Genomic DNA, 55,767 nt, shown 5'->3' on the forward strand with positions numbered 1-55,767 from the left:
CCTCGCCTTCACACCTCACGAGATCACCGCCCTGGCCGTGCTCAACCAACGCCTGCAAGGCAAGATCGCCCGCCAGAAGAACCCCCATCCCGAGGCCTCCCTCTCCTGGGCCGCATGGGTCATCGCAAAGCTCGGCGGCTGGCACGAATACGAAGCCAAACCGCCCGGACCCATCACCTTCCACAACGGCTTGGCCTTCTTCCGCGCCTTCGCTGCTGGCTTGGCCGCCAATCTGTAAATGCCCTAGCTCCCGCAGGGGGAGGGGGCTCTCTACGACGGAGCGGCTGCCGATTACTCCGCCGGCCGCATCCGGCCGGTCGGCTTGTGGCGGCGCAGCGCGGCCTGGACCACGAAGGTCATCAGCGCGCCCAGCACCATGCAGGCGGCCAGGAACCACATCGGCGCCAGCTGGCTGCCGGTGACGTCGCCGATCCAGGGCACCGCGTTCTGGGCGATGAAGCCGCCGAGATTGCCGACCGAGTTGATCGCGGCGATGCCGGCCGCCGCCGTGGCCCCGCTCAGGAAGCTCGGCGGCAGCGACCAGAACACCGGCTGCGGCGCGAAGATGCCGGCCGCGGCAACGCAGAGCAGAGCGAACTTCAGGCCGTTGCCCGGCACCACCACGCTCAGCGCCAGGCACGCGGCCGCGATCAGCGCCGGAATGACGATGTGCCAGGTCTGGTCGCCGGTGCGGGCGGCGTTGCGCGGCACCCACCACAGCGCCAGGGCGACGCAGGCCCAGGGGATGACGTTGAGCAGGCCGTTGGTCGTGTTCGAGACGCCGAAGCCCTTCACCACCGTCGGCAGCCAGTAGCTCAGCCCGTAGGCGCCGAGCGGGAAGGCGACGTAGAACAGCGCCAGCAGCTGCACCCGGCGGTCGAGCAGCGCCGCGAACGGGCTGCCGTGCGGCTGCTGGCCCTGGGCGGCGTTCTCGCGCTCCAGCACGTCGTGCAGCCACTTCTTCTCGCCGGCGTCGAGGAAGGTCGCCGTCTCCGGTCGGTCGGGCAGGAAGAAATAGGTGACGACGCCCATGATCACGGCCGGGATGCCGGTGGCGATGAACACCCATTCCCAGCCCTTCAGGCCCATCATGCCGTCGAGATCCAGCAGCGCCCCGCCGACGGTGGAGCCGACGGCGTTGGCCAGCGCGCTCCAGGCCATGAACAGCCCGACCATGCGGCCGCGATACATCTGCGGGAACCACAGCGTCAGCGCGAACAGCACGCCGGGGAAGAAGCCTGCCTCGGCCGCGCCCAGCAGGAAGCGCAGGATGTAGAACATCGTCGCGTTCTGGGTGAAGGCCAGCGCCAGGGTGACCAGGCCCCAGGAAAAGATGATCCGGGCCAGCCAGCGCCGGGCGCCGACCCGGGCCAGGATCACGTTCGACGGCACCTCGAACAGGAAGTAGCCGATGAAGAACAGCGAGGCGCCAAGGCCGTAGGCGGCCTCGCTGAGGCCGAGGTCGCCGACCATCTGCAGCTTGGCGTAGCTGACATTCTGGCGGTCGATATAGGCGATCAGGTACAGCAGGCCGAGGAACGGCATCAGCCGCCAGGTGATCTTGGCGATCGTCTGCGGACGGGACTCGGGCACGCGTTCAACTCCCTCAAATCGTATGATGATTTGCTGCCTTGGCGCGCAAAGAAGCCGCTTTGAACGAGAACGTCAACCCGGGCGATGCGGTGCCCCAGCCTCGGGGGTTCATCGAAACGACATCCCGGGATCACGCGACTGTAACCGGGCTCTGTTAGGCCGTTCACGCCGAAGGGCCGCGGCCTCCCGCCGCGCGCCGCCCCACCGGAGCGTGCCCCATGGCCGAACTCGTGATCGAAGGACTGACCAAGAGCTTCCGCGCCGTCAACGCGGTCGATGACGTCAGCCTGTCGATCGCCCCCGGCCAGATGGTCGGCGTGATCGGCCGCTCCGGCGCCGGCAAATCGACCATGCTGCGCCTGGTCAACCGGCTGGCCGACCCGACCGGCGGCCGCATCCTGTTCGACGGCGTCGACGTCACCCGCCTCAAGGGCAAGGCCCTGCGCGACTGGCGCGCCCGCTGCGCCATGATCTTCCAGCAGTTCAACCTGGTCACCCGGCTCGACGTGCTGACCAATGTGCTGCTCGGCCGCATCTCCCAGCACTGGACGCTGCCGTCGCTGTTCAAGCAGTTCGGTGAGCGCGAGCGCGCCTTCGCCATCCAGGCGCTGGACCGGCTCGACATGGCTCATGCCGCCCTGCAGCGCGCCGACACCCTGTCGGGCGGCCAGCAGCAGCGCGTCGCCATCGCCCGCGCCCTGCTGCAGGAGCCCGAGGTGCTGCTGGCGGACGAGCCGATCGCCTCGCTGGACCCGCGCAACGCCAAGATCGTGATGGACGCGCTGCGCAGCATCAACCGCGAGGACGGCATCACCGTCCTGGTCAACCTGCACACGCTCGACACCGCCCGGCACTACTGCGACCGGGTGGTCGGCATGGCCAAGGGCCGGATCGTCTTCGACGGCGCGCCCGAGGCGCTGACCATGGACGTGGTCGAGCGGATCTACGGCGTCGACGGCATGCGCGAGGCGCTCGACGAGCGCATCACCTCGACCGCGATCGAGCCCCGGACCGGCGACCGCGAGCTGGTCCCGGCCTGAGCTCCAACCGACGGTCGTCCGGCATGGCGCCGGACGACCGAACAAGTGACAGCAAAAGGGGTAGACCCATGTTCATGCGGCGCACCATCCTCGCGGCGGCCACGGCTGCCGTTGCCCTTGCCGGCCTGGCCGGCACCGCCGTCGCGGCGGATCCGAGCTGGAAGAAGGACGTCCCGGTCATCCGCATCGGCATCCTCGGCGGCGAGAACGACGCCGACCGGCTGGCCCGCTACGACGGCTTCCAGAAGCTGCTCGAGACCACCTACAACGTGAAGGTCGAGCTGTATCCGGCCACCGACTATGCCGGCGTGATGCAGGGCATGGCCGCGGGCCAGCTCGATCTCGCCGAATTCGGCGCCTCCGGCTATGCCGGCCTGTGGCTGGACTGCAAATGCGTCGAGCCGCTGGTGGTGCCGAAGGAAGAGGACGGGTCGACCGGCTACTACTCGGTGCTGTTCGTCAAGTCCGACAGCCCGTACCAGAAGCTCGAGGACCTCAAGGGCAAGTCCCTGGCCTTCGCCGACCCGAACTCGACCTCGGGCTATCTGATCCCGAACTTCCAGCTCAAGGACCAGGGCTACGACCCGGCCAGCTTCTTCGGTTCGACCGCCTTCTCGGGCGGGCATGAGCAGGGCGTGGTCGCGGTGATGAAGGGCCAGTACGACGCCGGCGTGACCTGGATCTCCGGCCAGGGCGACCCGGCCCAGGGCTACAGCCGCGGCGCCCTGCGCAGCATGGTCGACAAGAAGATGCTCGACATGAAGGACCTGCGCATCGTCTGGCAGTCGACCATGATCCCGAACGGCCCCTGGGCGACGCGCACGGCGCTGCCGGAAGCCTTCCGCAAGGACATGCTCGACTTCCTGTCGAAGCTGCCGACCGAGCATCCGGACATCTACGAGGCCGTCGAGAAGGGCGCCGGCTCCGGCTTCGCCCCGGTCACCCACGACTTCTTCGACGGCATCATCAAGATGCGCGAGACCGAAGCCACGCAGCGGCGGAGCTGATCGGCCGCGTAGGTTGGGTTCGCCTCTTGGCGAACCCAACCTGGTTGCCAGCCCCCCTTACTGTCATTGCCGGGCTTGACCCGGCAATCCAGAGAATGTCGACAGTCTCTGGATGCCCGGATCAAGTCCGGGCATGACAGTCTGGGTAAAGCGCGCTGTACACATGGCTGCGATTGATCCCTTGATGACCTCCTTGTCCGAACATCGTCCCGCCGACCCGGTCGCGGCCTTCGAGGCCGGGCGGCGGGCGCTCGTCCACCAGCGGCGCCAGGCGACGCTGATCGGCCTGGTGCTGTTCGTCGCCGCCGTCTTCGCCGGCGGTTATATCGGCGAGTTCTTCCCGTCCAAGCTGGCCGCCGGCCTGCCGCGGATCGGCGAGTATTTCCAGCGCACCCTGCCGACGCTGCATTGGGGCGAGCTGCTGTCCGACAGCAAGACCCAGGGCTCGGTCGCCTATTGGTACTACCGCGCCGGCAGCTACCTGGTGCTGCTGTGGCAGACGGCGCAGATGGCGATCCTGGGCACCGTGCTGGGCGCCGCCGCGGCGCTGCTGCTCAGCTTCCCGGCCTCGCGCAACCTGGTGCGCAGCCACTGGATCTATCATCTCAGCCGCCGCTTTCTCGAGATCTGCCGCAGCGTGCCGGACATCGTCTACGCGCTGTGCTTCGTCTGGGCCTATGGCGTCGGGCCGCTGGCCGGCATCCTGGCGATGGCGGTGCACACCACCGGCGCGCTCGGCAAGCTGTTCTCGGAGGTCAACGAGGCGGTCGACGACAAGCCGCTCGAGGGCATCCGCGCCGCCGGCGGCACCTGGGTCCAGATCATGCGCTTCGGCGTGCTGCCGCAGGTGCTGCCGAACTTCCTGTCCTACGGGCTGCTGCGGCTCGAGATCAACATCCGCTCGGCCTCGGTGCTGGGCTTCGTCGGCGCCGGCGGCATCGGCCAGGAGCTCTACTACATCGTCAGCTTCAACTATTACGAGGAGCTGAGCGCGCTGGTGCTGATGATCGTCGCGGCGGTGACGCTGATCGATCTCGGCTCGGAGCGGCTGCGCTCGGCCTTCCTGCCGCGGGAGGCGCATTGATGGGCACGCGTTTCGCCCAGATCCGGCCGATCGATGTCGACCGCGCCCGCGCCGCCCTGCCGCGTGCCTTCGGCCGGTCCTGGGGCGAGCGGCTGCTGAGCAACGGGCTGCTGGCCCTGGCCGCCGCCTATCTCGGCTACCTGCTCTGGACCTTCGATTTCTCGCCGGCCCGGCTCTATGAGGGGCTGGTCAGCCCGAATGGCCTATTCGTCATCGCCGGGCAGATGGTCGCCTGGCACGGCATGGCCGACTGGCAATACGGCGAGATCTTCACCGCGCTGGGCCAGACCGTCGCCATGGCCTTCATCGGCACGCTGCTGGCCTCGGTGATCGCGATCCCGCTCGGTTTCCTCGGCGCCCGCAACATCATGCCGCTCGGTTTCCTGCGCTTCGGCTTCCGCCGGCTGTTCGACGGGCTGCGCGGCGTCGACCAGTTGATCTGGGCGCTGGTCTTCGTGCGCGCGGTCGGGCTCGGGCCGCTGGCCGGCATCCTCGCCATCTGCGTCTCCGACATCGGCTCGCTGTCGAAGCTCTATGCCGAGGCGATCGAGACGGCGGAGAAGAAGCAGATCGAGGGCGTGCGTTCGACCGGCGCCTCGACCCTGGCAGTGCTGCGCTTCGGCGTGCTGCCGCAGGCGATCCCGCTGTTCCTGTCGCAGGCGCTGTACTTCTTCGAATCCAACACCCGCTCGGCCACCATCCTCGGCATCGTCGGCGCCGGCGGCATCGGGCTGCAGATCTCCGAGCGCATCAAGATCCTGGCCTGGGACCAGGTCGCCTTCATCCTGATCCTGGTGCTGGTCGTGGTCGCCCTGATCGACACCCTGTCGAAAGGACTGCGCCTCAAGCTGATCGGGCGCGAGGCGGCGCGAGGCTGAGCCGTCGGGAGGGGACGCGGGATCAGGACCGGATGTCCGGCAGCCGGGGATCCGCCGGCGCCTCATCGCTTCGCCATGGCACGGGCTGAAGCATCTGCTTCAGGATGTCCAGGAAGCGGGTGGTGCGTGCCACCCGCCCGCCACGGGCTCCCAACAGCGCCACGACATCGGCATCCGGCAGCCACCAACCCGGCAGCAGCGGCACGAGGCGGCCGTGGCGCAGATCCTCGGCGACATCCCATTCCGAGCGGATGATGATGCCGAGCCCGGCCAGCCCCCATTGCTTGACGACCGTCCCGTCATTGCTGCTCATGGCCGGCTGGATGCGCAGGGTGAGCGGCGGCTGCTCCTGGTGGCTGAAGCGCCACAAGCTGACATCGGCCTGGTCCTCCCGCACGACGGCGCAGGCATGGCGGCGCAGATGCTCCGGCCGTTCCGGCGCGCCGTGCCGCTCCAGATAGGTCGGTGCCGCGCAGAGGATGCGGCGGTTGGGGGCCAGCCGATGAAGTGTCAGGCCGGAGTCGGTCAGCGGACCGACATGGACCAGCAGGTCCCAGGCATCGCTCCGCAGGCTCACCGGGTCCTCGAACAGGGACAAGGTCAGCTTCAGCTCCGGGTACCGCTCGCGCAGCGTCGCCATCGCGGGCGCGACATGCCGCCGACCGAAGCCGAACGGCGCGGCCACTCTCAGATGCCCGGTCACCATCCCGCGGCGCTCGGCCAGTTCCTCGGTGATCGTCTCCATCTCGGCCAGGATCTCGGCGCCGCGCCGGGCCAGCAGTTGGCCTTCCGCGGTCAGATGCAGCCGGCGGCTGGTGCGCTCCAGCAGCCGCACGCCCAGCCGCTGCTCCAGCTGGCGCAACCGCTGGCTCACTGCCGGCGGCGTCACGTCCAGCGTCCGCGCCGCTGCCGCCAGTGACGTGGCTGCGCTGACGACGCCGAAAAACGCAAGGTCGTGGGACGTGATCATTAAGCTTCACCTTAATGTAGCTTGCACGCCTCTTAAATAGATCCTGACTGCCGGACTGGCTAGAATCCGGATCGAGATCACTGACAGGCCTGCGATGACCGCCGCTCGAAGCCTCGGTTCCCTGCCCACCCCCAGCCTGATCCTCGAAGAAGGGCGCATGCTGCGGAACGTCTCCCGGCTGCGCCGCCACCTCGACGGGCTCGGCGTCTCTCTGCGGCCACATCTGAAGACGGTGAAGTCGGTGGAGGCTGCCCGGCGCGTGCTGTCCGGCGAGCATGGCCCGGCGACGGTCTCGACCCTGAAGGAGGCGGAGGTCTTCGCCTCCGCGGGCGTCCGGGACATCCTCTATGCCGTCGGCATCGCGCCGCAGAAGCTGTCCCGCGTGCTCGCCCTGCGGGCCGCGGGTTGCGACCTGTCGGTCGTGCTCGACTCGCAGGAACAGGCCAGGGCCGTGGCGGAGGCCTCGCGCCAGGCCGGAGACGCCATCCCGGTGCTGATCGAGATCGATTCGGACGGCCACCGCTCCGGCCTGCGGCCCGATGATCCCGCCGTGATCGCGATCGGCCGGATCCTCCAGGGTCAGGGCGCCGCCCTACGCGGTGTCGTCACCCATGCCGGCGAAAGCTATGGCGCGACGGGGGCCGAGGCCCTGGCCGCCTTCGCCGAACGCGAGCGGTTCGCGGCCGTTGCCGCGGCGGAGGCGCTGCGGGCCTCCGGCCTGCCCTGCCAGGTGGTCAGCGTCGGCTCGACCCCCACCGCCCATTTTGCCCGCGATCTGTCCGGCGTCACCGAGGTGCGCGCCGGCGTCTTTGTCTTCTTCGATCTGGTGATGGCCGGCATCGGCGTGTGCACGCTCGACGATCTCGCGCTCTCGGTGCTGGCCACGGTGATCGGACACCGGAAGGAGCGCGGCTGGATCATGGTGGATGCCGGCTGGATGGCGCTGTCGCGCGACCGCGGCACGGCGGGCCAGGCGGTGGACCAGGGCTATGGCCTGGTCTGCGACATCGAAGGCCGCGTCCTGGACGACCTCGTCGTCGTATCAGCGAACCAGGAGCACGGCATCGTCGCGCTGCGACCCGGCAGCGGGGCCGCGCTGCCGGACCTGCCGCTGGGCACCCGGCTCCGCATCCTGCCCAATCACGCCTGCGCCACGGCCGCGCAGTTCGCCGGCTACGAGGTGCTGCCGGCCGACCCTGCCGCGCCGCCGGCGCATTGGCCCCGCTTCAACGGCTGGTGAGAACGATGCTGTTCATCTCCGAAACCGAATCCGCGGCACTGGTGACGCATGAGCTGGCGTTCGTCGCCGCGCGTGAAGCGCTGATCGCCGCCTGCGAACCGGCCACCGAATCCTTCCCGGTCGTGCTCGGCCACGGCTCCTCGACCGCCAACCGCTTCACGGTCAAGGCCGCCGCCACGGCCGAGCTGGCCGGGCTCAAGGTCGGCTCCTACTGGCCCGGCAACCGCGATCGCGGCCTGGAGCGGCACAATTCGCTGATCCTGCTGTTCGACCAGGAGACCGGGCGGATCGGCACGGCGATCGAGGCCGGCATCGTCAACGCCTACCGCACCGCCGCCGCCGATGCCGTCGCGGCCGACGCGCTGGCCCGCCCGGATGCCGCCACTCTCGCGATCTTCGGGGCCGGCCATCAGGCCCGGTACGAGTGCATCGCGCTGGCCCGGGTGCGCCCGCTTCGCCGCGTGCTGATCGTCGCCCGCAACGCAGAACGCGCCGCGGTCCTGGCGGCCGAATTGCGGGCACAAGGATTGGACGCCGAGGCGGCGGGGGCCGAGGAGGCCTGCGCCGCGGCCGACATCATCGTGACCGCGACGCCGGCGCGGGCGCCGTTGTTCGAAGCCGATTGGGTTCGGCCGGGAACGCATGTCGCCAGCATGGGGGCCGATGCGCGCGGCAAGCAGGAGCTGCCGCCGGCCCTGTTCCGCCGCGCGGCGCTGTTCTGCGATCTTCCCGAACAGTCCCGCAGCATCGGCGAGTTCCAGCACGCGGACCCCGACGCCGTCCTGACGCCGCTGGGCGAGGTGCTGTCGGGCCGGCATCCCGGCCGGGGCCCGGACGAGGCGATCACGATCTTCGACAGCTCCGGCCTGTCTTTGCAGGATCTCACCATCGGCCGCCATCTGCTGGCGAAGCGGGCAGCATCGGCCTGAAGACCGCAAGGATGCAGCGATATCCAAATCTCCCAGGACAAGTCGGATCATGAGCCCTGCCGTTCACCGGATCGCCAGTGATGAAACAATTCCCGAGAGTGTCGACGTCGTCGTGATCGGAGGCGGAATCGTCGGTGCCGCCGCCGCCTATTTCCTGGCCAGGCGGAGGCAGAAGGTCGCCCTGGTCGAGAAGGGCTGGATCGCCGGCGAGCAATCGGGCCGCAACTGGGGATGGTGCCGTCGGCAGAATCGCGACGAGCGTGAATTGCCGCTGGCCTCCCTCGCCTTGAGGCTCTGGGACGGGCTGGCCGCGGAGATCGGCCGCGACCTCGGCTTCCGCCGCTGCGGCCTGCTCTACGTCACCGACAATCCCGCACAGCTTGCGGAATGGGAGAAATGGCGCGAGCTCGGCCGCCGGTTCGATGTCGATACGCGGATGCTGAGCGCGGCGGAGGCTACCGCCGCGACCGCCGGCACGGGGCGCAACTGGCTCGGCGCAGCGCATTCCGTCGATGATGGCAAGGCGGATCCGGCCCTCGCCGCCCCCGTGCTCGCCGAGGGCGCGCGCCGCCTGGGCGCGACCATCCACCAGGCCTGCGCCGCACGCGGTCTCGAGATCACCAACGGCGCCGTCTCGGGCGTGGTCACGGAGAAGGGGACCATCCGGGCGGGCGCCGTGCTCTGCGCCGGCGGCGCCTGGGCATCGGCGTTTTGCCGGCGGCACGGCATTTCCTTCCCGCAGGCGAGCGTGCGCCAGAGCATCCTGCGCACCAGACCGGCACCGCATGTGACGGAAGCGCTCTACACGCCGGACTGCGCGCTGACCCGCCGGCTGGACGGCAGCTACACGCTCGCCATCAGCGGCAAGGCGACGCTCGAGGTCACGCCGCAAGCGCTGCGCCATGCCCGCGCCTTTCTGCCCATGTTCGTCAAGCGCCTGAAGGCGGTCGAAGTCGGCATCGGTCGGTCATTCTTCGCCGGGCCGGAAGCGTTCGGACGCTGGCGCGAGGACGAGGTCTCGCCCTTTGAGCGCATCCGCGTCCTCGATCCCGCGCCCAATTCCCGCACCATCGCCAAGACCCTGGCCCGCGCCCGGGGCCTCTATCCGGCCCTCGCGGATGTCGAGGTGGCCGAAGCCTGGGGCGGCTATGTCGATTTCACGCCCGACGCGGTTCCGGTGATCTCACCGGTCGCCTCGATCAAGGGCTTTTTCCTGGCAGCGGGTTTCAGCGGCCACGGCTTCGGCATCGGGCCGGCAGCGGGACAGTTGGCAGCCGATCTCGTCGCGAACGACACGCCCTGCGTCGACCCCGGCCCCTTCCGCCTCTCGCGGCTGCGGGACGGGTCCAGGGTCGAGGTCGGGGCAATCTGATGGCTGCAGGATCGCCTCCGCGGTGAGTGGACCTTGCCCGGCCATCCGCACCGGATCGCCGTCATCGACCCCTCGACCGAGGCCGCCGTTGCCGGCGTCGCGCTCCGGCGCGCGGCGGACGTCGCTAGCCGGCTCGCGGGCGGCCTCGGCGCTCGTGCCCGAACATCCCCGGGCCGCAGGCTGCGCCCGGGCCGCCGCGGCAGCCGTCGAAGCTTCCCTCCATCGGATCCAGCCGCCGGCCGGTCCAGTCCGGACCGCCACGCGGCGCGTCGCCATTCGCCGGTGACGAGTTGACACCAGCCGGGCTGCGCGAGTCCTGAAGGCCGTGCGGCCCGGCGGAGCCGCTGCCGGACCCGCCGCCTCCCGGCCCGGACCCGCTCCCCGGGCCGCCCGGCCGGTCGAGGCCGATCCCGCGCGGCACCTCCGGCACCAGCCCGGTCCGGCCGGTGGTGCTGCGCAGGCCGACCGCCTCCAGCCCGCCATCCGGCTGGCGCTGGAACTCGACGATGGTGCGCTGCGGCTGGGCGCCGAGGGCGCCGAAGCTCCCCGCCACCGGCGCGCTCAGGCCACGGCCCCAGCGCAGGCCGCCCGGGGCCGCGCTGGCATAGGATTCGATCACCAGCCGGCCGACCGACCGGCCGAACCAGCCGGACGGGTCCGCCGCCAGCGCGTCCCGCGACACCGAGTCGGGCACCAGCGCCCCTTCGGCATAGCGGCCGGAGACCATCACCTCCTGGCCGATGCCGGCGCCCAGCCGCGATCCCGGCCGCAGCGCCAGCGTGCCGATGCGTGGCGCCGCGGCGGTGCCGGACAGCGTCCCGTGCACGATGACGCGGCCGGGCTCGCGCCGGTCGATGCGGCTGGCGACGATGCCGCCATCCGGGCCGGCCAGGCCGCTCACCGCCACCCAGTCGCCGACCCTCGGCGTGGGCGCGTCGCCCCAGACCTGGCCGGCAAAGGTGACCCGCTGCCCGGCGACGCGCAGTGCGCTGCCATTCGCCTCCACCGCCTCGACCGGGCCGGAGACCTCGTGCCGGATGGCGATGCTGCGGGCATTGAGGCGCGAGCCGCTGCCCGAAGCGGTGACCACCGCCACCTGACCGACCTTCAGGGCGGTGCCGCCGGGGGCGCTTTGCCCGTCGATCCGCACCGGTGTCGCCGCGTCGAACTCGACCTCGATGCCGTTCACCCAGATGCTGCCGAAGCCGGTGATGACGCCGACGATGCCGGTGCCGCCCATGCCGCGGTCCTCGACGGTGCCGGCGGTGATGCCGGTGCCGCCGACGCCGCGGTCGGCGACCGCTTCTTTCGTTGCCGGCGCCGGCACGGCCGGACGGTCACCCGGGCCGGCGGAGGAGCAGGCGGCCAGCAGGGCGAGAGCCAGGAATCGCATACGGCTCATCACGTCGCCGTCTCCTCGTCGATCGGATCATCCTCGGCATACACGTAGACACCCAGGTTGATCCGCCGCAGCGGCCCCGCCTTATCATCGGCTGCGACTTTATCGTCGGCCTCGGCCATCGCCAGGGCGATGCGGTTGATGTCGGTCAGCAGCTGCTGCGCGGCGTCGCGGGCCGTGGCCTCCAGCTGCGCCACCGTCTCCGGGCGCAGCCGGTCGTAATGCATGCTGCGGTCGAAGAATGGCGCCGGCCCGGCGGTCGCCACATTCGCGGCCGCGGCGGCGATGTGGTCGTGCAGGTTGCGGGCGAAGTAGAACAGCTGCTCCTCCCCGCCCGGCCGCGGGATGAAGGCGGCGGTGTTCAGGCGCACGCGGCCGTCCGGGTCCAGCGACACGATCTCCTGGCCGATCCAGTCGTCCAGCACCGACCGGGCCCGGACGTCCTTGGTGACCGATTCGACCAGTCCTTCGAACGAGGCCTCGCCGGCGCTGCGGGCCGTGCGCGGCAAGGGCAGGGGGCGGCTCTCCGCATCGGCATAGGGCGGCGCGCCCAGCCAGCGGGCGATGATCTGGCTGCCCAGCGTCACCACCGCCGGGATCCCGCCGGCTTCGGGGGCTTCCGTCCGCAGCCGGCGGATCTCCTTCCGGTGCACGCCGGTCAGCAGGCTGATGCGGCTGTCGGTCTGCGCCTTCGGATCCGCCAGCAGGTCGCGCGCGGCGACGTCGACATACAGGCCGCGCAGCAGGTCGGCCAGGACCGGAAAGGTCACCCCGCTGCGGATCAGCAGCCGCACCAGCGGCCGCAGCAGGCGCGCCAGCGGCTTCAGCAGGGCCTGGGGAGGAGGGGGAAGGGCGGGAGGCATGGCGAATCCGTCGGTTCGGCCGGACCTTACCATGCTGCCGCGTGGGAAAAATACCCACAAATTGGCGATTTCATTTGACGTGGGCAAAAATCCCACAGATTCATCGTGGGAGAAAATCCCACAAACCAGGAGTCGTCATGCCGACGCTGGAGCCGACCATGACTCGAAACGCCCCGCTTCCGATCGCGCCGGAGCCGCAGCCGGGTGAAATCCCGGGCGGCCGCGACGTGATCCGCCAGATCGTCGTGACCGTCCTGGCAGTCGGCGCGATGGCCGGGGCCGGGCTGATGCTGATGGATCTCGCCATCGACCGGCTGTCGAGCCTGTCCGTTCTCCGTCTGTCAGGCCTGTTCTGAGGAGCGATCGATGCTGCAGCCGATCCTGCTGATGCTGCCGTGGCTGGGAATATACCTGCGATCGCGCATCCCGGCCGTCCGCCGCGGGCCCCGGTCGCCAGCCGCCACTCCGGCGGAGCGCCGGCCATGATGGACAGCCTGATCGTCTGGGCCGCCCTCGGCCCGATCCTGGCCTTCATCGCCGGGGCAGTCGTCGTCGCCTGCCTGGATGACGACGACGACGCAGATCCCCCACTGACGCGTTATCTCCGCCGGGCCGATGGAATCGCGTCCGTCCCGTCCTTCGATCTCTACGGCAGCAGCCCGCCGCCCGGCCCGTGCAAGGCATGGTCCTCGGATCGTCCGGCGCGGTCCTGCCTGCAATGCGGACGGTGGGAGGAATGAGCGTCGCCCTCATCCTCTGGGCAATCATCGGTCCCTCGGTCGGGATGGTCGTGGGCGCGACCTTCGCCTCCCGGCATCCCGACGACGAGCGGTCGCCGCAGGCCGAAGACGCCGGTCGCTAGTCCTCGATCTCTACCGGCCTGACGGCGGCGTCACCCGGCGCCGCCGTCGCAATCTGCAGGTCGGCCAGCCGCCGGGCGACGCCGGCCGCGGTCTCCTGCTCGATGGCGCGGTACTGTTCGACCAGCCACTGCCCGAACGGGGTCAGCGCGGCGCCGCCGCCCTGCGGGCCGCCGTGCCGGGTCTCGACCACCTTCTCGCGGAAGCAGCCGTTCAGGCTGTCGATCAGCAGCCAGGCGCGGCGATACGACATGCCCATCGCCCGCCCGGCGGCGGAGATCGAGCCGGTCTCGACGATGTGCTCGAGCAGCCCGATCTTGCCGGGGCCGAGCTGCCGGTCCGGGCCGGCCGGGTCGAAGTCGATGCGGATGCGCAGTCTGGGCATGGTGTGCCATGATACGGGCAAGGCGGAGCCGGGGGAACTCGGCACCGTGCGTTTCGTTGAGATTGCAGGCGACCAAGGGAGGCCAGGATGTCTGCTGCCGAGCCGCGCCCGGCCGGGCCGGTGCCGGACGACAAGGTCGACGAGGCGGTGGAGGAGAGCTTCCCGGCCAGCGATCCCCCGGCCTATCCGACGGCCGCGACCAGCGGCGCCCCCAGCCACGAGGCCGAGCCCAAGCGCAACGCCCCGGTGGTGGCGATCATCGCCGTGGCGGCGGTCATTCTCTTGCTCTGGCTGCTGTTTGGATGAGCTTCGTAGGTTGGGTTCGCTTTTGCGAACCCAACCTACCTCCCGTGGCCTCAATTCCCCGGCAGCACCTTGCCCGGGTTGAGGATGCCGGCGGGGTCGAGCGCCCGCTTCAGGGCCTGCATCACCGCCACGCCGTCGCCGTGTTCCTGCTGCAGGAAGCGGATCTTGCCGTAGCCGATGCCGTGCTCGCCGGTGCAGGTGCCGTCCATCGCCAGGGCCCGCATCACCAGCCGGTCGTGGAAGGCCTCGGCCCGGGCGATCTCGTCCGGATTCTCCGGGTCGAGGATCATGCAGGTGTGGAAGTTGCCGTCGCCGACATGGCCGACGATCGGCGCCACCAGGCCGCTGGACTCGATATCGGCCTTGGTCTCGACCAGGCAGTCGGCCAGCCGGCTGATCGGGACGCAGACATCGGTCGGCATGCCGCGGCAGCCGGGGCGCAGCGCGATGCCGGCGTAATACGCCTTGTGCCGCGCCTCCCACAGCTTGCTGCGGTCCTCGGCCTTGGTCGCCCAAAGGAATTCGCCGCCGCCATTCTCCTGCGCCAGCGCCTTCACCGTCTCCGCCTGCTCGGCCACGCCGGCCTCGGTGCCGTGGAACTCGAAGAACAGCGTCGGCGCCACCTCGAGGTCGAGCTTCGAATAGGCGTTGCTGGCGCCGATCTGCACCTCGTCCAGCAGCTCGATCCGGGCCACCGGGATGCCGAGCTGGATGGTGGCGATCGTGGTGTTGACCGCGTCGGCCACGGTCGGGAAGGCGCAGACCGCCGAGGAGATCGCTTCCGGGATGCCGTACAGCTTCAGCGTCACTTCGGTGATCAGGCCCAGCGTGCCCTCCGAGCCGATGAACAGCCGGGTCAGGTCGTAGCCGGCCGCGGATTTGCGCGCCCGGCCGCCGGTGCCGATGATGCGGCCGTCGGCCAGCACCACGGTCAGCCCCAGCACGTTGTCGCGCATGGTGCCGTAGCGCACCGCATTGGTGCCGGAGGCGCGGGTCGCCGCCATGCCGCCCAGGCTGGCATCGGCGCCGGGGTCGATCGGGAAGAACAGGCCGGTGTCGCGCAGATGCTCGTTCAGCTGCTTGCGCGTCACCCCGGCCTCGACCGTGCAGTCCAGGTCCTCGGCCGAGACCCGGGTCACCCGGTTCATCTGCGACAGGTCGACGGTGACGCCGCCGCGCAACGCCGCGATGCCGCCTTCCAGCGAGGTGCCGGTGCCATAGGGCACCACCGGCACCTCGTGCTCGGCGCAGATCCGCAGCACCGCCGAGACCTCCTCGGTCGAGTGCGGGAAGGCGACCGCGTCGGGCGGCATGGTCGGGTGCCAGGACTCCTCGCGCCCGTGCTGCTCGCGCACCGCGGCGGCGGTGGTGAAGCGGTCGCCCAGCAGGGCGCGCAGGGCGGCGAAGGCGCGGTCGTCGGGGGCGGGGCGGGGCGACTGGAGGACGGCCATGATCCGGTTCAAAGGTCAGACATAACAAGCATGCTGTCGACCTTAAGCCTGTGCCTGCCGCGCGGCAAGGCCGCGCCGTCGACGCTCGCGGCCGCAATCCCGTAACAACACTGCCGTCAATGCGACACAAATGCAGAGCATTGGACATGCTGGGGGCGGCGGAGGAACTCCGTCGTGATTTAAGGTCGGGGAATTACGAATATGAACAAGCTGGTTTCAGCCTGCGCCGCCATGTTCTTCTCGGCGGCCCTTCTGGTTCCTTCGGCAGCATCGGCCCAGTTCGAAGGCCTGCTGAACAACATCCTCTCCGCACCTGCCGAGCCTGACACCTCCGCCCCGACCGGGCAGGAGCCGTCGGCGCAGGTGACCGCGATCAGCGGCGCGCCCGGGGCCGGGGTCGAGGTGACGGACAGCGTCTATCCCGGCCAGGCCATCGATCTCGGCCGCAGCGGCCGGCTGGTCCTGGCCTATGGCGGCGGTTGCACGGTCGAGACCATCCATGGCGGCGTCGTCACCGTCGGCACCGCCTCCAGCCGGGTCGCCGGCGGCCAGGTCCAGACCAGCAATGGGGACTGCGGCCGCACCCAGGTCGCGGTGAACGCCCGCTCGGCCGAAGCCGGCGCCGGCGTCAACCGGGCGGTCGAGAGCCCGTTCGACCCGCGGCTCTGGGCCGAGACCACCGTCTCCTCCGCCCGGCCGCAATTCTCCGGCGCCGAAGGCTCGGTCAGCATCGTGATGCTGGACGCGCCGACGCCGCAGACCGTGTGGGAAGGCCAGGGCGGCGGCGGCTTCCGCTACCCCGGCAACGCGCCGAAGCTGCAGACCGGCGTGCCCTACAAGATCGTCGCCGGCGGCCGCTCCGCCGTGTTCTCGATCGATCCCGGCGCCAAGGCCGGCGGCACGGTGGTGCTGCGCTGACGCGCAGCCGGACGGTCCATTCCCCCTCCGATCATGCGAAAGCTCCGCCGCCCGGCCGTGGCGCTGGGGATCGGCCTGGTCCTCGGCTGCAGCCTGCTGCTGCCCGGCGCCGGCTTCCTGCAGCGGCTCGGCATCGACGTGCTGCTGTGGCTCGACCGGCCCCTCGGCTGGACGTCCCGGCCGCTGCCGCACCGCCTGCCGGTGGCGGTGGTGGCGATCCGGGAGGAGACCTACCGCACCCCGCCGCTGTGGAACCGGCCGAAGGTCGCCTGGACCCCGCAGCTCGGCGACACTCTCAAGGCTCTCGACGATGGCGGGGCCGCGGTGATCGGCCTGGACGAGATCTTCCCGACCACGCTGGACCGGCGGGACCTGATCGAAAAATACGACCGGCCGCTGAAGCAGGCGCTGGCCAAGATCGGGCCGACCGGCCGGATCATCCTCGGCTTCGCCCAGTCCGGCGATGTCCCGGTGCGGCCGGAGTCGGGACAGGTCACGGCGGTCGGCGGCGACCGCAACCTGAGCCCGGTCAACCTGCAATACGACCCGGACAACGTGGTCCGGACCTATCCGGCCGTCATGCCGCGCCAGGGCGGTGGGGGCGCTGTGCCGACCCTGGCGGCGGAGCTCGTCGCCCGCGCCGGCCACGCCGTGCCGCAGGGCGCTTCGGTGATCGACTTCACCATCGGTCCGCGCGACGTGCCGATCTATGATTTCGCCGATCTGGCGGCCTGCGCCGCTGCCGGCCAGATCGACTTCTTCCGCCGCGAATTCGCCGACCGCATCGTCATCATCGGACCGGTGCTCGATGTCGAGGACCGCCACCTCACGGCGCGGCGGCTGCTCGCCGAGGCGTCGGACCACGACCCGGCGGCGCGCTGTGCGCAGCCGCAGGCGCCGTTGACCAGCACGCTCAGCCGGTCCAACATGCCGGGCACGCTGGTCCATGCCATCGCGGCGCTGACCTTCGCCCTCGGCCGGGCGCCGCAGATGCTGCCGCCGCCGGCCGCCGCCTCGGTGGTCGGGGTCGCCTCGACCGGGCTGGGGATGTTTTTGTTCCTGCTGGCGCCGGTGTGGGGCCTGCTGGCGCTGCTCGGTGCCGCGGCGGTCGTGGTCCTCGCCTCGCTGCTGGCGCTCGGCGGCGGCATGGTGCCGCCGCTGGTGCCGCTGCTGCTGGCCTTCGCCCTGACCTACACCGCGATCTATGTCTACCGCTTCGTGGTCGAGGACCGCGCCCGGCGCCGCGTCACCCACGCCTTCCGGCATTACCTCGCCCCGTCGCTGGTCGAGCGGCTGGCCGAGGATCCCGATGGTCTGACCCTGGTCGGCGAGACCCGGCCGATCACCATCGCCTTCTACGACATCGCCGGCTTCACCGATCTGAGCGAACGGCTGGAGGACCAGCCGGGGCGGCTGGTCGCGGTGGTCAACGGCCTCCTGGCCCGCGTCGCCGACGCGGTCGAGCGCCATGGCGGCTATGTCGACAAGTTCATCGGCGATTCGGTGATGGCGGTGTGGGGCGCGCCGCTGCCCGACCCGCATGGCGCCGAGCACGCCGTCGCCGCCGGGATGGACGCTTTCGCGGCGCTCGGCCGCTACAACCGCACCGCGATGCAGGACCAGGGCCTGCCGCCGCTCGGCCTGCGCGCCGGCATCAACTCCGGCCCGGCCGTGGTCGGCAATGTCGGATCGCCGACCCGGCTGAACTACACCGTCCTCGGCGACGCGGTGAACCTGGCCTCGCGGCTGGAGGGCGCCAACAAGCTCTACGGCAGCCAGCTGATGATCGGCGAGGCCACCTATCGCGCCCTGCCGCGGCGCTGGCTGGTGCGGCGGCTCGACTATCTCGCGGTCAAGGGCAAGCTGCGGCCGGTCCGGGTGTATGAGCCGATCGTGCCCCTGGTCGACGCCACGGTCGAGCAGATGCAGGCGGTGCGGCAATTCCATGCCGCGCTGGCCCTCTACTACCGCCGCCGCTTCGCCGAGGCGGCGGAGTATTTCGCGGCGCTGGCCGATACCGATCCGGCCGCCGCGCTCTACCGCGACCGCGCCACGGCCTACGTCCAGGCCCCGCCGCCGGCGGACTGGGACCGCAGCTATAGCCTGACCACGAAATGAGCAGACATGAGGGGGATATTTTGAACACGCCATTCACGACCATGCCTCGCCGCTTCTTTCTCGCCGGGGCCGGCACCAGCCTCGCGGCGCTCGCGCTCGGCGGCTGCCAGACCGCGCAGAACTACGCCAACGACCCGATGGGGGCCGCGAACACGCTCGGCGGGCTGTTCGCCTCGGACAAGGCGGGCCCGGTCGACGAGTCCGCCCTGGGCCAAGGACTGTATCCGCGGCTGATCGCGCAATCGGGCGGGGCCTATTCCAATGCCCGGGTCCAGTCGGCGGTGCGCAGCTTCGCCGAGCCGCTGTTCCGGGCGTCCAAGCGGCAGTTCCGCTGGGAGATCACGGTGCTGGACGACAACACCCCGAATGCCTGGGCGCTGCCGGGCGGCAAGCTGGGCATCAACAAGGGACTGCTGCGCTACGCCGCCAGCGAATCCGAGCTGGCGGCGGTGATCGCGCATGAGATGGGCCATGCCGAGCTGAGCCATCAGATCGCCGAGCTGGAGAACAAGGGCTTCACCGACAGGCTGGTCCAGTTCGGCAAGGGGGTGGTCCAGACCGAGATCAACGCCCAAGTCTCCGGCCTGAACGATCTGACCAGCCAAGGGCTCGACGCCCTAACCCCGGCGGTGTCCGAGCTGATCACCTCCGGCTACTCCCGCAGCCATGAGCGCGAGGCCGATGCCTATGTGCTGACCGTGTTCCGAGCCACCGGCTACGATCCGCGCCAGGCCTCGGCGATCTTCAAGACCCTGGATTCGCTGGTGCCGCCGGGTGAGGACAAGACCACCTCGCTGTTCTCCAGCCATCCCGGCACCCGCGCCCGGATCGAGCTGATCGACGAGGCTGCGGCCCGGCTGCCGGCCGGCGGCGGATCGGCCGGATCGGCGGATTTCGCCACGATCAAGGCGGTGTTCCCGACCCGGCGCTACTACCTGCGCAACCCGCAGGAGGCCAGCTGACCGGGTCCCGACCCGCGTCATCGCGGCCCCTCCGTTCCGCCGCGCGACCTGCTATCATGGCCGGCGAGGGCGGCGTGTCGGCGAACGGAACGAGGGATGAGCGGCATTTGGGGTAAGATCGTCGGCGCGGCCGCTGGCCTGGCCATGGGCGGCCCGATCGGGGCGCTGCTGGGCGCCGTAGCCGGCCATGCGGTCGACTGGTATCGCGGCCAGCCGCCGGCGGATGACGACGCCACCCAGCACATCGCCTTCACCATCGGCGTGATCGCGCTGGGCGCCAAGATGGCGAAGGCCGACGGCGCGGTGACGGCGGAGGAGGTGACGGCCTTCCGCCGGGTGTTCCGCGTGCCGCCGGAGGAAGAGCCGAATGTCGAGCGCCTGTTCAACCTGGCGCGCCGCGACTCCGCGGGGTTCGAGCCCTATGCCAGGCAGCTCGCCGGCATGTTCAAGGACCGGCCGGAGGTGCTGGAGGAGCTGCTGCAGTGCCTGTTCACCATCGCCAAGGCCGATGGCGACGTGAAGCCGTCGGAGCTCGACTATCTGCGCGCCGTCGCCGGGCTGTTCGGCCTGGCCCAGGCCGATTTCCACCGGCTCTGCGCCGAGGAATGCGCCGGCTGTGACGTCGACCCCTACGGCGTGCTGGGGGTCGAGCGGCAGATCGACGACGAGAACCTGAAGGCAGCCTATCGCCGGCTGATCCGCGAGCACCACCCGGACCGCTTGATCGCCCGCGGCATGCCGGCCGACTTCATCGCCATCGCCACCGACAAGATGGCCCGGATCAACGCCGCCTACGACATCATCCGGCGCGAGCGCAAGCTGGCGTAGCGGGGGGCCTGAGGCCGGCCTCGCTGGGCCTCGCCCGGTGGATTCGCGCTTCATGGGCCGTCGGGTTGCGGAACATCCCGAAGGTTCCCGGCACGAGATTGGCAAATCCGCTCCGCTCACTTGCCGGACGCAAGAAGCTGTTGGATGTCCGGCCCGGTCAGGCCATGGGTGGTGTCACCGAGAGCGTCGGCGATGGCCTCTGGCTGGTCTTGCGAGAAGAAGGCCATCCGCGCGACCTCGCTAACCGTTGCCGGAGGGCGACGCGTTTATGTCGTCTTGCAGCTTCCGGACCCGGGCCAGGACATCGTCGAACGGCAGCGGCGTGTCGTCGAACATCATCGGGGCCATGTCGCGATAGTCGGCGCGAAGATCCTTGATCCGCGCTTCGGTCGGCATGAGCAGTAAAGTGCCCGGTTGCGCGGTCTCGTAGCTCGCCCAGCCCGATCGGAAGAAGACAGACTTGTGTTTGGCGACCAGCTCGAGAAGCTCGAAATCAGTCGCGGCGGCTTTGCCCTCGTCAGTGTCAAGAAGCATGGCGAGGTCGTAATAGTGTCGCGAGAAATACTGCGGGGTCGGCGACTCCGCCGGCCGGTGGGCCTCGGCATGCAGCGCCGTCGCCTTCTCCCAGAAGGTCCGGCGAGCAGAAAGCACGGTCACGGTGCATTCCGGATCCTCGAAGAAGTTTGGAAAGGTCTCTGCCGCATAGGGGCGAATGACCTTCTCCTCGGCCGGCCAGGGATCGCCACGCGCGCCGAATTCAAGCTTAACCCGCGGCGTGATGTAGACCATGCCGCCGTACCCCGACCGGGGAAGCGCAGTCGGGTAGTGGAAGTTCACCGTCTGAGCGTCGTCGGCGTCGATCTCCAGCGACCATTCGCCGTTGGTCGGTTCTCCGAGATGAAGCGCAATCGCGGCGCGTAGCGCCGGAAGCAGCCTCTCCGCGATATGCCTTTCGACGTCGCCCACCAAGTCGTCGATGAGCTTGCCCGCCCGCTTCCTGCTGATCCCTTTGCTCTCGGGATCTCGCTCGCCGGTGTAGCCGAGGTGGGCACGATCGAACGACAGGTCGATGTCTTCCGAGAAGCGCCGGATGGCGCCGAACGCCTTGGACAAGGACGTCCCGCCTTTGAAGACCAGGGTGGGAGCGTCCTCCTTCTGAAGATCGAAAAGCCGTTTCAAGGTCCAGCAGACCCAGAAGTCCTTTTCGATGATCAGGTTAGCCACGCCCCGGATCGCCCCAGCCTCTCCGAAGATGGCTGCGCGATCCTCTGTCGGGAGGAGGGCGACCTTATCCATCGATCTCGCCCGACGCTGTGTTGGCGATCGAAACGAGCGTCGGCCGCATCCAGGCGGGCGCTTGCACGGCGGTAGAGGCAAGCATCTTCTTGTCGTTCGCCGACAGCCGGCGGGCGGCGATCCGCGCAACGTCGAGCGCGCGGACAGCCCCCACATGACGAAGGGCCTGAACGACGGTCCCGGCCGGGCTGCCCGGAGCGATCAGATGCTTGGGCGAGGCGTGGCGCAAATCGACGACGCGCTTGCCCAGCACGACGCGGCGAGATGGACCATCGGTCAGATAGGTGCTCTTGGCCGGAACCTGCGTCGACAGGCCGAGCGCGTTGGCTGCTCGTGCGCCGGCAATCTGCACTCGGGACCCGGTCTCCCGCGCCAGCGCCTGGGCGACATCGTCGGGAGTGGGGGAAAGCGGGCCGAGTTTCGGGTGGACTTTCGGGAAATCGTACAGGCCCCGCGCCAGGCGACGGAGCTTGCCGCTCTTGACCAGCCGGGAGAGGGCCTGGTCGATCGCTGCGCGTCCGGCCACGTCCAGGAAGTCACTGGGCGTGAAGACGCCGCCGCGCCCTCCAGCCCGGGTACGCCTCATGATCCGATCGGGAACTGATGAGGCCACAGTGCTCATGTGTCAGAAAATAAGCCATCTTTTTCTGACATTCAAGGGTTGCCGGAGGCACCTTGATTGACGGTCGCCAGCTGCGCCTTCGCCCGCGTCCTGGCATCCCCGATCGCCTGCCGCGCGGTGGCCTCGATGGCCTGCCGTTCGGTCTCCGCGGCCTGGGTCGCAGCGGCATCCAGCCGCCGCCGCTCGGCCTCGTCATCCTTCGCCTTCTGCCTGGCAGCCTCGATCGCCTGCCGCCGGGTCTCCGCGATCGCCGTCTGCTGCTCGTTGCGAAGCCTCCGTTCTTCGGCGTCTGCGGCCGTCTTGCGCGCGGTTTCGCGAGTCTTCCGCTCCTCCTCGTCCTCGATCGCCTTCTGCCCGGCCGCCGCGATCGTCTGCTCGGCCGCCTTGATCGCCACCGTCTCGTCCCTTTCGACCTGCTGCCGGGCCTCCTGGTGCTGCTGCCCGGCCTTCGCGGCCGCCTGCCGCTCGATCTCCAGGCGCTGTGACACGGTCTCCAGACGTCGCCGCTCGGCCGCGTGCCGCTCGGCTTCCAGCCGCCGACGCTCGGCCTCTTCGGGACCGGCCTCGGGCTGCTGGGCGATCTCGGCCTCCAGGCCTTGCCGCTCGCTCTCCAGACGCTGGCGATCGGTCTCCAGACGCTCCTGCCCAGTCTCCAGACGTTGCCGCTCGGTCTCCAGATCCTGCGCTTCGCCGGCCAGGCGCTGCCGCTCGGTCGCCAGGCGCTTCCGCTCGGCCTCCGCCGTCCGGTTGGCACCGTCGATCGCCGTCTGCCTGGCCGCCGCGATCGCCTGCCGCTCCTGGTCGCGACGCCTCCGCTCTTCGGTGTCCGCGGCCGCCTGCCGCCCGGTTTCGCGACGCTTCCGCTCGTCCTCGTCCTCGGTCGCCTTCTGCTCGGCCTTTGCGATCGCCTGCTTCTCCGCCGCCGCAATCGCCCGTTCCTTGGCAGTCTCGCCCGCCTGCCGCTCGGTTTCGCGACCCTGCCGCGCCGCCTCGTCATCGTCCGCCGTCTTCGTGGCAGCCTCGATCGCCCGCTGCTCGGCCGCCGCGATCTCCTGCCGCCGGCGCTCCCGCTCCGCCGCCAGGCGCTGCTGGTCGGCCGGCGGCTCCTGCTGCTCGGCCGGCTCCTGCTGCTCGGGCTCCTGCTGCTCGGCCGGCTCCAGCTGTCTTCTCGTGAAATTCGGTGCCAGGCGTCTCAGGCGGAAGCCTGCTTCATCCCCCTCGGGGGGCGCCTTCGTCATGCATTGCCAGATCCAGGGGTAGTACAGGAAAAAGCACGTCGCCGCGTTGAGCACCGCCGTGACGGCGACGTAGCCCGCAGTCCCCAGTTTGTCCGGCGAGATGTACTTGTTGGTGTCCAGGGCCGACAGGATGCCATTGACCATGATGATGAACTGGATCCGGGCCAGTGCGACGCCCGCGTAATGCTGCGCCGCCTGATTGCCGGAAGGCTTCGCGGGCGGCTTCATGCGCAGCTTGAGGTACCAGGCCGGCAGCTCCCCACCCCCGGCATCCTCCAGCAGGTTGCCCCACAACGCGGTGGTCAAGGGGTAGGTCAGGCCGTTGATGGCCTCCGGGATGCAAAGGAAGCTCGCGAACTTGGCCGCCTCCGTCACATTCTCCGCGAAGCTGCTGGTCAGTGCGGCCGGGTCGTTCCCGGAGCGGATGAGCCCCATGTAGAAGGGGATGCCGACCGCCGCCTGGGCCAGCGCATAAATGACCGAATCGATGGACATCGAGAGGAGCGACGGTTCCTTCTGATTTTCCAGGTTGTTGCTCATGCCGACGAACAGCGTGCCGGTGTCGCGGATCGCGGCGGTGCCGTACGCCTTGGCGGCAATCGGCGCCATGGGCGCGAGGATATCCGTGAATTTGGAGGTGATGATGGTGGCGACCATCGCCGCCGCGTTCTGGGCATGCCCGCTCATCGATTTCGGCGTCGCGGTCCCCCCGGCCTTGGTGTAGACGACCGAGGCGGCATGCGCGGCGAACGTCGCGCCCATCATGCCGAGGGCCCAATTGGCCGTGGCCTCCTTCGACACCTTCTCGTAGCCGTGCTTGAGTCCCACGGCGCCGAGCTCGCGGAGGAAAATGGCGATCCACGACCACAGGCCATGGCGGGCGCCGACATGGGCCAGGTTCAACGCCCAGTTCGCGGCGTGGCCCTGGAGCGACATGCCGGTCGCGTCCGTCATTCCGTTCAGGGCGGCGTTGACCCGCTCGACCTGTGCCTCCAGGTCCCCGCCGCCAGGATCCTCCCCTTCACCCCCGAACGCCCCTCCATCACCCAGGGGCGGGATGCGTGTGATCGCATCCCAACGCTCTGTCCCGGTCTCTATCTGACCGCCGCCGGCCCGCTCCTCGACGTCCCTCCGGACGGCCCGCCCGCGAGGCTGCGTGCGGGAGCCTTGCCCTTCGGAATCCTGCGCTTCCGGGTCGAGCGTGTCGGCCAGCTCCAGAAAGGCACGGCCGACGGCCTGCGAGTCGAGCGCTCCGTCGTCCGACAGGATCGTCATCACCAACGAGGCGTTCGGCCCGAGATCGATGGGCTGCCCCCCGGCTGAGCCGCCCCGGCCCGCCTGCCGGGCGCCGCTCTCCCCGAGATCCTCATCCGTCTCCGCATCGAAGGATGCATCGTCGTTCGGCGCCGTCCTGGCGGAGGCGGGGATGTCCGCGCCCGTGACCCGCTCGACCCACATCTTCACGATCTCGAGCTTGGGCGCCCCGTCGCCGTCGACGGCATCCTTGGTGGCGTCCTCGGCGACGCCGCGGGCGGCCTTGATGACGTCGGCCATCATGCCGTTCAGAGATGCGAGGGCTTTGAGATCGAGCAGAGCACCTCCGGACCCCTGTCGGGTTCCTTCCGGGCCTTTGCCAAGGCTCCCGGAAGGCTTCAACTGCGCGGCGGCCGATCCGGGAMTGGTGCGCTTCCTGGGCGGGGACTGCGGGGACGCCTGGTCTTGCATGAGATGGCTCCTGGCTGGATCTCCTCCCGGGCTGGTCCGGGCCCGGCCGGGCCGGCCGGGACATCACGGTCGAACGTCCACCACTCTTCCACGCGCCATCCCGGGCCCATCATGCGAAGCTGATATCCCGACATTTGCCGGCGCCATCACGCGGAGTGGCCGCGCCGATGGCCGGTCCGTCCGCGGCATCAAGCCTCTCGCCCACCGGCGTATATCGCTCTATATAGCGAAGCGGCACGGGAGCTGGAGGTCCGCATGGTGCGCGAGGATGAGATCCGGGCGGCCGAACGCGCCGTCGCATGGCCCGAGCCGGCCGATGCCGGCCTGGTCTTCATCGGCCGCATCCGCACGCCCTGGACCAACCGCATGGACTGTCCGCGCCAGGGCCGGCGCGACGGCCCGACCTGCCGGATCGAGGTGTTCGCGCCCTGGGACCAGGCGTTGGCCGGCATCGCCGAATTCGAGACGCTCGAGATCCTGTACTGGCTGCACAAATCGCGCCGCGACCTGGTGCTGCAGAGCCCGAAGAGCGACGGCACCGCCCGCGGCACCTTCTCGCTGCGCTCGCCGGTGCGGCCCAACCCGATCGGAACGTCGATGGTCGCGCTGCTCGGCATCGAGGGCTCGACCCTGCTGGTGCGCGGGCTCGATTGCCTCGACGGCACGCCGCTGATCGACATCAAGCCGGACCGTTGCGCCTTCACGCCGGTCGCCCCGCCGACGCCCGGCGATTCCGATGTGGGGGATCCCTGACCATGCTCCGACGCCGCTTCGTCCTGGCCGCCCTGATCGCCGCCCTGGCCCTGGTCACCGCGCAGGCCTGGGCCCGCACCGTCACCGATTCCGCCGGCCGGTCGGTCGACATCCCGGACCATGTCGGCCGGGTCTTCGCCGCCGGCCCGCCGGCCTCGGTGCTGCTGTATATGCTGGCGCCGCAGACCATGACCGGCTGGGTGCGGGCGCCGCGGCCGGAGGACAAGCCGTTCCTGCTGCCCGCGGTGCGCGGCCTGCCGGAGACCGGGCGCCTGACCGGCAAGGGCGACACCGTCAACCTGGAGCAGCTGCTGGCCGCCAAGCCCGATCTGATCCTCGATTTCGGCACCATCAGCGACACCTACAAATCGCTGGCCGACCGGGTGCAGCAGCAGACCGGCATCCCCTATCTGCTGATCGACGGCAGCTTCGGCAACACCCCGGCGGCGCTGCGCCTGCTGGCCGGCATCCTCGGCGTGCCCGAGCGGGGCGAGGCGCTGGCCAAGGCGGCGGAAGAGATCTTCGTCCAGGTCGATACCGTCCTGGCCAAGGTGCCGGCCGACCAACGCCCGAGGGTCTATCTCGCCCGCGGGCCGGAGGGGCTGGAAAGCGGCTCGCGTGGGTCGATCACCACCGAGATCCTCGAGCGGGTCGGCGCCGTCAACGTGGTCGAAGGCCTGCGCGACAAGGGCGGCCTGGTCACCGCCTCGCGCGAGCAGGTGATCGCCTGGGCGCCGGACACCATCGTCGCGCTCGACCGCCGTTTCGCCCAAGGCGCCGCCGCCAGCCTGGACTGGCAGCCGGTGCCGGCGGTCAAGGCCAAGCGCATCTTCCTGTCGCCGGGCCAGCCCTTCGGCTTCGTCGACTTTCCGCCCTCGGTCAACCGGCTGATCGGCCTGACCTGGCTGCTGCACACGCTGTATCCGGAGCAGGCGCCGGGAACCTTGAGCGACCAGGTCCGCGGCTTCTACCACCTGTTCTACCAGGTCGACCTGACCGACGCCGACCTGGCCCGCCTGCTCGACGGCGCCGGGGGCTGAGACCCGACCGACCCATGAAAGGACCGTCATTGCGAGCGCAGCGAAGCAATCCAGGGCAGCAAGAGCGGAGGCATGGATTGCTTCGTCGGCTTCGCCTCCTCGCAATGACGGTTTTTCTGTTGGAACGGATGGAGATGAGTCTGATCGCGGGCTCGTCGGTATGAGGCCCGGTCGGTGCGGACGGCGACGGTTCTCCTGATCCTGGCTGTGCTTCTCTTCGCGACGGCGCTGGTCGCCGCCGGCATCGGCCCGTATCGGATTCCGTCGCAGGAGGTGCTGGCGGCACTGTGGCGCCGGCTGTCCGGCGGGACGATCGACCCGACGGTGCAGACAGTGCTGTTCCGCATCCGCCTGCCGCGGGTGCTGGCGGCGATGCTGGTCGGCGCCGCGCTCTCCGCCGCCGGCGCCGCCTATCAGAGCCTGTTCCGCAACCCGCTGGTGTCGCCGGATATCCTCGGCGTCTCGACCGGGGCCGGCTTCGGCGCGGTGCTCGGCATCCTGCTCGGCCTGCCGGTGGCGGCGATCCAGCTGCTGGGCTTCGGCGCCGGGCTGGTCACGGTGGCCGCGGTCGGCGCCCTGGCCCGCACGCTGCGGGGTGGCGGCGACGTGCTGGTGCTGGTCCTGGCCGGGATCGTGGTCGGCGCTTTGGCCGGCGCCGCCATCTCCCTGGTCAAGGTCCTGGCCGACCCCTACGACCAGCTGCCGGCGATCACCTTCTGGCTGCTCGGCAGCCTGGCCGGGATCAAGGTCGACGACGTGGCGGCGGTGCTGCCGGCGGTGCTGGTCGGCCTCGTGCCTCTGCTGTTGCTGCGCTGGCGCATCGGCGTGCTGTCGCTGGGCGACGACGAGGCGCGGGCGCTGGGCGTCGACGTGCCGCGGCTGCGCCTGCTGGTGATCGTCGCGGCGACGCTGGTCACCGCCGCTGTCGTGGCGATCTCCGGCGTCATCGGCTGGGTTGGGCTGATGGTGCCGCATATGGCGCGCCTGCTGGTCGGGCCGCGCTTCGACCGGCTGCTGCCGGCGGCGATCCTGCTGGGCGCCGCCTTCATGCTGGCGATCGACACGCTGGCCCGCTCCGCCGCCGAGATCGAGATCCCGCTCGGCGTCCTGACCGCCGCGGTCGGCGGCCCGATCTTCGTCTGGCTGCTGGCGCATGGCCGGCGGAGGCGGCTGCCATGATCCAGTGGCTGCTCGATAGCGCATTGCCTTTCCCGCCTGCGCTGCGGCTGGCCTACGAACAGATTGCCTCTCCCGCTTGCGGGAGAGGTCGGACAGAATCCCGCACGCCTTTCCCTCGACGAGCACCTCGGCCATGACCGCCCTCTCCGCCGAAGGCCTCACCATCGGCTATGGCGCCACGACCGTCGCCTCCGGCATCGACCTGGCGCTGGAGGCCGGCACGGTCACCTGCCTGCTCGGCCCGAACGGGGTCGGCAAGACCACGCTGTTCAAGACCCTGCTCGGGTTGATCCCGCCGCTGGCCGGCACCGTCCGGGTCGGCGGCGAGGCGCTGGCGCGGCTGCGGCCGGCGGCGGTCGCCCGCCGCGTCGCCTATGTGCCGCAGGCCTATCCCGGCGATTTCGCCTACACCGTGCTCGACCTCGTGGTGATGGGGCGGACGGCGGCGCTCGGCGCCTTCGCCACGCCCGGCCAGGCCGATCTCGACATCGCCCTGCGGGCGCTCGACGCCCTCGACATCGCCGGCCTGGCGGAACGGGATTCGACCCGGATCTCCGGCGGCCAGCGGCAGCTGGCGCTGATCGCCCGTGCCCTGGCCCAGCAGGCCGGCGTGGTGGTGATGGACGAGCCGACGGCCAGCCTCGACCTCGGCAACCGCCTGCGGGTGCTGGACCGGATCCGGGCCCTGGCCGCCGACGGGCTGGCGGTGCTGGTCTCGACCCATGAGCCCGAGCACGCCTTCGCCGTCGCCGACCGGGTCGCCGTCCTCGGCGCCGGCAGCGGCTTCGAGACCGGGCCGGTCGACACGGTGCTGACGCCGGACCGGCTGACCCGGCTCTATGGCGTGCCGCTCATGGTCGAGCGCACGCCCACGGGCCGTCGGGTGGTAAGTCCGGTGGTCGGGCCGGTCGGGCAGGCATGAGGAATCCGGGGCTGGTCAAGCCCGGCCAGAGTTGCGACAAGGGCGGCCTCTCTCGGATCCTTGGTGCATGACCCTCCTGCTCGGCCTCCGCAACGCCGCCGTCACCTTCGGCGGCGACCCCCTCTGGACCGGCGTCGACCTGGCGCTCTCGGCCGGCGACAAGGCCTGCCTGGTCGGCCGCAACGGCAGCGGCAAGTCGACCATCCTGAAGGCGCTGGCCGGGACGATCGACCTCGACGGCGGCGAGCGCTTCGTCCAGCCCGGCATCCGCATCGCCTATCTGGCGCAGGAGCCGGACCTGACCGTCCATGCCACCGTGGCCGATTACGTCGCCTCCGCTCTGCCCGCCGACCGCGCCCACGACCATTGGCGGGTCGAGCAGGTGCTGGCCGCGATCAAGCTCGACGGCGACCGGTCGACCGACACCCTGTCGGGCGGGGAAGGGCGGCGCGCCGCCATCGCCCATGCCGTGGTCGGCCAGCCCGACGTGCTGCTGCTGGACGAGCCGACCAACCATCTCGACCTGCCGACCATCGAATGGCTGGAGAACGAGCTCAAGGCCTGGCGCGGCGCGCTGCTGCTGATCAGCCACGACCGTGCCTTCCTGAACGCGCTGACCCAGCGCAGCTGGTGGATCGACCGCGGCGTGCTGCGGCAGATGGACAAGCCCTTCGCCGAGTTCGACGAATGGAGCGAGACCATCCTGGCGCAGGAGGAGGCGGAGCGGGCGCGGCTCGACAAGCGGATCGCCTCCGAGACCACCTGGTCGCGCCAGGGCATCAGCGCCCGGCGCAAGCGCAACCAGGGCCGCCTGCGCAACCTCTATGCGATGCGGGCCGAACGCCGGTCCCAGATCGACCGCCAGGGCGTCGCGGCGCTCGGCATCGCCGAGGCCGGCCGGGGTGCGGTCCGCGTGATCGAGGCCGAGCATGTGTCCAAGGCCTATGGCGACACCGTCATCGTCCGCGACTTCTCCACCCGGGTGGCGCGCGGCGACCGGATCGGCGTGATCGGCCCGAACGGCGCCGGCAAGTCGTCCCTGGTCAAGGTGCTGACCGGGGCCGAGCGGCCGGATTCCGGGACGGTCCGGCTGGGGCCGGGGGTGGAGCCCGCCTATTACGACCAGACCCGCGTCGCGCTCGACCCCGAGACCACGCTGCGCGACGTGCTGCTGCCGCATGGCGGCGACCATGTCCAGGTCGGCGACCAGAAGCGGCACATCGCGTCGTACCTCGCCGACTTCCTGTTCGATTCCTCGCGGATGTTCAGCCCGGTGAAGAGCCTGTCGGGCGGCGAGCGCGGCCGGCTGCTGCTGGCCAAGCTGTTCGCCCGGCCCAGCAACCTCTTGATCCTGGATGAACCGACCAACGACCTGGACCTGGAGACGCTGGACCTGCTGGAGGAGGTGCTGGCGGATTTCCAGGGCACGCTGATCCTGGTCAGCCACGACCGCGACTTCCTCGACCGGCTGGTGACCTCGGTGATCGCGGTCGAAGGCCAGGGCCAAGTGACAGAGTATGTCGGCGGCTACACCGACTATCTGCGCCAGCGCCCGGCGGTGCAGGCTGCTGCCCCCGCCGCGCGCTCCGCCCCGGCGGCGAAGCCCGCGGCGCCGAAGCCGCGCACCAAGCTCAGCTTCAAGGACCAGCGCGAGCTCGACCTGCTGCCTGGCCGGCTCGAGGCGCTGACCGCCGAGATCGCCCGGCTCGGCGACGCGCTGCACGACCCCGGCCTCTACGCCCGCGACCCGGACGGCTTCGCCAAGAAATCTGCCCGGCTCGCCGCGGCCGAGGCGGAGCGGGAGGCGGCGGAGGAGCGCTGGCTCGAGCTCGCGTCCCTGGCGGAGGAGCTCGGCGCCTGATGGCGGCATCCTTTCGGACTTCGCGATTTCCCCCACGCGTCATTCCCGCGAAAGCGGGAATCTCTGTCCGATCGGAACGCCACGAGATCCCCGCTTTCGCGGGGATGACGGAAAAAATGGGCGGAGGGACGTCGCGATGATGCGGCCGGTCGACCTGCTGCTCACCCTCGGCGTCATGCTGATCTGGGGCTACAACTTCGTCATCGCCAAATACGGCCTCGCGGAGCTGCCGCCGCTCTTGTTCATGGCGCTGCGCTTCGGCCTGGTGGCGCTGCTGCTGGTGCCCTTCGTGCGGATGCCGCGCGGGCGTTGGCGCGACGTGCTGATCCTGGCGGTGATGCTGGGGCTGACCCATTTCTCGCTGATGTTCACCGGGCTGGCGCATGTCGATGCCGCGGTGGCGGCGATCGTCATCCAGGTGCAGGTGCCGGCCTCGGCCTTCCTGGCGATGCTGCTGTTCGGCGACCGGATCGGCTGGCGCCGCGCGCTCGGCATGGCGGTGGCGATCGGCGGCGTCGCCATCCTGGCCGGCGAGCCGCGCCACGGTTCGGCCCTGTGGGCGATCGGGCTGATCGTGATGGCGGCGATCGTCTGGGCCGGCGCCAACATCCAGATGAAGCGGATGACGGATCTCGACCCCTCCACCATCAATGGCTGGATGTCGCTGTTCGCCGCGCCGATGCTGCTCTGCGCCTCGCTGCTGATCGAGAACGGCCAGTGGCAGGCGGTGACCCGGGCCAGCGGATGGGCATGGATGGCGGTGGCCTTCCAGGCGGTGATCGTGGTGATCTTCTCCTACGCCATCTGGTACCGGCTGCTGCGCACCTATTCCGTCAACCAGACCATGCCCTATACCCTGCTGGTGCCGGTGTTCGGTGTGCTGTCGGGCGTGCTGTTCCTGGGCGAGCCGGCCAGTTGGTCGCTGTTGCTCGGCGGCATCGCCACGCTGATCGGCGTCGGCATCATCATCCTGCGCCGGCCCAAGGCGGTCGAAGCCCAGGCGCAGGTCACGTGAGATAAGGCGCGTTTTTCGTGGCGCTTCTCCTTTTTTGTCATTGCCGGGCTTGACCCGGCAATCCAGAGGGCCTCGACATCTTCTGGATGCCCGGGTCGAGCCCGGGCATGACAGAGGAGGGGTGGGCGCCCGTCGTCGAACCTTTGCAAACCGTTGAGAGGATCTTGATGGCCAAGCTGACGGAGATCGCGCCCGGCCTGTTTGCGGCGGCGCAGGTGGATCGCGCGGCGATCGCGGAGATCGCGGCCTCGGGCGCGAAGACCCTGGTCAACAACCGGCCGGACGGCGAGGAGCCGGGCCAGCTGCCGGCCGAGCAGGCGCGGGTGGAGGCCGAGCGGCTGGGCCTGACCTATATCCACATCCCGGTCACCTCCTCCTCGATCGCGCCGGGCGATGTCGAGGCGATGCAGCAGGCCCTCGCGTCGGCGCCGAAGCCGGTGGTGATGCATTGCCGCAGCGGCACCCGCTCGACCCTGCTCTGGGCCGCGGGCGAGGTGCTGGCCGGCCGCGGCGACGCCGGCGCGCTGGTCGCCGAGGCGGCGGAAAAGGGCTTCCAGATCGCCTCCCTGCCCGACCTGGTGGCCCGGCTGCGYCAGGGCTGATGCCCGTGGCGGGCCGGCAGCCGGTCAAGGACCGCCCGGTCTCCTGGATCGACCTGATCGATCTCGGGCTCGACCCGGAGGACAGCCGGCCGCTGTTCCAGCAGCTGCACCTGGCGCTGCGCGACCTGATCGCGCGCCGGGTGGTGCCGGCCGGCACGCGGCTGCCGGCGACCCGGATCCTGGCCGGCCGGCTCGGCGTGTCGCGCACCACCGTGGTCGCCGCCTACGACCAGCTGCAGGCCGAGGGCGTGGTCGCCGGCCGGGTCGGCGCCGGCACCTATGTCGCCGCCGGGATCGAGGCGGAAGGGAAGCCGGCCGCGCCGACCGAACGTCCCGGTCGGGTTGCGGCAGCGCGGGAGAGCTGGCGCGGCGAGACCGTTCCCTTCGCCACCGGCTTCTGCGGCATGCATCCCGCCACCGAGCGCGCCTGGGGCCGGCTGGTGCAGCGCCATCTGCGCGGCATCGGCGTGCGCCAGCGCACCTATGGCGACCCGATGGGGCACCGTCCGCTGCGCGAGGCGCTGGCCGAGTACCTCCGGGTGTCGCGCTCCGTCGCCTGCGATGCCGACCGCATCGCCATCGTCTCGGGCAGCCAGCAGGGGCTGGACCTGGTGCTGAGCGCCGTGGCGCAGTCCGGCGATCCGGCCTGGATCGAGGACCCGTGCTACCCGGCGGCGCTGGCGTGCCTGCGCCAGCACAGGCTCAAGATCGTCCCGGTGCCGGTCGACGATCAGGGGCTGGACGTCGCCGCCGGCCTGGCGCTGGAGCCCGGGGCGCGGCTGCTGTACTGCACCCCGACGCACCATTATCCGCTCGGCGTGGCGATGAGCCTGCCGCGGCGGCTGGCGCTGCTCGACTGGGCGCGCGACGGGCGCTGGGTGATCGAGGACGATTACGACAGCGAGTTCCGCTTCTCCGGCCGGCCGCTCTCGGCCCTGCAGGGCTTGGACCGGCACGGCCGCGTCATCTATCTCGGCACCCTCAGCAAGGTGCTGTTCCCGGGGCTGCGCGTCGGTTACGTGGTGCTGCCGCCGGAGCTGGTCGACCGCTTCGCCGGCATCCGCAACGCCGCCGACCGTTTCCCGTCGACCATCCTCGACGACGTGCTGGTCGACTTCATCAACGAGGGCCACTTCACCCGCCACATCCGCCGCATGCGCCAGGAATATGCCGAGCGGCGCGAGCGGCTGACCGCGGCACTGGCAGCGGAGGCCGGCGGCGACCTGACCGTCGCCCCGATCGACCGCGGCATGTATCTCGTCGCCGACCTGCGGCCGGGGCTGGACGATGTCGCGGTGGCCGAGGCGGCGCGCCGGCGTGGCCTGGTGGTCCGCCCGCTGTCGCCGATGCACATCGCGGCGCCGCCGCGCCGGGCGCTGATCCTCGGCTTCACCGGCTTCCCGCCCCAGGCCCTCGACGCTGCCGCCCGCACCCTCGGTGCGGTGCTGCGCGGCTTCCGCTAGGGATTGGTCGGGCCGGTCATCCGGAATTGGACCTTTCCAGTTGCGTGTGAAAGCGTCATCGAGAAGGCCAATGCCGTTCCGAGGATCGCCATGAATGAGATCGTCCCCTCCGCCCGCGCCAGGCTGAAGCGTTTGGCCAAGCGCGGCGCCTATGACCGCGCCACGGTCCACGCCGTGCTCGACGCCAGCGTGGTCTGCCACGTCGCCTATGTCCTCGACGGCCAGCCCTACTGCACCCCGACCGCCTATTGGCGCGACGGCGACCGGCTGTACTGGCACGGCTCCTCGGTCAGCCGGATGCTGCAGGGGCAGGGCGTGGGCCTGCCGGTCTGCCTGACCGCCACCCATATCGACGGGCTGGTGCTGGCCCGCTCCGGCTTCAACTGCTCGATGAACTACCGCGCGGTGATGGTGTTCGGCACCGCCACGAAGGTCGAGGACGAGGCGCACAAGCTCGAGGCGCTCGACGCCTATGTCGAGCGGCTGTTCCCCGGCCGGGTGGCGGAGATGCGGCGCCCGACGGTGAAGGAGGTGCGGGCCACCACGCTGATCGCGATGGAGATCGAGGAGGCCAGCGTGAAGATCCGCAGCGGCCCGCCGCATGACGATGAGGACGACCTGGCCGCCGGCGTCTGGGCCGGGGTGATCCCGATCGCCGAGACCATCGGCGCGCTGCAGCCCTGCCCGCTGCTGCCGGCCGGCATCGCCCCCGGCGCCGGCACCGAGCCCTATGCGCCCGGCCGGGGCTTCGACGACATCCTGCGGGCCAATATCGGTGGCGGCATGGCCCCGGCCGAGGCCGGCGAGTAAGATGGAGGCGACATGACCACCGAACTGACCAATGCCCTGGGCCAGCCGATCGGCGCCCCCATTCCCGGCTGGGAAAAGCGGCCGCTGCCGCCGCGCACGCCGATGGAGGGCCGAATTTGCCGGCTCGAGCCGCTCGACCCGGCCCGCCACGCCGAGGAGCTGTTCGAGGCGATGGGCCGCGACCAGGACGGCCGCAACTGGACCTATCTCGCCATCGGCCCCTTCGCCGAGTTCGCGGATTTCCGCGCCTGGCTGGACAAGATGGCGGCGGGCAGCGACCCGCTGTTCCACACCGTGATCGACCGCGCCACCGGCCGGGCGGTCGGCGTCGCCTCCTATCTCCGCATCGACCCGGCGAACGGGGTGATCGAGGTCGGGCACATCCATTTCTCGCCGCTGCTGCAGCGCACGCCGATGGCGACCGAGGCGATGTTCCTGATGATGCGGCGGGTGTTCGACGAGCTCGGCTACCGCCGCTACGAATGGAAATGCGACAGCCGGAACGCGCCGTCGCGCGCCGCGGCCGCCCGTCTCGGCTTCCAGTATGAGGGGCTGTTCCGCCAGGCCCTGGTCTACAAGGGCCGCAACCGCGACACCGCCTGGTTCTCGATCATCGACGGCGAATGGCCGCGGCTGCGTGCCGCCTTCGAGCGCTGGCTCGCCCCTGCGAATTTCGACGCCGAGGGCCGGCAGCGGGAGAGCCTGTCGGACCTGACCAAGACGGCAGAATAGAAGGGGCCGTCCGTCCGCATCCTTTCCACGCCTCACCGTCATTGCGAGGAGGCGTAGCCGACGAAGCAATCCAGGGGCCGTTACGAGCGGCCCTGGATTGCTTCGCTGCGCTCGCAATGACAGATATGGAAGGCTCCGGGGTCCCGGACTGATCCTCTCGTCACCAATCTGTCATGGGACGGCATGGGCCGCCTTGCGGTCCGGCCGCCGGCTGCCTATACCAACGCCGGCAGATGGCCGGATGGCCGCTCTGCCGGGTTTCGGCCCGGCGGGGAGGAAAGTCCGGGCTCCACGGAAATACGGTGCCGGGTAACGCCCGGCGGGGGCGACCCTAGGGAAAGTGCCACAGAAAGCAAACCGCCCGGCTCCGGCCGGGTAAGGGTGAAAGGGTGCGGTAAGAGCGCACCGCGAGGCCGGCAACGGTCGCGGCACGGTAAACCCCACCGGGAGCAAGACCGAATAGGGGCGGGGCGGCTCATGGGCAACCATGGGCCGACAGGCGTTTCCGCCTGCCGCCCGGGTTGGTCGCGCGAGGCGACGGGCGACCGTCGTCCCAGAGGAATGGCCATCCCCCGGCCCGCCGTCCGCAAGGATACGGGGCTGGGGACAGAACCCGGCTTACAGGCCATCTGCCGCTTCTTCCCAAGCTTCGCCGCCGAGCGGCCGGACAGCGTCCGGGCCGCATTTTCGTGTCTCGAGATGAGAACAAAAGAAAAACGATCCCAAGATCAGAGTCGAAAGAAGCACTCCAACTTCGATTTTGTTCCGACGACAGTCCTGAAGTCCCGTCAAAACGGCCAAAAAGCCACGGATCAAAGAGAATCCATTGATTTCCCATGATTTGACCCGCCCGTCCCATTGCGTTCCAGGCTTGCCCATGATATCCCATGAACTCCCATCGGATGGGGTCGATCGTCCACTTCCGGGGTGTGGGCGACGGGGGTGTTGAGGCGGCGGGGCACGCCGCTGGGGGGATGGATGGCTCGGTTCACGGGCACCTACGTCAACAAGGTCGACAGGAAGGGGCGGGTCAGCGTGCCCGCTCCCTTCCGCGCGACCTTGGAGGCGCTGGGCGCCCCGATCGTGAACCTGAAGCCCTCCCCCGACCGCCAGGCCCTGGACGGGGTCACCGAAGGCTACATGGACGAGGTCCAGCGCCGGCTCGACGCGATGGACCTGTACTCGCCGGAGCGCGAGGCCCTGGAAATCCGCGAATTCTCCGAGACGCAGCAGCTGCAGATGGATCCGGAGGGGCGGATCATCCTGCCGCGCCACATGCTGGATCTGGCGGGCATCACCGAGAGCGTCGCCTTCATGGGCATGGGCAGCCGCTTCCAGATCTGGGAGCCGGAAGCGCTGAAGGCGCATCAGCAGGCCCGGCTGGCGGCGTCGCGCGACATGACGCTGGCGCGGGCTGGAGGCAATGGGGCCGGCGCCAATGGGGGTGCCGTATGAGCGGCGTCCACATCCCGGTCCTGCTGAACGAGATCGTGGCGGCGGTGGCGCCGCGCGACGGCGACCTGATCGTCGACGGCACCTTCGGCCGTGGCGGCTATGCCCGCGGCCTGCTGGCCGCCGCCGACTGCCGGGTGGTCGGCATCGACCGCGACCCCGAGGCGGTGGCGGAGGGGCGCCGGCTGGAGGCCGAGCAGCCGGGCCGGTTCCGCATCGTCGAGGGCCGCTTCGGCGCCATGGACGCGCTGGTCGGCGAGCAGGCGGACGGGGTGGTGCTGGATCTCGGCGTGTCCTCGCCGCAGCTCGACGACCCGGCGCGCGGCTTCTCCTTCCGCGCCGACGGCCCGCTCGACATGCGCATGGGACGGGATGGGCGGAGCGCCGCCGATGTCGTCAACGCCATGGCCGAGGACGACCTCGCCAACGTGATCTACGATTTCGGCGAGGAGCGCCTGTCGCGCCGCGTCGCCCGCGCCATCGTCGCGGCCCGCAAGGAGGCGCGGATCGAGCGGACGCTGCAGCTCGCTGAGATCGTCCGCCGGGTGGTGCCGCGGTCGAAGGACGGCATCGATCCGGCGACGCGCACCTTCCAGGCGCTGCGCCTGTGGGTGAATGAGGAACTGACGGAACTCGACCACGGCTTGAGCGGGGCCGAACGACTGCTTCGGCCCGGGGGACGGCTCGCCGTGGTCACTTTCCACAGCCTGGAGGATCGTCGCGTCAAGCGCTTCCTGGCGGAGCGCAGCGGCGCCGGCGGCGGCGTGTCGCGCCATGTCGCGGCGCCCGGCGGCGAGACCCGGGTGCCGAGCTTCCGCCTGGCGGCCAAGCGGTCGGTCACGGCGGGCGAGACGGAGACCCGCAGCAACCCGCGCGCCCGGTCGGCGCGGCTGCGGGCGGCGATCCGGAGCGAGGCTCCGGCCTGGCCGCCGGTTGGTCAGGGCGGCGGGGAGAGGGGGAGGGTGGCAGCATGATCCGCGTCGGCACGATGATCTGGCTCGGCCTCATCGGGGCGTCGAGCGCGTTCCTGTTCAAGACCAGCTACGAGGTGCAGGCGCTGGAAGGCGATCTGCGCGGCATCAACCGGTCGATCCTGCGGGAACAGGATTCGATCCGGGTGATGCATGCCGAATGGGCGTTCCTGAACCAGCCGTCGCGCTTGCAGGCGCTGACGGACCAGTTTACGAAGCTGCGCCCGATCGCGCCGACGCAGATGGTCGCCAGCGCGGCGGATCTCCCGATGCCGCTGCCGTCGCTCGACGGCGAGCCGATGGCGCCGCCGGCGTCGCTGGTCGCCCAGGTCGATGCGCTGCCCAGCTTCGGGCCCGTGCCCCTGCCTGGCCACCGGCCCGGCGAGGGCGGACTCCTCCTTGCCGCGGCCGCGCCGATGCCCGTCCAGATCCCAGCCGCCTTGCCCCAGCCGGCCGCCGCCCCGGCCCAGCCGGTCGTTGCGCCGGTCCAGGTCGCCGCCGTCGAGGTCCGGCCGGCGCCGGTGGTGGCCCCCGTTTCGGCCGCGCCCGTCGCAAGGGTCGCGACCGCCGACGTCCCGATCCGGCCGGTGGTGGTGCCGCGCCGGCCGACCGCGCCGCTGGAGGCCGTGGCCCAGGCCCTGTCCCCGACCCGGGCCGCCGCATCGGATGATCCGATCGGTGCCCTGCTCTCCGGCCTCGAGGCGCCGCGGGGAATTCGATGACGGCTGACGCGCTGGACGGAACCCGAACCTCACCGCGGCAGACTGAGCCGGCCTTTCGGCCGGCTCAACGGCTTTCCGCGGCCATCGAGACGGGCCGCCAGCGCATCGTCATCAGCGCCCTCGTGTTCAGTGTCACCTTCGGCGCCATCGGCCTCAAGCTGGTCGACCTGATGGCCTTCGGCAGCGATGCCGACAGCGCCCTCGCCACCCATGCCCTGCCCGCCGCCGTGCCGGCCGCAGACCGGGCCGATCTGCGCGACCGCAACGGGCTGATCGTCGCCACCACGCTGCCGTCGATGTCGCTCTACGCCGACCCGAAGCTGGTGCTGGACCCGATCGAGGCCTCGCTGCGCCTGTCGAAGGTGCTGCCCGATCTCGATCAGGCCAAGCTGCTGGCCGACCTGTCGTCGGAGCGCCGCTTCGTCTGGCTGAAGCGGGGGCTGACCCCGACCCAGCAATACGAGGTCAATCGCCTCGGCATCCCGGGCCTGGCTTTCCAGAACGAGGAACGCCGCTACTATCCGACCGGCAACCTGACGTCGCATGTCGTCGGCTTCACCAATATCGACGCCCAGGGCATCGCCGGGCTGGAGAAGAGCCTCGACGACCGCCTGCAGAACGGCGAGTCGGTGGCGCTGTCGATCGACCTGCGGCTGCAGGAGATGGTGCGCGACGAGCTGAAGGCCACCATCGACACGTTCCACGCCCAGGGCGGCAATGCCCTGATCATGGACGTCAACACCGGCGAAGTCCTGGCGATGGTCTCGCTGCCGGACTTCAACCCCTACGAGCCGGGCGGCCCCGCTGAGGAGTCGATGTTCAACCGGAACACGCTCGGCGTGTACGAGCCCGGTTCGACGTTCAAGATCTTCAACACGGCGATGGCGCTGGAAAGCGGCACCTCCACCCTGACCAGCCTGTATGATGAAAGCCCGATCCATGTCGGGCGCTTCACCATCCACAATTTCCGCGGCGACCCCGAGTCGGGGATGCTCAGCGTCTACGAGATCTTCCGGCTGTCGCTCAACACCGGCTCGGTGCACATGGAGGAGGCGGCGGGCGTCGACCGGCAGAAGGAGTTCCTGACCCGGTTCGGCTTGACCAGGCCGGCCCCGGTCGACCTGCCCGAGGTCGGCGCGCCGATGGTGCCGCATCCGTGGAGCAAGATCAGCGGCATGACCATCGCCTACGGCCACGGCATGGCGGTGTCGCCGCTGTCGCTGGTCACCGCGGTCAGCGCCATCGTCAATGGCGGCATCCTGCATCCGCCGACCCTGTTCAAGCGCGACTCGTCGCAGCCGGTGCCGGGCAAGCGCGTGATCTCGGCCGACCTGTCGCGGACGATGCGGATGCTGATGCGGGCCGTTGTTACCGGCGGCACGGCGACCAAGGCCGAAGTGCCGGGCTACTTCGTCGGCGGCAAGACCGGCACCGCCGACAAGGCGGCGCGCGGCGGCTACAACCGGCGGGCCCGGGTGACCGATTTCGTCGGCGTGTTTCCGATCTACGATCCGAAATACATCGTCATGACCATGCTGGACGACCCGCAGCCGATCAAGGGCACCTACGGCTTCGCCAGCGCCGGCTGGAACTCGGCGCCGCTGGGCGGCCGCATCATCGCCCGGATGGGACCGATGCTGGGGGTCGAGCCGAAGAACCCGAAGGACCCGGCGATCCTGCAGATGCTGGCGCCGCCGGCCAATGCGGTACTCGCCAACGTCTCGGGCGGGAACGAGGACTGAGCGATGGCCATCGCCTCCGACCTCCCCCTCGCGCATCCCGGCTCCCGGACCATCCAGGCCGAGGCCGGCCGACCGGGCCGCACCCTGGCCGCGGCGATCGAAACCGGCCGCCAGCGCGTGGTCGTCACCGCGCTGGTCTTCGGCATGGCCTTCGCCGGCATCGGCACCGGGCTGGTCCGGCTGATGGCCTTTGCCGACACCGGCGAGGGCGCGCCGGTCGCCATGGCCGGCTCCGCCAGCGACCGGGCCGATCTGCGTGACCGCAACGGGCTGATCCTGGCCACCACCCTGCCGTCGATGTCGCTCTACGCCGACCCGAAGCTGGTGATCGACCCGATCGAGGCGTCGCTGAAGCTGAGCAAGGCGCTGCCGGATCTGAACCGCGACAAGCTGCTGGCCGACCTGTCGTCGGACCGGCGCTTCGTCTGGCTGAAGCGCGGCCTGACCCCGGCCCAGCAATACGAGATCAATCGCCTCGGCATCCCCGGCCTGGCCTTCCAGAACGAGGAGCGCCGCTACTATCCGTCCGGCGGGCTGACGTCGCATGTCGTCGGCTTCACCAACATCGACGCCCAAGGCATCGCCGGGCTGGAGAAGAGCCTCGACGACCGCCTGCGGAACGGCGAGTCGGTGGCCCTGTCGATCGACCTGCGGCTGCAGGAGATGGTGCGGAACGAGCTGCAGGCCACCATCGCCAAGTTCAAGGCGACGGCCGGCAACGTGGTCATCATGGACGTCAAGACCGGCGAGATCCTGTCCATGGTCTCGCTGCCGGACTTCAACCCCTACGAGCCGACCGCCGCGTCGGATGACGCCCTGTTCAACCGGAACACGCTCGGCGTGTACGAGATGGGCTCCACCTTCAAGATCTTTAACACCGCGCTGGCGCTGGAAAGCGGCACCTCGACGCTGCAGACCACCTATGAGCAGAGCCCGATCCGGATCGGCCGCTTCACCATCCGCAACTTCCGGGCCGAGCCGCAGTCCGGGCGGTGGAGCGTCTACGAGATCTTCCGGCAATCGATGAACACCGGCTCGGTGCACATGTTCGAGGCGGCCGGGCTCCAGCGGCAGAAGGAGTTCCTGGGCCGGCTCGGCCTGACCAGGCCCTCGCCGCTCGAGCTGCCGGAGGTCGGGGCGCCGATGGTGCCGCAGCCCTGGACCCAGGTCAGCGGCATGACCATCGCCTACGGTCACGGCATGGCGGTCACGCCGGTCCAGCTGGTCAGCGCGGTCGCCGCCGTGGTCAATGGCGGCACCCTTCATCCGCCGACGCTGTTCAAGCACGACCCGTCCCGGCCGGTGCCGGGAACGCGGGTGATGTCGCCCGAGCTGTCGCGGATCATGCGGGCATTGATGCGCGTCGTGGTCGTCAGCGGCACCGCGACCAAGGCGGAGGTGCCCGGCTATTTCGTCGGCGCCAAGACCGGCTCGGCCAACAAGGCGGTGCGCGGCGGCTACAACCGCAAGGCCGGCGTGACCGATTTCGTCGGCATCTTCCCGGCCTATGATCCGAAATACATCGTCATGACCATGCTGGAGGATGCCCAGGCGATCGAAGGCACGTACGGCTACAACACCGCGGGCTGGAATGCGGCGCCGCTGGGCGGCCGCATCATCGCCCGCATGGGGCCGATGATGGGAATCGAGCCGAAGGATCCCAACGATCCAACGATCCTGCGGGAGCTGGCGGTGGATCCGGCCGGCCGCGCTGCCCCGCAGGTCGCGGCGGCCGTGGAGGAGGAAGAGGGATGAGCGCCTCGACCTTGCCCGCCGGGCTGAAGGGGCTGACCGCCGATTCCCGCGCGGTCCGGTCCGGGTTCCTGTTCGCGGCCCTGCCCGGCGCGCGCGCCGACGGCCGCGCCTTCATCGCCGATGCGCTGACCGCCGGCGCCGCGGCCATCCTGGCGCCCGAGGGCACGGCGCTGCCGCCCGGCGCCACCGCCACGCTGATCACCGATCGGAACCCGCGGCAGCGCCTGGCGCTGATGGCGGCGGCGTTCTACGGCCGGCAGCCGGCCACCATCGCCGCGGTCACCGGCACCAGCGGCAAGACCTCGACCGTCAACTTCGCCCGCCAACTCTGGATCCTTTTGGGCCACCAGGCGGCCAGCCTGGGCACGCTGGGGGTGATGGCGCCGGGGCGCGAGCGCTACGGTTCGCTGACCACGCCGGACCCGGTGGCGCTGCATGCCGAGCTGGCCGATCTGGCCGCGGCCGGGGTGACCAAGCTGGCCATGGAGGCGTCGTCGCACGGCCTCGACCAGTTCCGGCTTGACGGGGTGCGGGTGACGCTGGCGGCCTTCACCAACTTCACCCAGGACCATCTCGACTACCACGCCACCATGGAAGCCTATCTGGCGGCCAAGGCGCGGCTGTTCGACCAGGTGCTGCAGCCCGGCGGCACCGCCGTGATCAATGCCGACGTGCCGGAGGCGGCGGGCCTCGTCGCCCGCACCCGCGCCGCCGGCCGCACCGCCCTGACCCTGGGCCGCGCCGGCCAGGAGTTCCGGCTGGACCGCGCGGAGCCGCTGCCGCACGGCATCGACCTGCGCTTCACCGCCGGCGGCAGGACGTATCGGACGGAGCTGCCGCTGGTCGGCGGTTTCCAGGCCTACAACGTGCTGACCGCGCTGGCCCTGGTGGTGGCCGACGGCGCCGACATCGACACCGCCGCCGGCCTGCTGGAGCAGCTCAAGGGCATCCCCGGCCGGGTCGAGCTGGTGGCCAGCCACCCGAACGGCGCCCCGGTCTATGTCGACTACTCGCACAAGCCGGGGGCGCTGGAGACGGTGCTGAATGCCCTGCGCCCGCACACCCGTGGCGCGCTGGTCGTGGTGTTCGGCTGCGGCGGCGACCGCGACCGCGCCAAGCGCCCGCTGATGGGCGAGATCGCGGCGCGCCTGGCCGACCGCGTGATCGTCACCGACGACAACCCGCGCAGCGAGAACCCGGCCGAGATCCGCCGCCAGGTGCTGGCCGGCTGCCCCGGCGCCGACGAGATCGGCGACCGGGCCGAGGCCATCCGCGCCGCGGTAGAGGGGCTTGGCCCCGGTGATGTCCTGGTGGTGGCCGGAAAGGGCCATGAGACCGGCCAGATTATCGGCGATGACGTACGCCCGTTCGATGATGCGGAGCAGGCGCGCGCAGCCGTGACCGAAGTGAAGAGCGATCCGCGATGGAGACGAACGCCATGACCAATCCTGCGCTCTGGCCGGCCGCGGAGGCGGCCGCCGCAACCAATGGGATGCAGGTCGGCGAGTGGGCGGCGACCGGCGTTTCGATCGACAGCCGCTCGGTCGTTGCGGGCGACCTGTTCGTGGCGCTGCGCGGGCCGAACTTCGACGGCCACGACTACGTCAAGGACGCCCTGGCCAAGGGCGCCGCTGCGGTCATGGTCGACCGGGTGCCGCAGGGCGTGCCGCATGACGCGCCGCTGCTGGTGGTCGACGACACCCTGGACGGGCTGACCGACCTGGCCCGCTTCGCCCGCATGCGCAGCGAGGCGCGGGTCGTCGGCGTCACCGGCTCGGTCGGCAAGACCAGCACCAAGGAGGCGCTGAAGCTGGCCCTGTCGGCCACCGCGCCGGCCTATGCCTCGCAGGGCAACCTGAACAACCAGTGGGGCGCGCCGCTCAGCCTGTCGCGGATGCCGGAGCAGGTCGCCTACGGCGTGTTCGAGCTGGGCATGAACCATGCCGGCGAGATCGCGCCGCTGTCGCGACTGGTCGAGCCGGACGTCGCCATCATCACCAATGTCGAGGCGGTGCACGCCGCCCATTTCGACTCGGTCGACGGCATCGCCGACGCCAAGGCCGAGATCTTCCGCGGCATGGGGCCGGAGAGCACGGCGATCCTGAACCGCGACAACCCGTACTTCCCGCGGCTGGTCGCCCATGCCCGGACCCAGGGCGTCGGCCGGATCTGGAGCTTCGGCGAGCATGCCGAGGCCGACGCCCGGCTGGTCGACTGCTCGCTGCACACCGCCGCCAGCGCGGTCAACGCCGTGATCCTGGGCGAGCCGCTGCGCTACACCCTGTCGGCCCCGGGCAAGCACTGGGTGTTGAACAGCCTGTCGGTGCTGCTGGCCGCCAAGGCGATGGGGGCGAACATCGCCGGCGCCGCCCGCGCCATGGGCCGGATCACGCCGCTGCGCGGCCGCGGTGCCCGCGTCACCATCGAGCTGCAGCGCGGCGGCCAGGCCRGCAAGCTGGTGCTGATCGACGAGAGCTACAACGCCAGCCCGGTCTCGGTCGCCGCCAGCCTGGCCGTGCTGGGCGGGGTCGACAGCGGCCCGGACGGCCGCCGCATCGCCGTGCTCGGCGACATGCTCGAGCTCGGGGCCGACGCGCCGGCCCTGCATGCGGGGCTGAAGCAGCACATCCTGGCCAACGACATCGACCTCGTCTTCACCTGCGGCCCGGACATGAAGCAGCTGCACGACGCGCTGCCGGAAGGCCGGCGCGGCGCCCATGCGGCCGACAGCGCCGCCCTGGCGCCGATCCTGGCCGACGCGGTGCGCCCGGGCGACTGCGTCATGGTCAAGGGCTCGCTCGGCAGCCGCATGGCCGTGCTGGTCGAGGCGCTGGAACATCTGCACGTGGCGCGCGAGAACCGGGCTCCCCAGGCCTCGCCCAAGCGCGTCGCCAACGGCCYTTGACCAACGGCCTCTGAAAGGAACGGTCCCGGTGCTTCCGGCCCTCTTCGCCCCGCTCGCCGACCAGGCCCTGGTCTTCAACCTGTTCCGGTACCTGACGTTCCGGACCGGGGCCGCGGTGATGACGGCGCTCGTCATCGCCTTCCTGATTGGCCCGGCGATGATCCGGTGGCTGAAGTCGCGGCAGGGCGCGGGCCAGCCGATCCGCGAGGACGGGCCGGAGGGGCATTTCAAGAAGCGCGGCACGCCGACCATGGGCGGGCTGATGATCCTGATCGCGATCGTGGTCTCGACCCTGCTCTGGGCCGATCTGCGCAACGCCTTCGTCTGGATCGTGCTGCTGGTCACGGTCGGCTTCGGCCTGGTCGGCTTCGGCGACGATTATCTGAAGTTGACCAAGCGCAACCCCAAGGGCCTGTCCGGCAGGCTGAAGCTGGTGGTGCAGGGGGCGATCGCCCTGGTCGCCGTGTTCTGGTACCTGCAGGTGACGCCGGAGGTGCGCGAGACCGCGGTCGCGATCCCGTTCCTCAAGGATGTCATGGTCGAGCTCGGCCTCCTGTTCTTCCCTTTCGCCATGCTGGTCATGGTCGGCGCCTCGAACGCGGTCAACCTGACCGACGGGCTCGACGGCCTCGCCACCATGCCGGTGATCATTGCCGCCACCTGCTTCGGCCTGATCGCATATCTCGCCGGCAACGCGGTCTTCGCCGGATATCTGCAGATCCACCACGCCCCGGGCGCCGGCGAGCTGGCGGTATTCTGCGGCGCCCTGATCGGCGGCGCGCTCGGCTTCCTCTGGTTCAACGCGCCCCCGGCCATGGTGTTCATGGGCGACACCGGCTCGCTGTCGATGGGCGGCGCGCTCGGCGCCATCGCCATGATCACCAAGCATGAGCTGGTGCTGGCGATCATCGGCGGCCTGTTCGTGCTCGAGGCGGTGTCGGTGATCGTCCAGGTCGCCAGCTTCAAGCTGACCGGCAAGCGGGTGTTCCGCATGGCGCCGCTGCACCACCACTACGAGAAGAAGGGCTGGGCCGAGCCGACCATCGTGATCCGGTTCTGGATCATCGCCGTGATCCTGGCCCTGATCGGCCTGTCCAGCCTGAAGCTGAGGTGATCGGATGATCGACCTCTCGCATCTCCAGGGTCGCAGCGTCGCCGTCCTCGGCCTCGGCAAGTCGGGCACCGCCGCGATCCGGGCGCTGAAGGCGGCAGGGGTCGAGGTCGCGGCCTGGGACGACAAGGTCGCCGGCCGCTCCTTCGCCGAGCGCGAGGGCGTGCCGGTGCGCGACTTCGCGGCCGAGGGCATGGCCGGCATCGACCTGGTGATGCTCAGCCCCGGCATCCCGCGCACCCATCCGCGGCCGCATCCGGCGGTGGCGCGGGCGCTCGAGGCCGGCAGCCGGCTGGTCGGGGACATCGACCTGCTGGCCGAGGCACGGCCGGAGGCCGGCTTCCTCGGCGTCACCGGCACCAACGGCAAATCGACCACCACGGCGCTGCTGCAGCATGTGTTCGAGGCGGCGGGCATCGATTCCGAGGCCGGCGGCAATCTCGGCCCCGCCGCGCTCGGCCTGCGCCCGGTGGCCCCCGGCGGCTGGTACGTGCTCGAGGTCTCGTCCTACCAGCTCGAGACCATCACCGAGGTGCCGTGGTCGATCGGCGTCTTCATCAACATCACCCCCGATCATCTCGACCGCTATGCCGACATGGCCGGCTACGTTGCCGCCAAGACCCGGCTGCTCAACGGCATCCGCCCGGGCGGCACCGCGGTGATCGGGGTCGACGACGACTATTCCCGCGCGGTGTTCGCGAAGACCAAAGCGCGGCCGGAGATCCGGGTGATCCCGATCTCGGCCGAGCGCACGGTCGAGGGCGGCGTGTTCGTCCGCGACTTCGTGCTGTACGACGCCACCGAAGGCGCGGCCCGCGCGGTGCTCGACCTGCGCCAGGCGCCGGCCCTGCCGGGCGCCCATAACGGCCAGAACGCCGCCTGCGTCTGGGCCGCCGCGCGCGCTGCCGGGGTCGCCGAGGACGTGCTGGCCGCGGCGATCCGCACCTTCCCGGGCCTGGCCCATCGCCAGCAGCTGGTCGGCACCATCGCCGGCATCCGCTTCGTCAACGACAGCAAGGGCACCAACCCGGACGCGGCGGCCAAGGCGCTCGGCTCCTACGAAACCATCTACTGGATCGCCGGCGGCCGGCCGAAGGAGGGCGGGCTGGAGGCGGTCGACCCCTACCTGCCGCGCGTCGCCCAGGCCTTCCTGATCGGCGAGGGCACGCCGAAATTCGCCGCGCATCTCGACGGCAAGGTCCCGTATCAGCGCTCGACCGATCTCGACGCCGCGATCGAGGCCGCCTACCGCGCCGCCGTGGCCGATGGTGCAACCGGCGCCGTGGTGCTGCTGTCGCCGGCCTGCGCCTCCTTCGACCAGTTCGCCAATTTCGAGGCGCGCGGCGAGGCCTTCGCCGCCTCCGTCAAGGGCCTGCAGGTCCGGGTTGAGAGAGGGGAGCTGTAGATGGTGACCCTGGATCGCGCCGACAGCTCGGTCATCGGCCGCTGGTGGTGGACCGTCGACCGCTGGATGCTGCTGCTGCTCGGCATCATCATGGGCATCGGCTCGATCCTGATCCTGGCCGCCAGCCCGGCCGTGGCCCAGCGCATCAATCTCGGCGAGTTCTACTTCATCGAACGCCATCTGATGATGCTGCTGCCGGCCATCGTGCTGACCTTCATGGTCTCGCTGATGAGCCCGGGGGCGATCCGGCGCACCGCGGCGATCGTGCTGCTGCTGTCGATGCTCGGGGTCTTCGCCACGCTGTTCGTCGGGGTCGAGATCAAGGGCGCGACCCGCTGGATCCAGCTGCCCGGCCTGTCGCTGCAGCCTTCGGAGTTCGTCAAGCCGGCCTTCGCCGTGGCCGCCGCCTGGCTGTTCGCGCAGCAGAAGACCCGGCCGGGCTTCCCCGGCTACATCGCCTCCACCGTGCTCTACGGCCTGATCGCCTTCCTGCTGCTGTCGCAGCCGGATCTCGGCATGACCGTGGTGGTCACCGCGGTGTGGTTCATCCAGTTCTTCATCGCCGGCCTGCCGATGTTCCTGGTGATCGGGCTGATCGGCCTGGGCACCGGCGGCCTGGTCGGCTCCTACTTCCTGTTCGAGCATGTGCGCAGCCGCATCGACCGCTTCCTCGACCCGTCGACCGGCGACAACTACCAGGTCGACCGGGCGCTCGAGGCCTTCACCAATGGCGGCCTGTTCGGCACCGGCCCGGGCGAGGGCTCGGTCAAGCTGTACCTGCCGGACGCCCATGCCGACTTCATCTTCGCCGTCGGCGGCGAGGAGTTCGGCCTGTTCTTCTGCCTGCTGCTGGTGGCGCTGTTCGCCTTCATCGTGGTGCGCGGCCTGTCGCGGGTGATGAACGAGACCAACCTGTTCATCATGCTGGCGGTGGTCGGGCTGGTCACCCAGTTCGGGCTGCAGGCCGCGATCAACATGGCCTCGACCCTGCACCTGATCCCGACCAAGGGCATGACCCTGCCCTTCGTCTCCTATGGCGGCTCGTCCCTGATCGCGCTGGGCTACGGCATGGGCATGGTGCTGGCGCTGACCCGGCGGCATGCCGGAAGCGGGATCCGGTGAAGGATGCCCGTCCGATCCTGCTGGCCGCAGGCGGCACCGGCGGCCACGTCTTCCCGGCGGAGGCGCTGGCGCGGACGCTGATCGCCCGCGGCCACAGCGTGCGCCTGGCGACCGATCCGCGCGGCCGCGCCTTCGGCGACCGGCTGCCCGAGGTTCCGGTCGACGCCGTCCGCTCCGCCACCGTGGCGCCGGGGCTGGTCGGCAAGCTCAAGACCGCGACCTTGCTCGGCCTCGGCTATCTCGATGCCCGCGGCGTGCTGCGCCGGCACCGGCCGGCCGCCGTGGTCGGCTTCGGCGGCTATCCCTCGGCGCCGACCGTGCTGGCCGCATCGCGCGCCGGCATCCCGGTGCTGCTGCACGAGCAGAACGCCCTCCTAGGCCGGGTCAATCGCTGGCTGGCCGGCCGCGCCGCCGCCATCGCCACCGGCTTCCCGCTGCAGGGAACGGCAGAAAATCGGCGAGTCGAGGTCACCGGCAATCCGGTCCGCCCGGCCATCGCCGCCAGATCCGGCGCGCCCTATCCGGCGCCGACGGAGCAGGGCGGGCTGACCCTGCTGGTGCTCGGCGGCAGCCAGGGCGCGCGGGTGTTCAGCGAGCTGATCCCGGCCGCGGTGGCGCTGCTGCCGGAGGCGCTGCGGACCCGCCTTTCGATCGTGCAGCAGTCCAGGCCCGAGGACATCGAGGCGTGCCGCGGCCGCTACGCCGCGATCGGCGCCGACGCGACGCTGTCGACCTTTTTCGACGACGTGCCGGAGCGGCTGGCCGCGGCCCAGCTGGTGATCTGCCGGTCCGGCGCGTCGACCGTCGCAGAGCTCGGCGTCATAGGCCGCCCCGCCATTCTGGTGCCCTATCCCTTCGCCATGGACGACCACCAGACGGCCAATGCCAAGGCCGTCGCGGCCTCCGGCGGAGGGTGGCTGATGCCGCAGTCGGAGCTCACTCCGGAAGTGCTGGCATCGCGTCTCGAACACCTGTACACCCGCCCCTCCGTTCTGGTGGAAGCAGCCGGCGCCGCGCGCGCCGCAGCCCATCCGGATGCCGCCGACCGACTCGCCGATCTCGTCCTCGCCCTTGCCGGGCAGGAGGCGGGCGCTCGCGCGTCGGCCGCTACTGGAGCCTGAGTTTAGGAGTACCGCCGATGAGGCAGATGCCGCTCGACATTGGGATGATCCACTTCGTGGGGATCGGCGGCATCGGCATGAGCGGGATCGCCGAGATCCTGCACAATCTCGGCTATTCGGTGCAGGGCAGCGACGTGGCCGAGGGCGCCAATGTCCTGCGCCTGCGCAAGGCCGGCATCGACGTCAAGATCGGCCATGCCGCGGCCCATCTCGGCGACGCCGCGGTGGTCGTCATCTCCTCGGCGGTGAAGAGCGACAACCCGGAGGTCAAGGCCGCCCGCGCCGCTTCGATCCCCGTGGTGCGCCGGGCCGAGATGCTGGCCGAGCTGATGCGGCTGAAATGGTCGATCGCGATCGGCGGCACCCACGGCAAGACCACCACCACCAGCCTGGTGGCGGCGATGATCGACGGCGCCGGCATGGACCCGACCGTCATCAATGGCGGCATCATCAACGCCTACGGCACCAACGCCCGGCTCGGCCAGGGCGACTGGATGGTGGTCGAGGCCGACGAGAGCGACGGCACCTTCACCCGGCTGCCGGCGACCATCGTCGTGGTCACCAACATCGACCCCGAGCATCTCGACTTCTACGGCGATTTCGACTCGGTGAAGGCGGCGTTCGAGCAGTTCGTCACCAACACCCCGTTCTACGGCTTCGCCGTGCTCTGCATCGACCATCCCGAGGTGCAGGCGCTGATCTCCCGGGTCACCGACCGGCGCATCGTGACCTACGGATTCAGCCCGCAGGCCGACATCCGCGCGATCGACTTTTCGATCGAAACGCGCGGCTCCCGCTTCACCGCCGTGCTCCAGGATCGGCAGTCCGGAAAAAGCCGTTTGATACGCGATATTGTGTTGCCAATGCTCGGCCAACACAATATCCAGAATGCATTGGCCGCTATCGCCGTGGCCCATGAGATGGGAATGGACGACGGGCAGATCATCGAAGCGCTCGCTCGGTTCAGCGGTGTGAAGCGCCGGTTCACCAAGACCGGCGAGTCGGGCGGTGTGACGGTGATCGACGATTACGGCCATCATCCGGTGGAGATTGCGGCAGTGCTCAAGGCGGCCCGGGCCGCGGCCCAGAAGCACAAGGTGATCGCAGTGGTGCAGCCGCACCGCTACAGCCGGCTGGCCAGCCTGTTCCAGGAATTCTGCACCTGCTTCAACGATGCCGACATCGTCGTGGTCGCGGATGTCTACGCCGCCGGCGAAGCGCCGGTCGAAGGCGCCACCCGCTCGGCCCTGGTCGAGGGGCTGCGCGACAGCGGCCACCGCCGGGTGATCCCGCTGCCGGGCCCCGAGGCGCTGCCGCAGCTCGCCTACGACCTGGCCCAGCCGGGCGACTTCGTGGTCTGCCTCGGCGCCGGCAACATCACCGCCTGGGCCAACGCCCTGCCCGGCGAGCTCGACACGCTGCGCGCCAAGCGCACCGCGGGGGCGAGCCGATGACGAAGTCCGTTGCAGTCCTCTACGGCGGCTGGTCGGCGGAGCGCGAGGTCAGCCTCGTCTCCGGCAAGGCCGTCGCCGTGGCGCTGCGCGGGCGCGGCCATCGGGTCGAGCTGATCGATGTCGGCCGCGACCTCGAGGCGCTGCTGCGCGCCCTGCGGCCGGCGCCGGACGTGGTGTTCAACGCCCTGCACGGCAAGGGCGGCGAGGACGGCACGATCCAGGGCGTGCTCGACATGCTGGGCCTGCCTTACACCCATTCCGGCGTGCGGCCCTCGGCGATCGCCATGTCCAAGCCGGCGACCAAGCAGGTGGTCGGCGCCGTCGGCATCCGCACCGCCCGCGGCGTGGTGGCAAAGCCGGAGCAGGTGGCCGAGCGCCATCTGATGGAGCCGCCCTATGTGGTCAAGCCGGCGGCCGAAGGCTCCAGCGTCGGCGTCCGCATCGTCCGCGCCAACGACAACGTGCCGGCGATCGACCTCGCCGGCTGGGGCTATGGCGATGCGCTGGTCGAGGAATACATCTCCGGCCGCGAGCTGACCGTCGGGGTGATGGGCGACCGCGCCCTGACCGTGACCGAGATCGCGCACACCCACGCCTTCTTCGACTACGACGCGAAATACACCGAGGGCCACGCCGTCCACACCCTGCCGGCGCAGGTGCCGGAGGAGGTCTCGGCCGAAGCCATGCGCCTGGCGCTGCTGGCGCACCGGACGCTGGGCTGCCGCGGCATCAGCCGCACCGATTTCCGCTGGGACGACAGCCGGCCGGGGACCGAGGGGCTGTACTTCCTCGAGATCAACACCCAGCCGGGCTTCACCCCGATCTCGCTGGTGCCGGAGCAGGCCAGGCACATCGGCGTCGACTTCGCCGATCTGTGCGAATGGCTGCTGGAGGACGCGGCATGCGGTCGCTGAGCGCCGAGCCCGACGCCGCGCGCCGGCGCGGCAGCGGCGGCACCTCGGTCCGCCGCAAGCCGATGGATCGGCGCCGGGCGGCGGCGCTGCGCCTGGGCGGCATGGCGCTGGGCGGCATCGCCGTGTTCGGCCTGCTGGCCGCGCTGTGGACCAGCGGCACGCTGACCGCGGCCGGGCGCGGCATCCACGGCGCGGTGATGGGCCTGACCGTGGCGGCCGGCTTCTCGGTGCAGGAGGTGCTGGTCGAGGGCCGGCGCTCGGTCGATGGCGGCGTGATCATGGCGGCGCTCGGCGTCGGCCGCGGCGACCCGATCTTCGACCTCGACCCCGACTCGGCCCAGGCGGCGCTGCTGGACGTCCCCTGGATCCGGTCGGCCAGCGTCGAGCGCCGGCTGCCGGACACGGTGTTCGTCCGGATCGAGGAGCGGATGCCGCTGGCGCTGTGGCAGAACAACCAGAGCTTCAGCCTGATCGACCGCGACGGCCATGTCCTGCCGGTGCCGTCGGTGGCCGATTATCCGGACCTGCCGATGGTGGTCGGCGGCGATGCGGCCGCGACCGCGGCGGCGCTGATCGACGCGCTGTCGAAGACGCCGGACATCGCCCGCCGGATCCGCTCGGCCATGCGGGTCGGCGGCCGGCGCTGGGACCTGACGCTCGACAACCACGTCACCGTAAGGCTGCCGGACGGCGACGTCGCCCCGGCGCTGGCCCGGCTGGACGAGGCGCAGCGCAAGGACTCGGTGCTGGACCGCGACATCGTGGCGGTCGACCTGCGCATGGGCGACCGCATGGTCATCCAGCTCACCCCCGCGGCGGCGGCGCAGCGCGCCCCGACCAAGGACAAGTCGTGATGGGTGGCGCGGATGGCTCTCATGGGATTTAACGCGATGCGCCGCCCCCGCACCCGCGCCCGGGGCTCGATCGTCGCCGCGGTCGATCTCGGCACGACCAAGGTCGTGTGCTTCATCGCCCGCGTCGTCGACGAGGGCAAGGCCCAGGTGATCGGCATCGGCCACCAGGCCAGCCGCGGCGTCCGCGCCGGCTCGATCGTCGAGCTCGACGCGGCGGAGAAGACCATCGCTTTGGCGGTGCAGGCGGCCGAGCAGATGGCCGGCGAGACCGTCAACGAGGTGATCGTCAACCTCTCCGGCGGCCATCCGGCGTCGCAGAGCCTGTCGCTCCAGGTGCCGGTCGGCGGCCGCGAGGTCACCGACAACGACCTGCGCCGCGCCGCCCGCGCCTTCAACGGCAGCATCGCCACCGACGCCGAGGTGATCCACGCCGTGCCGATCAGCTACGGCCTCGACGAGGTCCGCGGCGTGCGCGACCCGCGCGGCATGGTCGGCGAATCCCTCAGCATCGACCTGCACCTGATCACCGCCAACACCGGCGCGGTGCGCAACCTGACCGCTTGCGTCAACCGGGCCCATCTCGAGGTCGAGAGCGTCATCCTCTCGCCCTACGCCTCGGGCCTGGCCTGCCTGGTGCCGGACGAGCGCGAGCTGGGCTGCACCGTGATCGACATGGGCGGCGGCACCACTTCGCTGGCCGTGTTCATCGAGGGCCGGCTGGTCTTCGCCGACTGCCTGCCGGTCGGCGGCGCCCACGTCACCAACGACATCGCCCGCGGCCTGACCACGCCGGTCGTCCATGCCGAGCGGATGAAGACGCTCTACGGCTCGGCCCTGCCCTCGGTCGCCGACGACCGCGAGGTGATCGACGTGCCGCAGGTCGGCGAGGAAGAGGACAGCCAGCCGACCCATGTGCCGAAGAGCCTGCTGACCGGGATCATCCAGCCCCGGATGGAGGAGATCTTCGAGATGGTGCGCTCGCGGCTCGAGGCCAGCGGCTTCGACAAGGCCTTCGGCCGCCGCGTGGTGCTGACCGGCGGCGGCTCGCAGCTGCAGGGCGCGCGCGAGCTGGCCCAGCTGGTGCTGGACAAGCAGGTCCGCATGGGCCGCCCGCTGGGCCTCGACGGCCTGGCCGAGGCGACGGCGGGGCCGAGCTTTTCGACGGCGACGGGCCTGCTGGCCTACGCCATTTCGGGGCCCGCCGACCTGGTCGGCTCGGGCCCGGGGCTGGAGGAGAGCGGCGCCGCGGGCGGCGGCTTCTTCAGCCGGATCGGAGGGTGGTTCCGTGACAACCTCTGAGCCAAGACCAATCAACCCGGCACGCCTGACCATCCGGGGCGATGCCGGGAGCACGGATCGGGCGGATGGAAGCGGACCGGGTGAATAGGGGACAGTAGGGGAGCATCGACATGATCAATCTCAGCATCCCGCAGGGTGATATCAGCCTCCAGCCGCGGATCACCGTGGTGGGGGTCGGCGGCGCCGGCGGCAACGCCGTCAACAACATGATCCGGGCCAACCTGGCCGGGGTCGAATTCGTGGTGGCCAACACCGACGCGCAGGCGCTGGCCGGCTCCGCGGCGCAGAAGCGGATCCAGCTCGGCGCCGGGCTGACCCAGGGCCTCGGCGCCGGGTCGCGGCCCGACATCGGCCGGGCCTCGGCCGAGGAGGCGATGGAGCACATCGTCGCCCATCTCGACGGCGCCCACATGGTGTTCATCACCGCCGGCATGGGCGGCGGCACCGGCACCGGTGCGGCACCCGTGATCGCCCGCGCGGCGCGCGAGCAGGGCATCCTGACCGTCGGCGTGGTCACCAAGCCCTTCCACTTCGAGGGCGCGCACCGCATGCGCATGGCCGAGCAGGGGCTGCAGGAGCTGCAGCAGTATGTCGACACCCTGATCATCATCCCGAACCAGAACCTGTTCCGCATCGCCAACGAGAAGACGACCTTCGCGGACGCCTTCCGGATGGCGGACGAGGTGCTGCATTCGGGCGTGCGCGGCGTCACCGACCTGATGGTGCAGCCGGGCCTCATCAATCTCGACTTCGCCGACATCCGCACGGTGATGGCGGAGATGGGCAAGGCGATGATGGGCACCGGCGAGGCCGAGGGCGAGCGCCGCTCGATCAGCGCCGCCGAGGCCGCGATCTCGAACCCGCTGCTCGACGACATCTCGATGAAGGGGGCCAAGGGCGTCCTGATCAACATCACGGGCGGCCTCGACATGACCCTGTACGAGGTCGACGAGGCCACCAACCGCATCCGTGACGAGGTCGACCCCGACGCCAACATCATCTTCGGCTCGACCTTCGACGAGAGCATGGAGGGCAAGGTCCGGGTGTCGGTGGTCGCGACCGGCATCGACATGGCGATCAACCAGGCGCAGCGGTCGCAGACCTACAGCACCACCACGCTGCCCTCCGGCGACCGCGCCCGGCCGCAGCCGGCCGGCGCTTCGGCGCAACAGCCGCAGCCCCAGCCGCAGCCGATGATGCCGGCCCGCCCGGCGGCGGTGACGCCGCAGCGCTTCACCATGGCCCAGCCGGCGCCGAAGCCGGTCGCCCCGGCCCCGGTCGAGCAGGCCCCGGCCCCGGCCTCGATTGAGGCAGCGCCGGAGCCGGACTATGCGGCCGAGGACGAGGCCGAGCCGGCGGTCGCCGAGATGCAGGAGCCGGCGGTGCAGCAGGCCCGGGCCCCGGYGGCGATGTCGGCGGGCGCACGCCCGGGCTTCGGCGCGGCGCGTCCGGCCCCGATGGCCGCCCCGCAGCCGGCAC

The 55,767-nt window shown here is 70.5% G+C and carries 51 protein-coding genes, 1 other RNA gene and 1 pseudogene; 43 read left to right on the forward strand and 10 right to left on the reverse strand.

The genetic code is table 11. The annotated features are described in order from the left end of the window. Positions 1 to 238 (forward strand): annotated as a pseudogene (locus AB4Z01_RS20080) (IS4-like element ISSysp3 family transposase); the annotation flags it as partial. Between the two features lie 53 nt (positions 239 to 291). On the opposite strand, the gene AB4Z01_RS20085 reads toward AB4Z01_RS20080, so the two are convergent. Next, positions 292 to 1,593 carry an MFS transporter gene (locus tag AB4Z01_RS20085; protein WP_441696605.1) on the reverse strand — a complete coding sequence of 434 codons (1,302 nt, stop codon included), beginning with the start codon at positions 1,591 to 1,593 and terminating at the stop codon, positions 292 to 294. 218 nt (positions 1,594 to 1,811) lie between these two features. Between AB4Z01_RS20085 and phnC the strand changes: the two genes are divergently transcribed. The 4 genes from phnC (at position 1,812) to phnE (AB4Z01_RS20105) (ending at position 5,602) form a co-directional block, all read left to right on the forward strand. After that, positions 1,812 to 2,633 carry a phosphonate ABC transporter ATP-binding protein gene (gene phnC / locus AB4Z01_RS20090; RefSeq protein ID WP_441696608.1) on the forward strand — a complete coding sequence of 274 codons (822 nt, stop codon included), beginning with the start codon at positions 1,812 to 1,814 and terminating at the stop codon, positions 2,631 to 2,633. A 68-nt stretch (positions 2,634 to 2,701) separates the two neighbouring features. Beyond that, on the forward strand, positions 2,702 to 3,640 hold the full coding sequence (gene phnD / locus AB4Z01_RS20095; protein ID WP_441696611.1) for a phosphonate ABC transporter substrate-binding protein: 939 nt from the start codon (positions 2,702 to 2,704) through the stop codon (positions 3,638 to 3,640). 193 nt (positions 3,641 to 3,833) lie between these two features. Then, the gene (gene phnE, locus AB4Z01_RS20100) at positions 3,834 to 4,724 is read left to right on the forward strand and encodes a phosphonate ABC transporter, permease protein PhnE (RefSeq protein WP_441696613.1); all 891 of its coding nucleotides are present in this window, start codon (positions 3,834 to 3,836) and stop codon (positions 4,722 to 4,724) included. Continuing rightward, entirely contained in the window at positions 4,724 to 5,602 is an 879-nt protein-coding gene (phnE, locus tag AB4Z01_RS20105; RefSeq protein WP_441696616.1) for a phosphonate ABC transporter, permease protein PhnE, read from the forward strand. Before phnE (AB4Z01_RS20100) ends, phnE (AB4Z01_RS20105) begins: the two co-directional genes overlap by 1 nt. 22 nt (positions 5,603 to 5,624) lie before the next feature. On the opposite strand, the gene AB4Z01_RS20110 is transcribed toward phnE (AB4Z01_RS20105), so the two are convergent. Beyond that, entirely contained in the window at positions 5,625 to 6,572 is a 948-nt protein-coding gene (locus AB4Z01_RS20110) for a LysR family transcriptional regulator (RefSeq protein WP_441696618.1), read from the reverse strand. 157 nt (positions 6,573 to 6,729) lie between these two features. Between AB4Z01_RS20110 and AB4Z01_RS20115 the strand changes: the two genes are divergently transcribed. The 3 genes from AB4Z01_RS20115 to AB4Z01_RS20125 are packed head-to-tail and all read left to right on the forward strand — an operon-like array spanning position 6,730 to position 10,113. Beyond that, positions 6,730 to 7,812: an alanine racemase gene (locus AB4Z01_RS20115; RefSeq protein WP_441696620.1), complete on the forward strand. Its 1,083-nt coding sequence runs from the start codon at positions 6,730 to 6,732 to the stop codon at positions 7,810 to 7,812. Between the two features lie 5 nt (positions 7,813 to 7,817). After that, on the forward strand, positions 7,818 to 8,741 hold the full coding sequence (locus tag AB4Z01_RS20120; RefSeq protein ID WP_441696623.1) for an ornithine cyclodeaminase family protein: 924 nt from the start codon (positions 7,818 to 7,820) through the stop codon (positions 8,739 to 8,741). A gap of 49 nt (positions 8,742 to 8,790) precedes the next feature. Then, complete coding sequence (locus AB4Z01_RS20125; protein ID WP_441696626.1) at positions 8,791 to 10,113, forward strand: NAD(P)/FAD-dependent oxidoreductase; 1,323 nt, start codon at positions 8,791 to 8,793, stop codon at positions 10,111 to 10,113. A 124-nt stretch (positions 10,114 to 10,237) separates the two neighbouring features. On the opposite strand, the gene AB4Z01_RS20130 is transcribed toward AB4Z01_RS20125, so the two are convergent. Both AB4Z01_RS20130 and AB4Z01_RS20135 read right to left on the reverse strand, forming a co-directional pair. Then, entirely contained in the window at positions 10,238 to 11,515 is a 1,278-nt protein-coding gene (locus tag AB4Z01_RS20130) for a DUF5666 domain-containing protein (RefSeq protein ID WP_441696629.1), read from the reverse strand. Beyond that, positions 11,515 to 12,375 carry a DUF6502 family protein gene (locus tag AB4Z01_RS20135; protein ID WP_441696631.1) on the reverse strand — a complete coding sequence of 287 codons (861 nt, stop codon included), beginning with the start codon at positions 12,373 to 12,375 and terminating at the stop codon, positions 11,515 to 11,517. Before AB4Z01_RS20135 ends, AB4Z01_RS20130 begins: the two co-directional genes overlap by 1 nt. 137 nt (positions 12,376 to 12,512) lie before the next feature. On the opposite strand from AB4Z01_RS20135, the gene AB4Z01_RS20140 reads away from it, so the two are divergent. The 3 genes from AB4Z01_RS20140 to AB4Z01_RS20150 all read left to right on the forward strand — a co-directional run bounded on the left by AB4Z01_RS20140 (position 12,513) and on the right by AB4Z01_RS20150 (position 13,237). Further along, complete coding sequence (locus AB4Z01_RS20140; RefSeq protein ID WP_441696633.1) at positions 12,513 to 12,731, forward strand: hypothetical protein; 219 nt, start codon at positions 12,513 to 12,515, stop codon at positions 12,729 to 12,731. Between the two features lie 126 nt (positions 12,732 to 12,857). Beyond that, positions 12,858 to 13,115, forward strand: a complete 258-nt coding sequence (locus AB4Z01_RS20145; protein WP_441696635.1) for a hypothetical protein — start codon at positions 12,858 to 12,860, stop codon at positions 13,113 to 13,115. Further along, entirely contained in the window at positions 13,112 to 13,237 is a 126-nt protein-coding gene (locus AB4Z01_RS20150; RefSeq protein WP_441696638.1) for a hypothetical protein, read from the forward strand. Before AB4Z01_RS20145 ends, AB4Z01_RS20150 begins: the two co-directional genes overlap by 4 nt. Here the strand turns inward: AB4Z01_RS20150 and AB4Z01_RS20155 are convergent. Continuing rightward, positions 13,234 to 13,620 (reverse strand): winged helix-turn-helix domain-containing protein, encoded by a 387-nt coding sequence (locus AB4Z01_RS20155; RefSeq protein ID WP_441696641.1) that lies wholly within the window; start codon positions 13,618 to 13,620, stop codon positions 13,234 to 13,236. The two genes, AB4Z01_RS20150 and AB4Z01_RS20155, sit on opposite strands and share 4 nt — an antisense overlap. 87 nt (positions 13,621 to 13,707) lie before the next feature. Here AB4Z01_RS20155 and AB4Z01_RS20160 point away from each other — a divergent pair, with 87 nt between their 5' ends. Further along, entirely contained in the window at positions 13,708 to 13,926 is a 219-nt protein-coding gene (locus AB4Z01_RS20160; protein ID WP_441696644.1) for a hypothetical protein, read from the forward strand. Positions 13,927 to 13,976: 50 nt separating this feature from the next. Here the strand turns inward: AB4Z01_RS20160 and AB4Z01_RS20165 are convergent, their stop codons facing one another. Beyond that, positions 13,977 to 15,377: an FAD-binding oxidoreductase gene (locus AB4Z01_RS20165; RefSeq protein ID WP_441696647.1), complete on the reverse strand. Its 1,401-nt coding sequence runs from the start codon at positions 15,375 to 15,377 to the stop codon at positions 13,977 to 13,979. Positions 15,378 to 15,578: 201 nt separating this feature from the next. Here AB4Z01_RS20165 and AB4Z01_RS20170 point away from each other — a divergent pair, with 201 nt between their 5' ends. The 4 genes from AB4Z01_RS20170 to AB4Z01_RS20185 all read left to right on the forward strand — a co-directional run bounded on the left by AB4Z01_RS20170 (position 15,579) and on the right by AB4Z01_RS20185 (position 20,203). After that, positions 15,579 to 16,295, forward strand: coding sequence for a hypothetical protein (locus AB4Z01_RS20170; RefSeq protein WP_441696650.1), 717 nt, complete (start codon positions 15,579 to 15,581; stop codon positions 16,293 to 16,295). 33 nt (positions 16,296 to 16,328) lie between these two features. Further along, positions 16,329 to 18,413 carry an adenylate/guanylate cyclase domain-containing protein gene (locus AB4Z01_RS20175; protein ID WP_441696653.1) on the forward strand — a complete coding sequence of 695 codons (2,085 nt, stop codon included), beginning with the start codon at positions 16,329 to 16,331 and terminating at the stop codon, positions 18,411 to 18,413. 20 nt (positions 18,414 to 18,433) lie between these two features. After that, complete coding sequence (locus AB4Z01_RS20180) at positions 18,434 to 19,375, forward strand: M48 family metallopeptidase (protein ID WP_441696655.1); 942 nt, start codon at positions 18,434 to 18,436, stop codon at positions 19,373 to 19,375. 96 nt (positions 19,376 to 19,471) lie between these two features. Then, on the forward strand, positions 19,472 to 20,203 hold the full coding sequence (locus AB4Z01_RS20185; RefSeq protein ID WP_441696657.1) for a TerB family tellurite resistance protein: 732 nt from the start codon (positions 19,472 to 19,474) through the stop codon (positions 20,201 to 20,203). Here the strand turns inward: AB4Z01_RS20185 and AB4Z01_RS20190 are convergent. From AB4Z01_RS20190 to AB4Z01_RS20205, 4 genes are all read right to left on the reverse strand, one after another. Next, a complete protein-coding gene (locus AB4Z01_RS20190) occupies positions 20,175 to 20,279 on the reverse strand; it encodes a hypothetical protein (RefSeq protein ID WP_441696660.1) in 105 nt (34 codons plus the stop codon). The two genes, AB4Z01_RS20185 and AB4Z01_RS20190, sit on opposite strands and share 29 nt — an antisense overlap. A 164-nt stretch (positions 20,280 to 20,443) precedes the next feature. Continuing rightward, positions 20,444 to 21,499, reverse strand: a complete 1,056-nt coding sequence (locus tag AB4Z01_RS20195; RefSeq protein ID WP_441696663.1) for a nucleotidyl transferase AbiEii/AbiGii toxin family protein — start codon at positions 21,497 to 21,499, stop codon at positions 20,444 to 20,446. Then, the gene (locus AB4Z01_RS20200; protein WP_441696665.1) at positions 21,492 to 22,085 is read right to left on the reverse strand and encodes a DUF6088 family protein; all 594 of its coding nucleotides are present in this window, start codon (positions 22,083 to 22,085) and stop codon (positions 21,492 to 21,494) included. Before AB4Z01_RS20200 ends, AB4Z01_RS20195 begins: the two co-directional genes overlap by 8 nt. Positions 22,086 to 22,153: 68 nt before the next feature. Then, positions 22,154 to 24,913, reverse strand: a complete 2,760-nt coding sequence (locus AB4Z01_RS20205; protein WP_441696668.1) for a hypothetical protein — start codon at positions 24,911 to 24,913, stop codon at positions 22,154 to 22,156. A 426-nt stretch (positions 24,914 to 25,339) separates the two neighbouring features. Between AB4Z01_RS20205 and tsaA the strand changes: the two genes are divergently transcribed. The 27 genes from tsaA to ftsZ form a co-directional block, all read left to right on the forward strand. Continuing rightward, on the forward strand, positions 25,340 to 25,837 hold the full coding sequence (tsaA, locus tag AB4Z01_RS20210) for a tRNA (N6-threonylcarbamoyladenosine(37)-N6)-methyltransferase TrmO (RefSeq protein ID WP_441696671.1): 498 nt from the start codon (positions 25,340 to 25,342) through the stop codon (positions 25,835 to 25,837). 2 nt (positions 25,838 to 25,839) lie between these two features. Further along, entirely contained in the window at positions 25,840 to 26,877 is a 1,038-nt protein-coding gene (locus AB4Z01_RS20215; protein ID WP_441696673.1) for an iron ABC transporter substrate-binding protein, read from the forward strand. Positions 26,878 to 27,051: 174 nt separating this feature from the next. Then, a complete protein-coding gene (locus AB4Z01_RS20220) occupies positions 27,052 to 28,056 on the forward strand; it encodes a FecCD family ABC transporter permease (RefSeq protein ID WP_441696676.1) in 1,005 nt (334 codons plus the stop codon). A 133-nt stretch (positions 28,057 to 28,189) separates the two neighbouring features. Beyond that, positions 28,190 to 28,978 carry an ABC transporter ATP-binding protein gene (locus AB4Z01_RS20225; protein WP_441696678.1) on the forward strand — a complete coding sequence of 263 codons (789 nt, stop codon included), beginning with the start codon at positions 28,190 to 28,192 and terminating at the stop codon, positions 28,976 to 28,978. Between the two features lie 67 nt (positions 28,979 to 29,045). Then, positions 29,046 to 30,839 carry an ABC-F family ATP-binding cassette domain-containing protein gene (locus tag AB4Z01_RS20230; protein WP_441696681.1) on the forward strand — a complete coding sequence of 598 codons (1,794 nt, stop codon included), beginning with the start codon at positions 29,046 to 29,048 and terminating at the stop codon, positions 30,837 to 30,839. Between the two features lie 136 nt (positions 30,840 to 30,975). Then, complete coding sequence (locus tag AB4Z01_RS20235) at positions 30,976 to 31,854, forward strand: DMT family transporter (protein ID WP_441696682.1); 879 nt, start codon at positions 30,976 to 30,978, stop codon at positions 31,852 to 31,854. A 167-nt stretch (positions 31,855 to 32,021) separates the two neighbouring features. Continuing rightward, positions 32,022 to 32,456, forward strand: coding sequence for a TIGR01244 family sulfur transferase (locus AB4Z01_RS20240; RefSeq protein WP_441696685.1), 435 nt, complete (start codon positions 32,022 to 32,024; stop codon positions 32,454 to 32,456). Further along, positions 32,456 to 33,919 (forward strand): MocR-like pyridoxine biosynthesis transcription factor PdxR, encoded by a 1,464-nt coding sequence (gene pdxR, locus AB4Z01_RS20245; protein ID WP_441696688.1) that lies wholly within the window; start codon positions 32,456 to 32,458, stop codon positions 33,917 to 33,919. The genes AB4Z01_RS20240 and pdxR overlap by 1 nt, the downstream gene beginning before the upstream one ends. A 90-nt stretch (positions 33,920 to 34,009) precedes the next feature. Further along, positions 34,010 to 34,729, forward strand: a complete 720-nt coding sequence (locus AB4Z01_RS20250; RefSeq protein ID WP_441696691.1) for a pyridoxamine 5'-phosphate oxidase family protein — start codon at positions 34,010 to 34,012, stop codon at positions 34,727 to 34,729. A 12-nt stretch (positions 34,730 to 34,741) separates the two neighbouring features. Further along, the gene (locus AB4Z01_RS20255) at positions 34,742 to 35,461 is read left to right on the forward strand and encodes a GNAT family N-acetyltransferase (protein ID WP_441696693.1); all 720 of its coding nucleotides are present in this window, start codon (positions 34,742 to 34,744) and stop codon (positions 35,459 to 35,461) included. A 229-nt stretch (positions 35,462 to 35,690) separates the two neighbouring features. Further along, an RNA gene (gene rnpB / locus AB4Z01_RS20260) (RNase P RNA component class A) lies at positions 35,691 to 36,098 on the forward strand. Positions 36,099 to 36,439: 341 nt separating this feature from the next. Then, positions 36,440 to 36,916: a division/cell wall cluster transcriptional repressor MraZ gene (locus AB4Z01_RS20265; protein WP_441696696.1), complete on the forward strand. Its 477-nt coding sequence runs from the start codon at positions 36,440 to 36,442 to the stop codon at positions 36,914 to 36,916. Next, the gene (gene rsmH / locus AB4Z01_RS20270) at positions 36,913 to 37,887 is read left to right on the forward strand and encodes a 16S rRNA (cytosine(1402)-N(4))-methyltransferase RsmH (RefSeq protein ID WP_441696699.1); all 975 of its coding nucleotides are present in this window, start codon (positions 36,913 to 36,915) and stop codon (positions 37,885 to 37,887) included. The genes AB4Z01_RS20265 and rsmH overlap by 4 nt, the downstream gene beginning before the upstream one ends. Continuing rightward, the gene (ftsL, locus tag AB4Z01_RS20275; protein ID WP_441696702.1) at positions 37,884 to 38,606 is read left to right on the forward strand and encodes a cell division protein FtsL; all 723 of its coding nucleotides are present in this window, start codon (positions 37,884 to 37,886) and stop codon (positions 38,604 to 38,606) included. Before rsmH ends, ftsL begins: the two co-directional genes overlap by 4 nt. A gap of 122 nt (positions 38,607 to 38,728) precedes the next feature. Further along, the gene (locus tag AB4Z01_RS20280; RefSeq protein WP_441696705.1) at positions 38,729 to 40,348 is read left to right on the forward strand and encodes a peptidoglycan D,D-transpeptidase FtsI family protein; all 1,620 of its coding nucleotides are present in this window, start codon (positions 38,729 to 38,731) and stop codon (positions 40,346 to 40,348) included. Positions 40,349 to 40,351: 3 nt separating this feature from the next. After that, a complete protein-coding gene (locus tag AB4Z01_RS20285; RefSeq protein ID WP_441696708.1) occupies positions 40,352 to 42,103 on the forward strand; it encodes a peptidoglycan D,D-transpeptidase FtsI family protein in 1,752 nt (583 codons plus the stop codon). Further along, entirely contained in the window at positions 42,100 to 43,545 is a 1,446-nt protein-coding gene (locus AB4Z01_RS20290) for a UDP-N-acetylmuramoyl-L-alanyl-D-glutamate--2,6-diaminopimelate ligase (RefSeq protein ID WP_441696711.1), read from the forward strand. Before AB4Z01_RS20285 ends, AB4Z01_RS20290 begins: the two co-directional genes overlap by 4 nt. Beyond that, positions 43,542 to 45,008: a UDP-N-acetylmuramoylalanyl-D-glutamyl-2,6-diaminopimelate--D-alanyl-D-alanine ligase gene (locus AB4Z01_RS20295; protein ID WP_441696714.1), complete on the forward strand. Its 1,467-nt coding sequence runs from the start codon at positions 43,542 to 43,544 to the stop codon at positions 45,006 to 45,008. The genes AB4Z01_RS20290 and AB4Z01_RS20295 overlap by 4 nt, the downstream gene beginning before the upstream one ends. Before the next feature lie 28 nt (positions 45,009 to 45,036). Then, a complete protein-coding gene (mraY, locus tag AB4Z01_RS20300) occupies positions 45,037 to 46,122 on the forward strand; it encodes a phospho-N-acetylmuramoyl-pentapeptide-transferase (protein WP_441696716.1) in 1,086 nt (361 codons plus the stop codon). A gap of 4 nt (positions 46,123 to 46,126) precedes the next feature. Continuing rightward, positions 46,127 to 47,524, forward strand: a complete 1,398-nt coding sequence (gene murD, locus AB4Z01_RS20305) for a UDP-N-acetylmuramoyl-L-alanine--D-glutamate ligase (RefSeq protein WP_441696719.1) — start codon at positions 46,127 to 46,129, stop codon at positions 47,522 to 47,524. Then, positions 47,525 to 48,646 (forward strand): FtsW/RodA/SpoVE family cell cycle protein, encoded by a 1,122-nt coding sequence (locus AB4Z01_RS20310; protein WP_429227043.1) that lies wholly within the window; start codon positions 47,525 to 47,527, stop codon positions 48,644 to 48,646. It abuts the gene before it with no gap. Continuing rightward, on the forward strand, positions 48,643 to 49,767 hold the full coding sequence (murG, locus tag AB4Z01_RS20315) for an undecaprenyldiphospho-muramoylpentapeptide beta-N-acetylglucosaminyltransferase (protein ID WP_441696723.1): 1,125 nt from the start codon (positions 48,643 to 48,645) through the stop codon (positions 49,765 to 49,767). Before AB4Z01_RS20310 ends, murG begins: the two co-directional genes overlap by 4 nt. A gap of 17 nt (positions 49,768 to 49,784) precedes the next feature. Beyond that, the gene (murC, locus tag AB4Z01_RS20320) at positions 49,785 to 51,221 is read left to right on the forward strand and encodes a UDP-N-acetylmuramate--L-alanine ligase (RefSeq protein WP_441696726.1); all 1,437 of its coding nucleotides are present in this window, start codon (positions 49,785 to 49,787) and stop codon (positions 51,219 to 51,221) included. Then, entirely contained in the window at positions 51,218 to 52,135 is a 918-nt protein-coding gene (locus AB4Z01_RS20325) for a D-alanine--D-alanine ligase (protein ID WP_441696729.1), read from the forward strand. Before murC ends, AB4Z01_RS20325 begins: the two co-directional genes overlap by 4 nt. Continuing rightward, the gene (locus AB4Z01_RS20330) at positions 52,123 to 52,989 is read left to right on the forward strand and encodes a cell division protein FtsQ/DivIB (protein ID WP_441696732.1); all 867 of its coding nucleotides are present in this window, start codon (positions 52,123 to 52,125) and stop codon (positions 52,987 to 52,989) included. Before AB4Z01_RS20325 ends, AB4Z01_RS20330 begins: the two co-directional genes overlap by 13 nt. A 36-nt stretch (positions 52,990 to 53,025) precedes the next feature. Continuing rightward, on the forward strand, positions 53,026 to 54,288 hold the full coding sequence (gene ftsA / locus AB4Z01_RS20335; protein WP_441696735.1) for a cell division protein FtsA: 1,263 nt from the start codon (positions 53,026 to 53,028) through the stop codon (positions 54,286 to 54,288). Between the two features lie 110 nt (positions 54,289 to 54,398). Next, the coding region (gene ftsZ / locus AB4Z01_RS20340; RefSeq protein WP_441696738.1) for a cell division protein FtsZ at positions 54,399 to 55,767 on the forward strand (1,369 nt) is incomplete at its 3' end.

It is taken from the genome of Inquilinus sp. YAF38 (assembly GCF_052113205.1).
In the GTDB taxonomy this organism is placed as follows: domain Bacteria; phylum Pseudomonadota; class Alphaproteobacteria; order DSM-16000; family Inquilinaceae; genus Inquilinus.

Coding starts and splice junctions, on each gene's coding strand:
- phnC (WP_441696608.1), top strand. CDS start 1,812: ATGGCCGAACTCGTGATCGAAGGACTGACCAAGAGCTTCCGCGCCGTC.
- phnD (WP_441696611.1), top strand. CDS start 2,702: ATGTTCATGCGGCGCACCATCCTCGCGGCGGCCACGGCTGCCGTTGCC.
- phnE (WP_441696616.1), top strand. CDS start 4,724: ATGGGCACGCGTTTCGCCCAGATCCGGCCGATCGATGTCGACCGCGCC.
- AB4Z01_RS20110 (WP_441696618.1), bottom strand. CDS start 6,572: ATGATCACGTCCCACGACCTTGCGTTTTTCGGCGTCGTCAGCGCAGCC.
- AB4Z01_RS20115 (WP_441696620.1), top strand. CDS start 6,730: ATGCTGCGGAACGTCTCCCGGCTGCGCCGCCACCTCGACGGGCTCGGC.
- AB4Z01_RS20120 (WP_441696623.1), top strand. CDS start 7,818: ATGCTGTTCATCTCCGAAACCGAATCCGCGGCACTGGTGACGCATGAG.
- AB4Z01_RS20125 (WP_441696626.1), top strand. CDS start 8,791: ATGAGCCCTGCCGTTCACCGGATCGCCAGTGATGAAACAATTCCCGAG.
- AB4Z01_RS20130 (WP_441696629.1), bottom strand. CDS start 11,515: ATGAGCCGTATGCGATTCCTGGCTCTCGCCCTGCTGGCCGCCTGCTCC.
- AB4Z01_RS20135 (WP_441696631.1), bottom strand. CDS start 12,375: ATGCCTCCCGCCCTTCCCCCTCCTCCCCAGGCCCTGCTGAAGCCGCTG.
- AB4Z01_RS20140 (WP_441696633.1), top strand. CDS start 12,513: ATGCCGACGCTGGAGCCGACCATGACTCGAAACGCCCCGCTTCCGATC.
- AB4Z01_RS20145 (WP_441696635.1), top strand. CDS start 12,858: ATGATGGACAGCCTGATCGTCTGGGCCGCCCTCGGCCCGATCCTGGCC.
- AB4Z01_RS20150 (WP_441696638.1), top strand. CDS start 13,112: ATGAGCGTCGCCCTCATCCTCTGGGCAATCATCGGTCCCTCGGTCGGG.
- AB4Z01_RS20155 (WP_441696641.1), bottom strand. CDS start 13,620: ATGCCCAGACTGCGCATCCGCATCGACTTCGACCCGGCCGGCCCGGAC.
- AB4Z01_RS20160 (WP_441696644.1), top strand. CDS start 13,708: ATGTCTGCTGCCGAGCCGCGCCCGGCCGGGCCGGTGCCGGACGACAAG.
- AB4Z01_RS20165 (WP_441696647.1), bottom strand. CDS start 15,377: ATGGCCGTCCTCCAGTCGCCCCGCCCCGCCCCCGACGACCGCGCCTTC.
- AB4Z01_RS20170 (WP_441696650.1), top strand. CDS start 15,579: ATGAACAAGCTGGTTTCAGCCTGCGCCGCCATGTTCTTCTCGGCGGCC.
- AB4Z01_RS20175 (WP_441696653.1), top strand. CDS start 16,329: ATGCGAAAGCTCCGCCGCCCGGCCGTGGCGCTGGGGATCGGCCTGGTC.
- AB4Z01_RS20185 (WP_441696657.1), top strand. CDS start 19,472: ATGAGCGGCATTTGGGGTAAGATCGTCGGCGCGGCCGCTGGCCTGGCC.
- AB4Z01_RS20190 (WP_441696660.1), bottom strand. CDS start 20,279: ATGTTCCGCAACCCGACGGCCCATGAAGCGCGAATCCACCGGGCGAGG.
- AB4Z01_RS20195 (WP_441696663.1), bottom strand. CDS start 21,499: ATGGATAAGGTCGCCCTCCTCCCGACAGAGGATCGCGCAGCCATCTTC.
- AB4Z01_RS20200 (WP_441696665.1), bottom strand. CDS start 22,085: ATGAGGCGTACCCGGGCTGGAGGGCGCGGCGGCGTCTTCACGCCCAGT.
- AB4Z01_RS20205 (WP_441696668.1), bottom strand. CDS start 24,913: ATGGCCGACGTCATCAAGGCCGCCCGCGGCGTCGCCGAGGACGCCACC.
- tsaA (WP_441696671.1), top strand. CDS start 25,340: ATGGTGCGCGAGGATGAGATCCGGGCGGCCGAACGCGCCGTCGCATGG.
- AB4Z01_RS20215 (WP_441696673.1), top strand. CDS start 25,840: ATGCTCCGACGCCGCTTCGTCCTGGCCGCCCTGATCGCCGCCCTGGCC.
- AB4Z01_RS20225 (WP_441696678.1), top strand. CDS start 28,190: ATGACCGCCCTCTCCGCCGAAGGCCTCACCATCGGCTATGGCGCCACG.
- AB4Z01_RS20230 (WP_441696681.1), top strand. CDS start 29,046: ATGACCCTCCTGCTCGGCCTCCGCAACGCCGCCGTCACCTTCGGCGGC.
- AB4Z01_RS20235 (WP_441696682.1), top strand. CDS start 30,976: ATGATGCGGCCGGTCGACCTGCTGCTCACCCTCGGCGTCATGCTGATC.
- pdxR (WP_441696688.1), top strand. CDS start 32,456: ATGCCCGTGGCGGGCCGGCAGCCGGTCAAGGACCGCCCGGTCTCCTGG.
- AB4Z01_RS20250 (WP_441696691.1), top strand. CDS start 34,010: ATGAATGAGATCGTCCCCTCCGCCCGCGCCAGGCTGAAGCGTTTGGCC.
- AB4Z01_RS20255 (WP_441696693.1), top strand. CDS start 34,742: ATGACCACCGAACTGACCAATGCCCTGGGCCAGCCGATCGGCGCCCCC.
- AB4Z01_RS20265 (WP_441696696.1), top strand. CDS start 36,440: ATGGCTCGGTTCACGGGCACCTACGTCAACAAGGTCGACAGGAAGGGG.
- rsmH (WP_441696699.1), top strand. CDS start 36,913: ATGAGCGGCGTCCACATCCCGGTCCTGCTGAACGAGATCGTGGCGGCG.
- ftsL (WP_441696702.1), top strand. CDS start 37,884: ATGATCCGCGTCGGCACGATGATCTGGCTCGGCCTCATCGGGGCGTCG.
- AB4Z01_RS20285 (WP_441696708.1), top strand. CDS start 40,352: ATGGCCATCGCCTCCGACCTCCCCCTCGCGCATCCCGGCTCCCGGACC.
- AB4Z01_RS20290 (WP_441696711.1), top strand. CDS start 42,100: ATGAGCGCCTCGACCTTGCCCGCCGGGCTGAAGGGGCTGACCGCCGAT.
- murD (WP_441696719.1), top strand. CDS start 46,127: ATGATCGACCTCTCGCATCTCCAGGGTCGCAGCGTCGCCGTCCTCGGC.
- AB4Z01_RS20310 (WP_429227043.1), top strand. CDS start 47,525: ATGGTGACCCTGGATCGCGCCGACAGCTCGGTCATCGGCCGCTGGTGG.
- murC (WP_441696726.1), top strand. CDS start 49,785: ATGAGGCAGATGCCGCTCGACATTGGGATGATCCACTTCGTGGGGATC.
- AB4Z01_RS20325 (WP_441696729.1), top strand. CDS start 51,218: ATGACGAAGTCCGTTGCAGTCCTCTACGGCGGCTGGTCGGCGGAGCGC.
- AB4Z01_RS20330 (WP_441696732.1), top strand. CDS start 52,123: ATGCGGTCGCTGAGCGCCGAGCCCGACGCCGCGCGCCGGCGCGGCAGC.
- ftsA (WP_441696735.1), top strand. CDS start 53,026: ATGCGCCGCCCCCGCACCCGCGCCCGGGGCTCGATCGTCGCCGCGGTC.